Origin of the sequence: Nannocystis bainbridge, assembly GCF_028368995.1 — a bacterium.
Lineage (GTDB): Bacteria > Myxococcota_A > Polyangia > Nannocystales > Nannocystaceae > Nannocystis > Nannocystis bainbridge.
On record NZ_JAQNDL010000003.1, the window covers coordinates 1,498,338 to 1,556,008 of the forward strand.

The window sequence follows — 57,671 nt, forward strand, 5'->3', positions numbered from 1 at the left end:
CACCAGCAAGTACGCCTGCAGGCTGCTCAGCTGCTGATACAGCGCCCATTTGCGCCCCCGATCGAAGCTCTCGGTCGACGGCGAGAGCACCTCGACGATCAGCGCCGGCCGCTCGACCAGGCTCCGCTCGAGCTGCTCCGGATCGCAGCTGACCACCACGTCGGGATAGACCACATCTGCGCCCACGCGCACCTTCATGCCCTCGTGGAACGTGAAACAACCGCGCGGCCGCAGCTGCTCGCGCAGCGTCGCGGCGAGGTTGACGCCGATGTGCGCGTGGAACGTCGAGCCACCCGCCATCGCGAACACCTCGCCGTCGACGAGCTCGTATCGCGGCTCCTGCTCCTGCTCCCACACCAGGAACGCCTCGAGGCTCATGCGTACCTGGGGGACCGCGGACACGCCTCCAAGTCTATCAAGCCCGGCGCATGACGGCCAGCTCGCCTCCCCGCCACGCCGGGCGCCGGCCTCGCGTCTCGTCGCGGCGGCCCCAGGAGTGACGCCCGCGAGGCCCGCGGACGCGAGCGACAGCGCAGCCGCGCCGGCTCGTCGCATTGACAGCCCCGCGCCTCGGCCCAGCCTTCGCGGGTGGGCCTCTTCGTCCACACATCAGCCCGGCGTTCGCCGCCAGGAGACCGATCATGAGCACCCTCAAGCCTTCGCTCGGCCTGCGCGATCACCTGCGCGGCGAGCTCTCGCGGGCGATTCACCTCGTCGAATTCGGCGACTTCGAGTGCCCCTTCTGCGGCCAGGCCCAGATCGTCGTCCACGCCCTCGTACGGGCGCTCGGCGATCAGCTCTGCTTCGGCTTCCGCAACTTCCCGCTCGAGGCCGCCCACCCGCACGCCCGGCTCTCCGCCGAGGCTGCCGAGGCCGCCGGCGCCCAGGGCAAGTACTGGCAGATGCACGACCTCCTGTTCGAGAACCAGCACGCCCTCACCGTCCCGCACCTCGGGCATTACGGCGAGCAGCTCGGCCTCGACATGCACCGCTTCGTCGCCGACCTGCAGGCCCACCGTCACCTCGAGAAGGTCCGCGGCGACCGCCACAGCGGGGCCATCAGCGGCGTCACCGGCACCCCGACCTTCTTCGTCAACGGCATCCGCCACGAGGGCCCGTTCGACTTCGACTCCCTGCTCGCCGCCATGACCCTCGCCGCTCGCTTCCCCCGCGCCGGCTGACGCGCGCCGCTCTGCATGCCCCGCAGGACATGCCCCCTGGGACATGCCCTATCCGACCTATCCCATCGGACATGCCCCCGAGGCCATGTCCACGGCGCACCGAATCTAGCGCGTCTGCGTGAGCTCGACGCCGAGCCCGCGCAGCGCGTAGCGCAGCCCGCTCGCCAGGTCGGCCAGCGTCGGCGCCCGGAACGACACCCCGCGGGCGCTCATCGACTGTGCCACTGCCGGCTGGATCCCGACCAGCACCGGCGTCGCCCCGAGCAGCTCGATCGCCTGCGCCGCGCGGGCCAGCAGCTGCACGGCCTCGTCGGTGTCGAGGCTCGGCACGCCCGACAGATCGATCAACGCATAGGCCGCCGAATGCCTGGCCACCGCCGCCAGCAGCGCCTCGGTGATCTGCTGCGCGCGCTCGGCCCCCAGCTCGCCCAGCAGCGGCAGCACCACCACCCCGGGGTACAGCGGCAGCACCCGCAGCGACAGCCGCACCAGCGCCTCCGATTGGGCTCGCACCACCGCCTCGCGCGCCTGCAGGTACGTATCGGCCAGCACCGCCGCCCCGGCGTAGGCGAGCTTCGCCCGCGCGCGCTCCCAGCCGAGGCGGAGCTCGGGCTCGTCGGGGTGATGCGCCGCGAAATCGTCGGACACCGCCTGGAACCCGAGGTTGAGGCCCGTGACGACATCCATCACCGCCACCCCGAGCTGCGAGCGGACCACCGCGATCTCGCGCATGCGCTGCAGCAGCGCCTGCGGCTCTCCGTGGGCCAGGTCGAGGGCCACCGCCTCGAACGCGCGGGCCAGCGTGGCCGACAGCTGCGGATCGGTGAGGCCCTCGTAGAACGGCAACTTCGCGGCCCGGATCCTGGCCGCGGACGCTGCCACGTTGTCGTTCAACCGGCCTCGAAACGCGTCCACCAGCCGCTGCATCTCCGGTCAAGATGCATCAACCGTCCACGCAAGTAAACGCGTGGGCCCGGGCCCACGCATCACGCGAGCGCCGACCTCCGCCAGCGCACGCCCCGCACGCGCAGACGCGGCTGTGCGCCCCCGACCGCGTGTCGTCTCCGGCTCCAGGACGCGGCCTCATGACCCTGTCCCAAGGGACATGCACCAGGCGGACGATCGCGTCCACTTGTCCGCGGCGCCCGCCGCGGCCGAGTGCTACCCTCGCGCGCGATGCCTGCACGCGGCCGATCGCAGCGCCTCGCCGCCGACGACCCCGTCACGCCGGTGTTACGCGAAGACCTCGCGCTCGGCCACCGCGCCGCCCGGCCCGGCGAAGGCGACCTTTTCGACAATCGCCTGATCCACGGCGACAACCTCGCCGTCCTGCGCGCGCTCGAGCCCGAGTTCGCCGGCCGGGTGCAGTGCGTGTACATCGACCCGCCCTACAACACCGGCCAGGTGTTCGCGCACTACGACGACGGCGTCGACCACGAGCGCTGGTCGGCGCAGATCCGTCAGCGCCTCGAGGTGCTGCAGCGGCTGCTCGCCGCCTCGGGCACGCTGTTCGTGCACATCGACGACAACGAGCTGGCCTATCTGATCACCGCCGCCGACGAGGTGTTCGGGCGGGCCAACCGGATCGCCGTGATCACCTTCAAGCAGAGCTCCGTCTCGGGGCCCAAGGCCGTCAACGCCGGCTTCGTCAGCACCGCCAGCTTCATCGTCGTCTACGCCCGCCAGCGCAGCGCCTGGCGCCCCGAGCGGGTCCACGCCGCGACCGCGCGCGACGCCCGTTACAGCCGGTGGATCGACAACATCGACGACCCGCCGGAGCGCTGGCGCTTGGTCCCGCTGCGCCAGGCGTTCGCGCGGGCCCGCGGCCTCGCCCCCGGCGGCCTGCGGGGCGGCGCCCACGAGGCCGAGCTCGAGGCGTTCGTGCTCGCATCCCCCCACCGGGTCGTCCGCACCGCCCGCATCGCCGCCCGCGACGTCGGCGAGCCCGCGCGGCAGATCCTGGCCCGCTCGGCCGCCGAGCCCGGCGTGGTCCTGCGCGCCGAGCGACCTGGCCGCGAGGACATGTACTTCCTCGGCGGCGAGCAGCTGATCTTCTATGCGGCCAAGGTCCGCGAGGTCGACGGCCGCCGCGTCACCGCCCAGCCGCTGTCGACGATCTGGGACGACCTCCTGCCCAACAACCTCCACAACGAGGGCGGCGTCGCCTTCTCGCACGGCAAGAAGCCCGAGCTGCTGCTCAAGCGCTGCCTCGACGTCGCCACCGCCCCCGGCGACCTCGTGCTCGACTGCTTCGCCGGCTCCGGCACCACCGCCGCCGTCGCCCACAAGATGCGGCGCCGCTGGCTGGCCGTCGAGCTCGGCCCGCACGCCGAGACCCACTGCCTGCCGCGCCTGCGCGCCGTGGTCGACGGCGAGGACCCGAGCGGCGCGACCGCGGCGACCGGCTGGCGCGGCGGCGGCGGCTTCCGCTTCTTCCGCCTCGAAGACCCGCCCGCGCGCTGACGCGCCCGCCAAGCACACATGCCCGTTCAGACATGCCCTTTCGAGCATGCTCCATCAGGCATGTCCCAAAGCACATGCCCCTTCGAGCATGCCCTCCGGGCCATCCTCTACCTATCCGCTCACACGATCCACATCGCTTCGACGCGCTGGGCGACCGTGCGACGGACCTTGAGGAAGCGGGGGTCGGCGCGGACCGCCGCCAGCGCCGGGCACAGGTCGAGCCACTCGAGGTCGATCAGGCGGGACTCGCAGGCGCGCTCGATCAGCGCCAGGCAGTCGTCCTGGAACCCGCGCAGGCCCATGATCTCGGCGGTCACCTGGCACGTCGAGGTCAGCATGCGCGGGCTCGGACCGTTCTTGATCACGTCCTCGAGACCGACCCACAGCCGCTCGCGGTCGTAGTCGCCGAGCAGCCCGTGGGCCGAGAAGCTGACCGCGTTCTCGCGCTCGCCCTGGGCCATCGACCGCGAGCGCTCGAGGCACGCGCGCACCGTGTCCAGATCGCCGAACCACCCGGCCACGCGCACGCGGGTGATGAGCGCCTGGAACTGGAAGTGCGGCTGGTGCTCGAGCTTGTCGAGGAACTCGTGCAGCGCCCCGAGGTCGCGGCGGAGCGCGTGCACCCGGGCCACGTGGGCGTACGCCTGCAGCAGGCTCGGCTCGAGCGCCGCCGCCAGGCGGGCGCGGGTCACCCCGTCCTCGATGTTGCCCGCCTCGCACTGCAGCTGCGACAGGTACTCGTGGGCGTGGGCGTAGGTCGGCGCCAGATCGAGCGCCCGGACGAACGCCTTGACCGCGTCGCGCCACTCGCCGACCTGCACCTCGTACATCCCGCGGGCGAACTGCGACTCGGCCAGGTCCGGCGCCAGCTCGAGCGTGCGCTCGACCGCCGCGCGCGACAGCGCCGCGAAGTCGCGCGGCGAGCCCACGCGGGTCGCGAAGAACCACGCGCGCGTGCACGCCACCGCGTAGCTGGCGAGCGCCGGGCGGAACATCGGCGCCGCCTGCAGCGCCTCCTCGAGCAGCTCGATCGCCCCGTCGGGCCCGACCACGTGCCCGCCGATGATCTTGCGGCGGGCCCGGCGGTACAGCGCGATCGCCTCGGGCGTGCCGGTGCGGCGGTGCGCGTACGTCGTCAGCTCGACGCGCAGGCCCTCGGCGATCTTCTTGCCGACGATCTCCTGCGCGTCGAGCAAGTCCTCGGCGCGGGCCTCGAACCGCTCGTTGTAGACCTGCAGCCCGGTCTGGACCTCGACCAGCCGGGCCTGCACGCGCAGCAGCGTCGGCGTCACCTGCAGCGTCGCGTCGACCACCATCGCCGCGCCCAGCTCCGTGCCGACCGCCCGCGGGTCGCGAGCGTCGCGGTAGCGGGCCGTCGCCCCGCTGCCGAGCACCCGCATCCCGCCGGTCTGCTGCAGCACGTCGATCGCCGCGTCAGTCAGCGCCTCGCCCAGGTACGCCGTCGCCGGCGGCCCCTGGTAGCGCAACGGCAGCACCGCCACCATCGGCGCCTGCAGCGTCGCGGTCGGCGTCGTCGCCCCGGCCGGGTGACGCGTCGAGGCCAGCGTCGAAAGCGGCCCCGCCCCGCTCGAGATCGTCTCGCCGCTGCCGACCAGCCACCCGCGCAGCCGCTCGGCGATCGCCGCCGCGCTGGCCGGCCGATGACCTGACTCTTGGGACAGGCACTGCCGCACCAGCTCCGCCAGCGCCTCGGGCGCGTCGGGCCGCACGGACAGCAGCTCGAGCGGCCGCTCCGTCAGGCGGGCCAGCGCCGCCGCGAACGCCGTGTCGCCGGCGAACGGCAGCCGCCCCGTCAGCATCTCGAACAGCACCAGCCCGACCGCGTAGAGGTCGGTGCGCGCGTCGACCGGCGCCCCCGCCACCTGCTCCGGCGCCATGTACACCGGCGTCCCGAGCAGCCCCTGCGTGTGCTGGCCGTCGTCGAGCGGCCGCGCGATGCCGAAGTCGGTGAGCACCACCCGGCCCTCGACCTCGAGCAGCACGTTGGCCGGCTTGAGGTCGCGATGGACCACCCCCGCCGCGTGCGCCGCCGTCAGCGCCTCGCACACCGACAGCGCGATGCGGGCCGCGCGGGCCGGCGCCAGCCCGCCGGCCGACGCCGGGTCGTGAAGCAGATCCTGCAGCGTCGAGCCCTCGACGAACTCCATGATCAGGAACGGCACCCCGCGGTGCTCGCCCATGTCGTGCGTGCGGGCCACGTTCGGGTGGCTGATCCGGCGCGCCAGCCGGACCTCGCGGCGGAACCCCTCGAGCTGCTTCGGCGTCACCGAGTTGCCGAGCAGCTTGAGCGCGACCACGTCGCCCACCAGCACATCGACCGCGCGGTACACCGCCCCCATCCCCCCGCGCCCGGCCAGCGCCTCGATCTGGTAGCGATTGGCGTAGAGCTCCCCGCGCGGCGTCTCGTGCGGGACCTCGTCGCCCCGCAGGGTCGCATCGACCTCGTGAAGCGGCCTCGACACGGTCGCCAGCTTAGCAGGTGCCCCCCGGCCCGCGCCCCGCCCCACCCCTCAATCGCGGCCGCAGCGCACCCGGAGCTTCCGCACCTCACCGCGCCCCCACGCGCGCGCCGTCCCCCCTGCGCCCGCGAACCCTCCCCCCGGCGGCGCGGCAGGCTCATGCGGCGCCCGGGATCTACGACCCCTCGACGCAACCCCGGAAGCGAGCGCGCCCGACACGGAGCCGACCGCACGCCGCGCCATGAAAGCAAACCACCGGTCCCGCTCCCCGACCCCACGCCCCGCGTCACGACATGACCCAAGAGACAGACGGTATCTCCTCACCGCGACGCATCGTCCTGCCGCGAACATCCGATCGTCTCTGCGCCGAAGACAATCGTGCCACAGGCAGATCCGTCCGGCCGCGAGTCCGAGCTCGCGGCGCTGTCGTTGCTTTGGCGTCTCCGATGGGACCTCCCGGTCGCGCAATGCTCTGGCCCGCTTCAATCTCTTGCTGCTGCAAGGATCGTTCATCCAAGCATTTCTACCGACCTGCCTGAACGTACATGATGATGTGTTCAGGTCGCAAGGACACCCGATGCTCGGGCGCGTATGGCAACCTGGGCTGCGATGGACAGCTCCCCGACGCCGGCTCCGCGGACCTATCCCGCGTGGCCCATCCATATCGAGGCCGGCTCCGACTACCTCGGCGAGGTGATCGACGGCCGCTACCGGATCCTCGAGCGCCTCGCCGTGGGCGGCATGGCCCACGTGTTCCTCGCCAAGGACTTGACCCGTCGCTGCCACGTGGCGCTCAAGCTCCTGCACCGGACCGGCCCGGAGTCGCGGCGGCGCTTCGAGGACGAGGCCGAGGTCCTCAGCAACATCCGCCACCCGCACATCGTCCGGACGCTCGCGTTCGGCCACACCCTCGACGCCCGGCCGTACATGGCGCTCGAGCACCTCGAGGGCGAATCACTGTCGCAGCGGCTCGCTCGCGGCCCTCTGCCGTGGCGCGAGGTCGCCGAGTTCGGCGCCCAGATCGCCGGAGCCCTGCACGCATTGCACCGCGCGGGCGTGGTGCATCGCGACGTCAAGCCCGACAACATCATGATCGCCCACGACGCCGGTCGGCCCGTCGCCAAGGTCATCGATCTCGGCCTCGCAAGCGTCGGCACTCCGTTCCACGAGGTCCAGGACGCCCGCTTCGCCTCACAGGTGCCCGAGCGCCACAAGACCGAGCTCGGTCGCGCGATCGGTACCCCCGCATACCTCCCACCCGAAGCCGGTCTGCGCCCCGCCGAGCCGCGCCTCGACGTCTACTCGCTCGGCGCCACGCTCTATCTGCTGTGCACGGGGATCTTGCCCGATCCGTCCGACCTCTCGCCGATCGCCGAGGTCTGTCCCGACAGCGACGCCCCTGACGACCTCTCGCGCTTGCTGCTCGCCGCGCTCGATCGCGAAGTCACCGAGCGCCTCCCTTCCGCCGATCACCTGCGGCGCGGGCTCGACGCGATCCTCGCCGCGCACCCCCAGACCTCGCGGCCGCTGTTCGGCGGTTGTTACGATCGCCTCGAGGTCATCGGCATCGGCGCCAGCGCCGTCGTCTACCGCGCCTCCGATCGTGCGCTGTCGCGGGAGGTCGCGCTCAAGGTCCTGCGCGCCGCCAGCCCGAGCGAGGACGATGCGCTCCGCTTTCGCCGCGCCGCCAAGATCCTGTCCGCGCTGCGCCACCCGAACATCCCGCAGATCCACCATTTCGGCGTCCATCCCGGCGATCCCGCCCGGGACGAAGGTCAGCGCTTCGCGGTGATGGAGCTGTGCCCCGGCTCGCCCGCGTCGCAATTCACCCGGCCTGACCGGCACCTGCGACCCGACGAGGTGATCGCGGTGGGCCACCAGCTCGCGAGCGCCCTCGAAACCGTGCACGCGGCCGGCCTCGTCTACCGCGACCTCCACGTCGGCAACGTCCTGATCGCGCGCGGCGATCCGCCGCAAGCCTGGATCTTCGACTTCGATCAGGCGCAGGTGTCGCCCGAGTTCTACGCCCGCGTGACGGAGCGCTGGGCCACGCCCCCCGAAGATCGCATCGAACCAGCCCGCGAAAAGCCCTTGCAGCGCATGGACTACGCGCCGCCCGAGGTGCGCGCCGGGGCAGCCTTCACCACCGCGAGCGACGTGTTCGCGCTGGGCCTCCTGCTCTACCGCCTGCTCACCGGGCTGCGCCCGTTCCCACCCGCAGCCAGCGAGGCGACACCCGCCCGCAAGGTCTGCCGCGGCTGCCCCCCCGGCCTCGAGCATCTTCTGAAAAAGATGCTGCACGCGGACCCACGAGAGCGCCCGACGCTCGCGTGGGTGCAGACCAGCCTCGAGGACGAGCAGGCCGAGCTCGACGCCGAGCGCGAAGCGGAGCGCGAGGAGGCGGCCGCCAGCGCGTCCCCTCCCGCGACCGCGAGCCCGCCCGAGCCCGCAGCGGAGCCCGCTCCCCCGCGCGTCGCCGCGACGAACGCCCTCGGCCCAGCCCCGGCATCCGTCACCGCCCCACCGCGAAGGCTCGCCCGCCTCGCGCTCGTCCTGTTCGCAACGCTCGGCCTCGCCGCCGCCGGGTGGTGGTTCCGACCCGCCTCGCCCGCGCGCGAGCAGGTCCCCGCGACGCCAGTCACTCCCCCCGCCGTTCACGCCCATGACAATGTCCCCACGGACATGTCTCATAGAACACATGATTCCGCGCTCGACCCCCTACCCGTTCCACCGCCCATGCTCGCCCCGACCGCCGCGCCTATTGTCGAGACCCCGCACGAAACCGCCGCCACGACGCGCCCCACGCGTCCGCGCAAGCAGGACCCCGTGGCCGCCTGGGAGGCCCGCATGCGTAAAGTGGAGGCCCGCGCGCGCCGCTGCCTCGCCGCAGCCCGCACCGAGCCTCGCCGCGTCGTCGTGACCTGGACGCCCGGCGCGCCCGCCGAGTTCGGCGGCGTCTCGTCCGGCTCGGTCCACGCGCAATGTCTCCGCGACGCGCTCGCCGGCCTCGACCTCCACGACCTCCGCCGCCGCCACACCTTCTTCGAAGAGAAGCAGCCTTGACCGAGAGACCGCCATGCTGATGCGCATCACCCTCGCCCTCACGATGCTCGCACCTCCCGCGCAGAAGGACGCCGACGCGGCCTACAACGCGGGTGATTATTCGCGGGCGCTCGAGCTGTACCTCGAGCGCGCCGAAGCTCCCGACGTGCACCGCCCCGAAGCCCTCCACGGCGCGCACGACAGCCTGCTCGCCCTGCACGACGACACCACCGACGCCGCCTATCTCTGCCGCGCGCTCGCGCTGGCCCGCGAGCTGCTCCTCAGCGGTCCCTTCACCGACGCAGACGAGCGCGCGGCATGGCTCGAGATCGAAGCCCGGGACATCGCAAAGGGCGAGCGCGCTGGCATCACCTGCGCGGCCGCCCCCCCGAAGGACCCACTCGCATCGCCACCCGCAAAGGTCGATGCGCCCGCGGAGCCCGCCGAGAACACTCCACGCGCCGAAGGACCCGAGCCGCTGCCCGAAGGCGGCAAGGCGCCAGTTCGCCCGCGAGGCCGCGTCATCGCCGGTGCGAGCATCCTCGCGGCCGCGGCCGGACTGGCCGGAGGGATGGCCGCCAGCCTCGTCGGGCGACGACAGGCCAATGCGACGATCCTCGCCATCGACGCCCAGGCCACCGCGGAGCAGCGCGACCTCTCCGCTCCCGAGTTCGCGGAGGCGAACGCCGCCGATCGCAAATATCAGGGCCTCACGATCACCGCCGGGCTCCTCGGAGCTGCCATGGTTGTAAGCGTCGTTACAGGTTTGGCACTGCTCATCGCGCCGCCGTCCCGTCGCCCTCACGCACGGCTGCGCGTGCAGCCAGGTACACTCCTCCTCTCGTTCTAGGCCCTTGCGAAGATTCGTCATGCTGAATCGCCACGCCCTCGAGATCTCGAGCGCCTTGCTGGTGCTCGCCGCGTGCTCCCTCCACGCCCCGGCCTGGTACGGCCTCACCGACGAAGCCCCGCTCGGCCCGGACCCCACGAGCAGCTCGACGAGCGCCACTACCACTGACGCGCCACCCGACCCCGACCTCGGCGAGACCGCCTTAGGCAGCACCACCGAGGACGGGAGCGCGAGCGATGGCTCGAGCTCAGGAGAAGCCGGCGACGACGACGACGGCAAGGCGATCCCCATCGAGGTCAAGCTCTCCCTGTCTCCGTCACCGATGGTCGACGTCGGCGAGGTGCAGGTGACGGTCTGGACATCACGGCCGGTCGCGTCGATCGACATCTTCGACGGCGACGTGCCGCTGGTGCTCGGCGCTGCGCCGGTGAACCCCGTCCACGTGTTCGAGGTGACCTCGGACGATGTCCCCGGCGACGGCTCGCACACGCTCCGCGCCGTCGCCCACGCAGCCGACGGTGTCCGCGGCCAGGGCCAGGCGGAGCTGACGATCGACGTCCAGCCCGGCGGCACCGACGTCTGGCCGCCCTACGTCAAGGCCGGACCGGTCAACGGCTTCACCAGCGCGGCGATGCTCGGCAACGGGATCGCCACCGCGGGCTTCTTCGAGACGAACAAGGGCCTCGAGGCGGTCGCGGTGCGCATCGACGGCACGAAGGGCCAGCCCGAAGGCGATCCCGTATTGCTCGGCGCGGTCGCCGTGACGGGCGGCGGCCGCGGACCGGCGATCGCAGTCGGCGAGGACGACACCGCGTTCGTGGCCTGGACCATGCCGGAGAACGGTTCGACGCGGTGGGCCATGTCCCGCGTGAAGTTCGGCGAGCCGAAAGAACCGACGACGATCGGGCCGCTCGGGACGAAGGTCCACGCGATCGCCGTCGCCGACGACGAGACGCTGATCCTCGTCGGCGCCGACGAGGTCCATCCCGGCACGCACGACCTCAAAATCTGGTGGGTCTCTTCGACGGGCGGCGGCCAGGTCCTGGATGAGCAAACATTCGCGGCGCCAAAGGAAGACGACTTCGCAAACGCGTGGGACGAGGTCGGCCGCGGCGTGGCGATCGTCGACAACGAGGTGATCGTGGTCGGTGAACGCCAGCTCATGGACCAGAACAATTTCCTCGCCCGGCGGACCGTCGTACTGCACTACGCCCTGGATGCTGAAGCTCTCACTGAATGGACCTCACCGGGCGAACTCCTGGATGAAGACGCAGGAATGGCGATCTCGCCTCTGCGTGCGGGCGGGTTCGTCGTGACTGGATGGGGCCGCGAAAAAGGATCGGTCCGTCAGGTGCTGACGCGCTGGTTCTCGGCTGACGGCGAACCGAGTGCCCTGAGGATCGAGCCCACTCCTTCGAGCGATGCGCTTGGGTTCGCGGTGGGTGAAGACCGCGAAGGCAAAATCATCATCGCCGGAGCGCGCGAACAATCGCAGACCGATGCGAACGCCTGGATCTTCGCCGTCTCCGGATCGATCGGCCCGCATGCCTGGGGGGTGCTCCGCAACGGACCCGGCCAGGGTCCAGACGAGGCTGCAGGGTTGGCTATCGATGCGTGGGGCTACAGCTACATCGTCGGCAGCGAGTTCGACGGCTTGCAGCCACGAGCGTTCGCGCTGCGCCTCTACCCGTAGCGATCACTGCGGAACGAACACCTCGCACTGCGACTTGATCATCTTGGCGACCGCCTCGAAGTAGTCCGTGTAAGATCCCGCGCAGATCGAGCCGAACCGGGCGTTCGGCTGCATGAGCTCTGTCCAGGTGCGGAGCTTGTGTTCGACGCCGGGGGGATCGTAGCCGCAGAGGCCCGCAGGATCATCGACGTCGGTCGAGATCACCAGCAACACCACCGCATCCGCCTCGCCGCCCTTCGCGTCGATCAGCGCGTCCCTCCAGTCCTTTGCCGTACCATCGCTGAATTGATCCCCGGTATCCTGGATGGCGACGACGACGAGGAGCGCGTCCGGTCGCAGAAACCCCTCGTTGCAGCCGCCCGGCGCGTTGATGGCGTCGGCGACCGCCTTCACGGTCGCCTCCGCGACCTGGTCCGCACCATTCGTCCCGAGCGACGCGACGCAAGTGAACGCATGCTCGAGATCCGATGACTGACCGGTGTCGATGTAGCGACGGCCGCTGGTGAGGTCGCAGCGCTGGTTCGTCGCGTTGTCGCCGCGTGGGAACGTGACGCCAGCGCCCTGGACGGAGTCGCATGGCTCCAGCGTCGCGGTACATGGATACTCGGGCGTCTGGGCGCAGACATCCCCGCAGCCCTCGCACCACGGCAAAACCCACGAGCCGAAGGTGTTGGTAGACAGGATGTGATAGTCGAAGTCCGCGAACTCGTTCTCGAGCGTGGCGACGAACCCTGGAAAGCTCGCCTTCAGCTTGGCTTGCTGGCCCTCCATGGTCTTCGCCGAGCTGATCGTGAACAGGAGATCGACCTTGCCCTTGCACCCCGGCGGCGGACCATCCCCACCGTCCGGGACCATGCCGACATCGCGGATCCCGCCCGAAGAGGTGGAGCTGGAGGACGTGCTCGAAGCCGTCGAAACGCCTGCGGTCGAGTCTTCGCCCGAAGCGCTGGAGGTCGTCGTCGAACCCGCAGTCTCGCCGCTGGTGCTCGCAGTGCTCTCCGGAGGCGCAGTGGTGATGCTCGTACTGAACACTGTCATGCCACTGCCGCCCCCGTTACAGGCGGCGAACATGAACGAAGCGAGCGCGAGACGACGCACACCCGAAGCGTAGCGCTGGCCGCCAAAAACTTCACGCTGGCAACGCCGCTCCGGCTGGAGTTCGCGCCAACTTGGTCGGAGTTCGCGCCAACCACACGGGAAGGCAAGAAAAAAGAATCTATGCCGCGTCAGCGGCGACACGGAGATTATCATCGCGGGCAAGTCCTCAAGAACTCTACGCAACCCATCGCGCTAGGTTAGCCTGACAGCGCCTTCGGACTGCATGAGCGCTGAGCTGACATACATGGCCAGCGGCGCTCATCGAGTACCTGAATTTTTGATGAGCGATACCGTCCCCGGCTGGCATTTAGCTATCGCTCAGGCAGGTGCGACGGGTACCTCATGCTGGATGTCGCGGCTTCAGCGAGCCATTTCTTCCAACGACCGATGAACCACTCCTCACCTTCACCATCGATGGGCCGCGGCGGGCGTGGCGTTACATCCATTGAATGCATCGATTTTGACAGCGCCAGGTCTGCATCACGCAACTGGCTGTTATGGACAAGCGCAAAGGGCTGACTATGAACAGGCCCGTGGCCAAGCCTCCAATGCCCCGCCTCGAACCATCGATAAGAGCCGGATCTACTCGGATCTGCGTACCATAGATTCGCCGAACGCTCGCGATAACTTTTATTGCTCGATTGAGTCACCTTTACGACCCACCCTGCAACCACATCCCAGGCTGAACTCTCGAACTTCCCAGCAGGGATGAGTTGGAACCGACTTTCGATCGACAACACCCCTTCCCCCAGCGCGATACTTGCGTCATCCTCACGATGAGCCATTGGGCTCGCACCGATGATTTCGCTAAAGATGCGCTCCCGGAGTTCCTCGAGGATAGAGTCGCCGGCATGAGCCAATTCTACTCGTGCTTCTTCTGCAGCACGTTGGCGAGCGGCGTGCGCGTCGCTTGCTAAGGCTCGTTCCGCCACGATCGCCCCCGCAGCAATGATGGGGTCGTGCAGAAGGACCTTCGCTTGAGCACGCTCCAACTGCTCGATCAAGCTGGACAAGGATGGCCTCGCACCGGTCGGCTTCCGAAGACATGCGGCGAGCATCTGACGGAGCGCAGGGCTAGCAGACACGCTCGGGGGCGTTTGCTGGAGATGGCAGCGCTGAAGATCATCTTGCCCCGCGAATGGAGGCAGACCCGTCAACAACGCAATCCCGATGCATCCCAACGCATATATATCGGTTGCCTTGGTGGGAGCTTCGAGGCGCCATTGCTCCGGTGCTGCGTAATGCCCAGATAAAAAATCCCGAAGGGTTCGGAGCGACGTGCTGTCTTCAACGAATTTTGCAATACCGAAATCTGCAACCACCCATTTGCCTTCATATCGAAGGACGTTATCGGGCTTCAAGTCTCGGTGTACGATGTCGTGGACCTCGCTCAATCCACGCGCGATATCCATGAGCACCGCAACTGCCTCGCTCTCTGGCAAAGCTCCCCCATTAAGGCGGCCTTGCAATGAGCCCTCCGCACGAGGCATCACGAGGAAATATCCGCCGCCGTCAGCGTCGGATCCCCAATCCAGTATCGGCATGACGTTTCGAAGGGTACGCGTCGCCAGAACGGCGGCCATCTCCATCTCCCGATGCCCAGCGGCCTCGTTGTTGATATGGAGTTTCTTCACCGCCACCGCACCACCAGCGGCATCATGTCCTGCATAGACTGCCCCGAAGCCCCCCCGCCTCCCCAGCGGTGCGTTCGGATCAAACCGCCACTCCGACCGCTGTAACCGAATGACTTGCTCTTCCACAGTGACCTCGCCTTGCCGTAACGCCGTTCAACTCTGCAGTTCCCACGAGGGGAGCCAGAGGCTGCCGTTGATCATGCCCAATCCGGGTTTGAAAAGCAATACCGCCAGCAGCATGTTTACCCACCTCTCACCGCACGAAGATCTGCCCTGGCTTCCCGTTGAGGTCGCCGCCCACGCACGAATCGTAGCACGTGCGCCACCCGCTCGCCGTCAGCCCGAACCCGTTACCGTCGACATCGCGCATGTGGAACGAATCCACGTTGCTCGTGTAACCCAGCCACGCCAGCATCGACGCGCCGTTCGGGCACGCCCCCTGGATCGCCGTCGGCTCGCCGACATAGTAGTGCGTGTTTTGATGCAGCTCGACGAAGTTCGCCACCACCGTATGGCGATAGATCGTGCCTGCGAACGCCTTGCTGCCGGCGTGGTCGCCGAGCAGCACCTGCGTGAACTGGACCGCCTTGCCTGCCACGTCGAGCGCGTACGCGTTGCCGTCGTCGGCCAGCGAGCCCTGGGCGGCGCGCCAGCCGAAGCTGCCGCCGTTGTCGGTGTCGGCGCAGCCGGGGGCTGACGGCGTGTTGCGGGAGCGGCCGACCAGCGTCCAGCCGCCGCCGTCGATCGTCATCTCGCAGTACACGTCGAACGGCGCGCGCGGCCCGTCGCCGTCGACATCGATCTGGTACACCCCGTTCGGCGTGCTCGGCAGCCCGCTCTTCAGCTGCTTGCAATTCGTCGGCAGGTTGCACGAGCCGTTGACGCACGCTCCGGTCACGCAGTCCGTGTCGGCCGCGCAGTTCTTGCCCTTGTTGCAGGCCTTGCAGCTGCCGCCGCAGTCGATGTCGGTCTCCGGGCCGCTCTGGATCGCGTCGCTGCAGCTCGACACCTTGCATTCGATCGTGCACGCGTCGAGGTTGCTGAGGTTGGCGTCGTCGCACTCCTCGACGCCCGCCTGCACCTTCCCGTCGCCGCACTCCGCGTTCAAGCACGTGCTGAGGCACGCGTCGGTGTCGTCCTGATTGCCGTCGTCGCACTCCTCGTTCGGCTGCAGCGCCCCGTCGCCGCACGTGGCGCTCTTGCACGTCGCCGTGCACGCGTCGGCGTCGTCGTCGTTGCCGTCGTCGCACGCCTCGCCCGGCCCCACGATCCCGTCGCCGCACACCGCCAGCGCGCACGCGTTGGTGCAGTCGTCGGTGTCCGTCTCGTTGCCGTCGTCGCACGCCTCGCCCGGCCCCACGATCCCGTCGCCGCAGCCGGCCGCCTCGCACGTGCTCGTGCAGTCGTCGCCGTCGTCGGGGTTGCCGTCGTCGCACGCCTCGACCCCGTCCAGCACCAGCCCGTCGCCGCACACCGCCAGCTTGCAGCCGGCCGTGCATTCGCCGGTGTCGTCGTTGTCGCCGCCGAGGTCGCACTCCTCCTCGCCCTCGATCTTGCCGTCCCCGCACACCGGCACCGGCGGCTCCATCCCGCCGCTGCCCATGTCGTCGCCCGGACCGCCGCTGGTCGGTGCGCTCGTCGACACGTCGGTCGCCGAGCCCATCGTCGACGGCGCCGTCATCGTCGCCGGCATGGTGGCAAATCCCGTCGATGGATCCTCGCCGGTGGCGCAGGCGACGAGGAAGGACGCGGCGACGACGAGGCACGGGGCGGCGATTCGGCTCACGGCGAGCCACGCTAGCAGACGCGGTCGCACCTCCTCAAGCCGCGCGAATTCGCCGCTGCGCACCCGACGATACGCCTGCAAGCGCCGGAGGCCCGGGCACGCCCCCGCAGTCCCGCGGCGTCGCCGACGCCACCCGCATCACCGCCGCGCCACGCACCGGCAGCGCCAGCAAAATCACATGTCCGAAGAGACATCCGCTCGACATCGCCGCCGGCACCGGGCCGTGACATCGAAGTCGTGGAGACACGCACTGGCAGCGCCCGCGGCTGTCGTGCATCCTGCGAGCATGGCCTCGATGACGCCGCGTCACGTATCGATCTGGGGCGCATTGACGTGCTTGCTGGCAGCATGCGGGCCCGGGGCGCCCGGTCATACCGCCTCCGCATCGAGCTCGGGGTCCGGCTCCGCCGCGAGCTCCGACGCCACCGCCCCGCCGAGCACCGGCGGCCCCGGCCCCACCGCCGCCAGCGCGAGCGAACCCGCCGTCACCGACACCGACCCCGGCCCCGACACGGCGCCCACCACCACGGCGACCTCGAGCGCCGACACCGGGCCCTCGCACGACGATACCTCCGACACCGACATCCCCCCGCAGCCGGGCGTGCCGCTGGACCAGTTCACCTGCGCCGACGCCCGCTGGCGCTTCGTCGAGCCGACGCTGAGCTCACCGGCCAACGCCCGCGTCGATTCGCGCGGCCACCTGCGGCTCACGAGCCATTGGGCGCTGCTGGAATTCGACGAGACCGGCGCGCTCGTGGGCCAGATCGAAGTCCCGCCGCCGTGGGGCTGGGGCGGTATCGACGCGGCCGACAATTTCTACGTGTCGTTCCTCGACGAGGGGGCCGCGCGCAAGGGCCTGCGCAAGCTCGCGGTCACCGGCGAGTCATTGTGGCAGACCGATCGCGGCCCCGCACAGGCCAACGATTTCTCCGGCCGCGTGACGGTCGCGCCCGACGGCACGACGCTCATCGCCGGCCGCAACGATACGCGCGCCGAGCGTTACGACCCCGCCGGCGCGCTCGTGTGGGACAAGACGCTGGCCGACAAGCGCTTCGACGATCCATTCGCCATGAACACCGCCGGGGTCGCCGCGGCGATCCGCTACGGCGTCGACGGAGCCGTCCTCGCCCTCGCGCCCGACGCCTCCGTGCTGTGGGAGCGGCCCTTCGGATCGCGGGGTCGAGCGTTCGCCGACATCGACGAGGGCGGCGTGGTGGTCGCGGCGTCGCTGAGCTGGCCGCCCCACGTGATCCGCCTGGCGAGCGACGGCGCGGTGCTGTGGGACAAGACGATCGAGCTGCCGATGCTCGCCGACGGCCACGTCTCCGCGGTCGCCACCAACGAGGTCGGCGCGATCGCCCTGGCGATCGGCGCGACCCTCCACGACACGCAGGTGGCCCTGGCGCTGCGGCTCGGCCCCGACGGCGAGGTGACCGCGCTGCACGCCTGCGATCCCACCAGCGATGGCCAGGGCATCGCGCTCGACGAGGCCGGCACGATCTACCTGGCCGGCGTCGTCTGGGCCGAGGACGGCGAGCACCTGTTCGCGGTCGCGCTCGAATGATCGCAGCGCCGACGTGCGCCTCGCTCCCCGAAAGCGATGCCATCACCCGGCCCTGGAGCATAATCGGCGATCTCCCGCGGAAGCGATCTGCGATCGCATCGGCCGCGCGGCGGACTTCGACGCGATGACAGCGGCTCGCCGCATACGACGCTGAAGTGGCGACTCTCGCGGCATCGATCGCACTCGGCCATTAAGTAGTTTGCGACGACGTCATTGGCCTCGCCGCGCCGCCCTGACGCGACGATCGGTCCGCCGAAATTTCGCGCCCGGCAGCGCCGGGCCGCGCGACTCCGACCGCTCATTGGCGCGGCGCTGCGGTCTGAACTCACATGGCTCGAAGTTCAGGTCGCCGATCCCAAAGGCCCGAGCCTCGGCGAATATGCGCCGGCGAAAAATCGTGGACGACCGGGGCTCACCGCCCCGGCCGATACGATCTCGTCGCCCCACGCTCGCGTCGCCCCTGGCGATCGCGGCTTTGGGTCGTCTTTGTCCAATCGATCGCTCGGAGGCGCGCATCGAGGAACGTGGCCAGGGTGCCCACCCCGCCCTCGCGCTGTTTCAGACCCTGCGACAGGGCCGCATTCCTGAGGCTGCTCAAGCATTCAGTATGCTCCGGGCGTGGTGTCTCCCGCACTAAAACCGCACGAGGTCGCCAGCGCGGAGCAACTCGGCCGGTTGGTGTCGCCGGGCAGGGTTGCCGAAATCTCCAGAGGCGGGCGCAGCTCGGCTCGCCGCCGCGGTCGCCCTCGTGCGACAGGCCCAAGTCGAAGGCGAGACGGTGGCGTGGATCCAGCCCGAAGGGGGCGGCCTCCTTCCGAGCGACCTCGCGGACAACGGTGTCGACACCGACGCCCTGGAGCGCGGCCACGCCGGCCTCGCGCGCGCGGCCGAAATGTCGCTGCATGTTGCTCAATGCAGCGCGCTGCATCCACGGGTTTTCGTGTCGAAGTTGGCGCGAATGCGGCGTGGGGTCCAAAGACCATCGGGGCGCAAACGAACGTTACAGCGTGCTCTCCCTAAACCAAAATGGGCGCTTTGTGGACGTCGCATTTCGCTTGCGTACCGTCTGTCGCAAGGGTAGAGGAGCCATGGTCGGTGCTCTCCATTCCGGAGAACGCCGCCGTCTGCAGCGAGACGATACGAGGAGCGCATTTCCATGGCCATCGCGAGCAACACCGTTGTCCTCTACAAAGACGCCAACTTCAGCGGTACGCAATACGTCATCGACGTCTATCGATACACCCCGAAGATGGTTCAATCTATCTCCGGAACGAGCATGCAGGACCAGGCCACGAGCCTGCGCTACAACCTCCAGCGGGGGTGTGTTGTCACGTTGTTCCAGAACAACGTGGCCTCGCTGAACTTCCCGAGCCTCAAGGGGGCGGGCAAGGTCCTCGACCTCATAGGGGACGGTGCGGAGCACGAGGTCAGGCTGTCGGATTACGGCATGAACGACTGCGTGTCCGCGTTCTGGTGGCGGCAGGTTGACCTGTCTCAAGGGTACATGGAATTGTACGACGATGCCGATTGCCGCGGGCAACACACTACGATCTTCATCGCGGAGTTTCCCGTCAACAGCGAGCCCTACAACGTGGACGGCTGGCAGGTCGACGATAAACTCAGCTCCGTCCGATGGATGGGCATGGCCGATACCATCGTCGTCATACTCTACGACCACGCCGACGGAACCGGGTCGTCCTTCTCGAACATCAACAACGGGGACGGGGAGTGCCTCAAGCTGAGCGCCTACAGCTTCAACGACAAGACCTCCTCGTTCAAGGTCACCCGCCTCAAAGCGGTCAAGGAGGAGATCAAGCAGGTCGTCATCCACAACGTCGAGCCATATAACACTTCACAGACGCAGTTAAAATCGGACGGCAAGGTGAACGGGGAGAATACCACCGCGAAGGTCGATTGCACCTACACCGCGACCGTCACGGAGACGACCTCGGTCACGGTGACCGAGTCGCACACCATTGGCGCCGCCCTCCAGTACACCTACCAGTGGCGGAGGACGCCGGGGTCGGACCAGGGATGGGATCTGACGCTTGGCATGACGTACGATTACACGAAAGAGCAGAGCAACACGAACTCCACCAGCAAGACCATCGGGCTGTCCTTCAGCCAGGAGTACGAGGTCCCGCCGAAATCCACGTGGCACTTCTTGTGGATCGCCAGCATCGGTAGCGTCGACGAGAAGTTCACCGCGACCGCGATCCGCTGGTACGACATGCCGCTCAAGGGCACGGTCCTCGACGGCGGATTATTCATGCGGGAGGAGACGCTGACCGGCATGTTCACCGGCGTGATGTACCTCGACAATTACAGCGATTTCTCTACGAAGCCCATCGAGAGCGCCGAGTGACGCCGAGTAGTAAACTCGGCCCGTCGCAAGCGTCGACCCGCTCGACGCCCCGAAGCGGGCCGTCGCATCGTCAGTTCAGATGCCGGCGGCCGTGCCGCCGACGCATCGCTGCGAGCGCGTCTCCCCGGCGCGGCGGCGACGGGAGCGCGGATCTGTCCGAATGGACATATCCGAGCGCAGAGGGAGTGAACTCGCCGGTGAAGTCGAGGGAGCCCTCGTCGTAGCCGCTGAATCGCAGGTCGACGACAAAGACCGCGCGCGAACGATTGATGCATGTCCATCAAGTCATCCACGCATTCGCATCACCCCAGCGCCCCGCGCAGGTGCTCGACGAACGCTCGCACCCGCGGCGTCCCGCGCAGCTCCACCCGGTACAGCGCCGCCACCGAAGCCCCTGCCGTCGTCCACTGCGGCAGGATCGCCCGCAGCTGCCCCGCCGCCAGCTCTTGCGCTACCAGCCAGTCGGGCAGCAGCGCCACCCCCAGGCCCGCCACCGCCGCGTCGCGCAGCACCGCCAGCACGTTGCAGGCCAGCACCTCGCGCACTGGAACCACCTCCTCGCGCGGCCCCTTCGTGAAGCGCCAGCGGATCGCCGGCGCCCCCGAGCCGAACACCTGGACCAGCGCGTCGTGGCGGGCCAGCGCCGCCGGCTCTTTCGGCTCGCCGCGACGGCGCAGGTAGCTCGGCGCTGCCACGGCCACGCGCGGCACCGTCGCCAGCGGCACGCCGATCAGCCCGTCCGCGGCTGACGGCACCAGCGTCGTCGCCCGGATCGCCACATCGACGCCGTCGCCGACCAGGTCGGTGATGCGGTCCTCGAGGCGCAGATCGATGCGCAGGCGCGGGTGCTTGGCGAACAGCGCTGGCAGCGTCGGCGCCACCCGCAGCCCGCCGAACGTCACCGACGCCGCCACCACCAGGCGGCCCTCGACCGCATCGCTTCGGCGCGCCCCCGCTTGCGCCTCCTCCACCTCGCGCAAGATCTGGACGCAGCGCTCGTAGTACGTCCGACCCACCTCCGTCACCGTCAGTCGCCGCGTCGTGCGCAGCACCAGCGTCGCCCCCAGCTCCTCCTCGAGCGCGCGCAGCTGTCGGCTGATCGCCGGCGTCGACAGTCGGAGCCGGCGCGCCGCCGCCGACAGGCTCCCGCCCTCCACGATCCGCACGAACGTCGCCATCTGGGCCAGCAGGTCCATCCTTCGAGGATTTCCGATTGTTGCGCCGCACGCAAGGGTGACTTGCGGCCGGCGGGTCTACTGCGCGCCGCCGCCTGCCCTCATCTTCGGCCGCACCCACCATGACAACTTTCACCGACAAGATCGTGCTCGTCACCGGCATCTCTTCTGGCATCGGCCTCGCCACTGCGCGGGCCTTCGCGGCCGCCGGGGCCCGGCTCGTGCTCGGCAGCCGCGACGTCGCCGCCGGCGAGGCCCTGGTCGAAGAGCTGCGCGGGCGCGGCGGCGAGGCCCTGTTCGTCGCCACCGACGTCACCGCGCCGACCGGCCTCGAGGCGCTGGTGGCCGCTGGTCTGCGCCGCTTCGACCGCCTCGACGTCGCCGTCAACAACGCCGGTATCGAGGTCACCGGCACCCTCGAGGGCGGCGACGAGGACGCCTTCGACCGCGCCTTCGCCACCAACGTGAAGGGCCTGTGGCGGGCGCTGCGGGCCCAGATCCCGGCGCTCCGGCGCGGCACCGGCGGCGCCATCGTCAACCTCGGCTCGGTCGCCGGCATGCGCGGCATGCCGGGCGCCAGCGTCTACGCCACCAGCAAGCTCGCCGTCGAAGGCTTCACCCGCTCCGCCGCGCTCGAGCTCGCCCCGCACGGCATTCGCGTCAACGCCGTCGCCCCTGGCCCCGTCGCCACGCCGATGCTCGATCGCTTCACCGGCGGCCACCCCGAGATGATGGCCGCGCACGTCCCTCTCGGCCGCCTGGCCCGGCCCGAGGAGATCGCCCGCGCCGTGCTGTGGCTGGCCTCCGACGACGCCTCCTACGTCACCGGCACGACCCTCGCCGTCGACGGCGGCTTCCTGGCCCGCTGACCGGCGACCCATCGCCGGCGCGACGCGTAGCGCGGCTGCTTGCGGCGGCCGCCACCGACGCGGTACTCCTGCGCCATGCGCGTGTTTCGCTCGTTCGGTCCGCTCGTGTGGACTGTCGTGTCGGTGGTCGCTTGCGGGTCCGATTCGAACGCGACGGACACCGCGACCGGCGTCGAAGCCGAAAATCCGCGCGAGGTCTGCGACCGTTACCTCGTATGCATCGCAGCGGTCGCGCCCGCGGGGCTGCCGGCCGCGCAGATGGGCTTCGGCGACGACGGCTCGTGCTGGAAGGGCAGCGACAAGGACGCCCGGCTGTGCATCGACGCCTGCGGCGCCGGCCTGAAGCAGTACCACGAGCTGTTCCCCGGCAGAGGCGAATGCGACCTGTGCCAGGACCATGACGATTGCGATCGAGCCGCCGGCGAATTGTGTTACCAGGGCGAATGCACCGTGACGACCTGCGGCAACGGCGTGGTCGAGGACGATGAGATCTGCGATTCAGCACAGTCTGCCTGCGACGCCGACTGTCAGGGGCCCTCGGCGTGCAACCCGCTCTCGGGGTACGGCTGCGAGTCCGACGCCTGCGCCCTCTATGCCGTCGGCGGCAGCGACCCCGGCATCATCGCCCAGTGCGCCCAGTTCACGGTGATCCCCGCGGGCGAGGCCTGCCAGATGACGAGCCTCGGGCTGTGCGAGCCCGGGTTCGCCTGCACCTCCCCGTCCCAGCTCCCGACCTGCGACCCCGGCGGTCAGGACGGCTGCTGCGCGCGGCTGTGCATGGTGAACGCGGCGACCGAATGCGCCGAGGGTGAGGACTGCGTCGCGTATGCGCCGCCCCTCCATACATTGCCCGCCGACCTCGATTACGTCGGCGTGTGCGTCCCTGGGTGAAGGCGCTCGGCGATCGCGCCATTCGCTCGGACCGCCGAGAATCGCGGGATCGTTCGCGCGGCGACATGTCCTCTCGAACATGTCCTTTAAACCGGCATCGACGACGCGCTCGCGCCTGTTCCCAGCAGGCCGCCTCGCGTTGTAGACTGCGGCCGTGCGCCTCGCTCTCCCGCTGCTCCTGCTGTGCGCCTGCGCCGCTCCTGTCGCCCGTGGCGGCGCCTCGGCGCCCACCCAGGCGCCGGAGCCCGTCGCCGCGGCGCCCACCGATCTCGCCGTCCCGGCCGCGTCACCGCCTCCGCCCGAGGTCAACGTCAACCCGGGCATCAACGACTCCTGGCGCGGCAGCGACACCCGGCGGTTGACCCGGCGGCTCGAGTCCGAGTCGCGGGAGATCTGGGTCCAGCGCCAGCGCCTCGTCGACGCCGTCGCCGCCCGGCCCGGCGCCGTGATCGCCGACGTCGGCGCTGGCTCGGGGTTCCTCACCTTGCTGCTCGCGCGCGCCGTCGGCCCCGGCGGCAAGGTCTACGCCCTCGACATCAACCACGGCCTGCTCGCCAGCATCGCCGCCGACGCGCGCGCGGCCGGGCTGCACAATGTCGAGACCCTCGTGACGCCCGAGGATCGCACCCCGCTCGCCCCCGACTCCGTCGACCTCGTGTTCATGTGCGACGCCTATCATCACTTCGAGTATCCGCGCAGCATGATGCGATCGCTGCGCGCCGCCCTGCGGCCTGGCGGCGAGCTCGTGCTCGTCGAGCTCGAGCGGATCCCCGGCAAGACCAGCCAGGCGATGCTCGATCACGTGCGCGCCGGCAAGGATGTCTTCCTCGCCGAGCTGCTGGCTGACGGCTTCGAACTCGTGCGCGAGGAGCCCGTCCCCGAGCTCGTCGAGAATTACGTCCTGCGCCTGCGCCGCTCCGCGGACCCGGCTGCGCCCTGAGCCTGCGCTCGCGGTCGCATCGCGCGTCGAGCGAGCGCGAGGTCCACGTCCGGCGGACGGCGCCGCTGCCGCGCGAATCTGCCCCGCGGCCTCGTGTTACAAGCGAGCAAGCAAGCATGAGCGCCGCGCCGAACGACGACCCGGGGGCCCTGCGCGCGAGCGATCGCCGGCGGTCGCCCGCGGTCGGTCAATCGTTGCAGGAGTACGGGCGCGGCATCGCCGGCGGCCTGCTCTTCAGCCTGCCGCTGCTCTACACCGGCGAGATCTGGCGGGCGGGCGAGCTGCTCTCGCCGGAGCGGCTGCTGCTCGGCCTCGGCGGCGTGTTCGTCCTGCTGCTCGGCTACAACCGCTACGCCGGCCTGCGGCAGGACGCCGGTCGGCTCGAGGTCGTGCTCGACTCGGTCGAGGAGCTCGGCCTCGGCCTGTTGCTCTCGGCCGCGCTGCTCGCCTTGCTCGGGCGCATCGACCTCGCCATGGCCGGGCCGGAGCTGCTCGGCAAGGTGCTCGTGGGCGGGCTCGCGGTGGCGATCGGCGTCTCGGTCGGCACCGCCCAGCTCGGCGGCGGCGACGACGACGACTGCGGCATGACCGGCGAACGCGACGACCTGAGCTTCTTCGGTCAGATGGCGCTGTCGCTGTGCGGCGCCGTGCTGGTGGCCGCCAACATCGCCCCGACCGAGGAGATCCCCGAGATCGCGGGCACCCTGCACGAATGGGCCCTGCTCGGCCTCACCGTCGTCACTCTGGCCGTCGGCGCGCTCGTCCTCCACTTCAGCGATTTCCTCAACACCCGCCCCGCCGATCGCGCCCACGCCGTGCTGATCGGCTCGCTCGCCAGCTACGTCGCCGCCATCGTCGCCTCGGTCGCGCTGCTGTGGTTCTTCGGCCGCTTCGATCGCTGCGACCTGCCCGCCTGCCTCGCGCAGACCCTCGTCCTCGGCCTCCCCACCGCCATCGGCGCGTCCGCCGGGCGCCTGCTCCTGCAAGCACGATGACCATCCGCAAAAATTGGCTCGAATGGAGCGTGTTCGGCGTCGGCCTCGCGCTGGTGCTCGGGATCGTCGGCTACCTGATCTTCCACGCCGTGTATCACGAGGACCTGCCGCCGCGGCTCGGGCTCACGCTCGGTCAGAGCTGGCGCTCCGACGACGTCGAGCCGCCGCACTTCGTGGTCCCGGTGACGATCACCAACCACGGCGACCGCACCGTCGCCGACGTGCTGATCGAGGTCACGCTGGTCCAGGGCGACACCGTGCTCGAGCGCAACGAGCTGCGCCTGCCCGAGGTCCCGCGCCGCGGGAGCCGCGAAGGCGCCGCGACGCTGCTGCACGAGCCGGCGCCGAACCAGCTGCGCGCCCGCGTCCTCGGCTACGGCGAGCCGTGACAGCGCGCGAACGAACGAGCGCGTAGCGGCGTGACATCGAACGGATGACCGAGCGCGTCCCGGCTCGTCGGCGTCCGCGAGCTCGGTTCCCGCTCCGACCTCGAATGATTGTCGCATCGACGCGGCAGCGCGCTCGAAATTCCGCCCATAGTCGGGCCCCACGGGCCCCACAGCCCTGCGACAATCCTCGAGACTATCGCGATCACCCCGCGCGGGCCTGCGGCCGGAGCTGCGACAGCTGCTGCTCGACCTCCGCGAATTCCTGCGCGCGATCCGGGTCGCGCTTCAGCAGCGCCCGCGCCTGCTCGAGCGCCACCCTCGCGGCTCCTACCTCGCCGGTGCCCTGCAGCGCCAGCGCCTTGTTGCGCAGCACCAGCAGCAGCAATTCTTCGCCGGGCTCTCCGGCCGCGCGCGCCACCGGCTCCGCCGCCGCGAACCGCTGCAGCGCCTCCGGATGGCGCTGCAGCGCCACCAAGCTCTCGCCGAGGTTGCTCTCGGTGATCGCGCGGTGCAGATGTCCCTCGGGCAACACGCGCTCTTGCAGCCGCAGCGCCTCCGCGTAGGCCGGCACCGCCCCGCTGAAGTCCCCGCGCCAGTGCAGCACCGCCCCCAGGTTGACCAGCGCCGCTGCCAGATCGGGGTGCTCCGCCGGCAGCACCTGGCGGTAGATCGCCAGCGCCTGGCGGGCGTGGTGCTCGGCCCGACCGAGCTCCCCCGTCGCGCTCGCCTGGCCCATCAGCGACGCGTGGGCCCGCCCGCACTCGACGCAGCTCGCCCCGTACGTCTCGCTCCAGATCGCCAGCGCCTCCTCGAGCAGCGCCCGCGCCCGCGCCTGCTCGCCGCCCTCGAGCAGCAGCACCGCGAGGTCGTGAGACACCCGCGCGCGCTGGGGATGACGCGGGCCGAGCTGCTCCGCGCACAGCCCCTGCGCCTCGACCAGCCGCGCCTCGGCCTCGTCGCGGCGGCCCAGCAGCGCCAGCGCGTTACCCAGGCTCTGCAGCGAGCGGATCAGCTCGAGCGTCGGCCCCTCGCTGAAGCGCAGCCGCGCGTACGCCTCGCGGTGCAGGCCGACCGCCTCGGCGAAGCGACCCTCGGCCGCGGCCGCCACCCCGAGCGCGTTGAGCAGCGTGGCTCGCCGCGGCCCCTCGTCGCCCAGCCGATCGAGCAGCGCCTGGGCCCGGCGCGCGCGCTCGTGCATGCGCTCGGGGCTCACGCGCAGGCGCGCGGCCACTGTCGCCAGCGCGACCCATCCGCTCGCCGTGATGTCGTCGAGCCCGTGCGCCTCGGCGACATCGATCGCCGCCAGCAGGCGCGTCTCGGCCGCCACGATCTCGCCGTCCTCCGCGCGCAGGCGGCCCGCCGTCAGCAACGCGTCGGCCGCGAGCGCCGGCTCGTCGAGCCCCTGCGCCCGCGCCCCCACCTGCTCCGCCAGCCGCAGGCCCTCGCGCCGGTCACCCGCCGCCGCCTGCGCCCGCGCGGCGATCAACGCCCGCCGCAGCTCGTCGCGGACGCCTGACTTTTCGGACATGTCCCTTGCGACATTGGCGGCTTGCGCCTTGCAGCCGGCGATCGGCGGCAGCGCCTGGACCACCGCCATCGCCTGCTCCGCGTCCGCCCCGCCCGCGAACGCCAGCACCTCGGCCGCGCGCCCCAGCCCCTCCGCCGCCTGCCCGAGGCAATCGAGCTGCGCGTGCAGCTGCGCCGCCGCGCTCGCCGACAGCGCCGTCGTCGCCTCGCAGGCCCGCAGGCGCGCCTGCTGCCATTCGTCGGCGTACGCGTCGAGCGCGAGCGCGACGCGCCGCCCAGCCGCGCGCGCGTACTCGCCGGGCCCCGCGAAGCTGGCCTCCAGGGCCGCGCGCTGCGGATCGCCCCACGCGCGATCGATGCGCTGGATCGCCGCCTCGCACGAGGCCGCCCGCGGCTTGCCGCCGTCCGACGCCATCAGCCCCGCGAAGCCCCCGATCACCACCAGCGCCGCCGCCAGGCCGACCCGACGCCACCACCGCCCCGGGTCGCGCCCCAGCGCGGCGATCAGCGGCTCGAGCGACGCGTAGCGCTGGCTCGCCGCCGGCGCCAGCCCGCGCGCCAGCGCTCGATCGATGCGCCGCGGCACCTCGCGTCTGCGCGTCGCCGTCGCCTCCGGCTTCGACCCCGGGCGCTGCCCGTGCAGCGCCTCGTGGAGCGACACGCAGAAGCTGTAGATGTCGCTGCGCACGTCCGGCGGCCGGCCGGCGCGCTGCTCCGGCGCCATGTAGGCCGGCGTCCCGACCACCGCCCCGGTCCGCGTCAGCGGTGAATCGGACGACAGCGACAGCGCCGGCGAAGCCCCCTCGACGCCGCCCTCCAGCGCCACGCCGGTCGGCCGCGCCAGCCCGAAGTCGACCACGTACACGCGCTCGTCGTCGCCGACCAGCACGTTCTCGGCCTTGAAGTCGCGGTGCACCAGGCCGGCCGCGTGGGCCGCTTGCAGCCCGCGCGCCGCCGCCACGTACTTGGCGACCGTGGCCCGCCACGTCCGCGGCCGCTCGCGCTGCCAGGCCCGCAGCGTCTGCCCGTGGATCCGCGCCATCACGATGTAGATCTGGCCGCGGAACTGCCCGATCTCGTGGATCTCCACCACGTTCGGGTGACGCACCTGCGCCAGCAGCCGGGCCTCGCGCAGCAGCCGGCTCTCGAGCGAGCCGGGGCCGTCCACCCGCGCCAGCTTGATCGCCACCTCGCGCCCGAGCATCGGGTCGTGCGCCGCCCACACCGTCCCCATGCCGCCGGCGCCGATGCGTCCGAGCACGCGATAGCGGCCGATCGCCAGCAGCTCCGACGAGTCGGAGCACGGCTCGCTCGGCGGTCGCCCCGACGCGTCGATCGTGTCGAGCTCGACGAGCGGCTTGCTCTCGCGGGTGGTCGTCTCCACGGCCTCGTGGCGCCTCGAAGCGCGCGGATCTCCTCGAAAATCGCGGTAACACGAGGATCGCGGCCTGACAAGGTCTCAGGGTGCGCGCGCACCGAAGATCTTGCGTCCGCGTCAGCCCCTGCAGGCGTCACGACCGCGCGCTCTTGATATAGAGTTCGCCCCCGATGGCCAACTACACATCGACGATTCCAGTCCAGATCAGCGAGGTCACCAGCGGCGCCAGCTATGTGCTGGTGCTCGACACCGACGCTGCGGCCGCGTCACCCCAGCTCAATCCGCGCGACCAGGTCACGGCGAGCACCACCGGCACCTCGGTCCTGGTCACCGTCGATTCGACCGGTGGCGCGCCCACGATCACCGACGTGGTCGCCATCCCGATCGACGGCGCCCCGTCGGTCTCGTTCACCGGCAGCGCCGGCGTGTACACGGCCAACTTCCCGGCCACCCTGACCACCTACTACTCGTGGCGCATCGAGGTCACGGTCGACGCCGAGGCGCGCCTCGGCAAGGCGCTCGTGCTCGACCCGATCCTCATCATCCGCCGCACCAACTGATCGCGGACCTGCGATGATTCCGCGGATCGCACTGCGGCGATTCGCGGAATCTTCACATGGCCTTTTGAACATGTCTACGAAGACAGCCTGCGTCATGCAATAGAACGTCGCGCCGCGGGGTTCTCTCGCTCCCGCATGTCGCTCTCGCCTCGCCTCGCCCTCGCCTGCGCCCTGCTCACGCCCGCCTGCGCCGGCCGTCGCGCGCCGGCTCCGCTCACCCAGGCAGCACTGCGGTCCGAGCTCGACCGACACACCTGCGCGCGCTGGGAGCCCTCGGTCAAGCAGTGGAGCCTGCTCCTGTTCGACCCCGACTGCGAGCCTGCGCCGCCGTCCGGTGACCCTGCGAAGCTCGTGCACGCCGCCGTCGCTCGCCTGCGGCCGCTCGTGTTCCTCTCGACCGCGGTCTACGACCGCTTCTACGACGCCCCCGGGGCCGCGGCGCTGCCCCCCGCGACGGCCCAGCGCCGCGCCGACGCCGTCGTGTGGTCCGACCCCGACCTCACCGCGGCGATCTGGCGCGCCCTCGCCGTCGAGCTCGGCGCGCGCGGCCTCGCGTGCAGCGACTGCCCGCCCGGCCCCGCGCCCGCGCCCGTCACGATCGCCTGGGCCGACCTCTTCCCGTACCTCGCCGCCTACGTCTGGCCGGCGCAGGCCAGCCCGGACGCCCCGGTGCAGATCTTCACCTGCAGCGGCATCCACGGCGCCGCTGCCCTGCCCGAAGCGCCCGCGCTCACGCAGGCCGGCAAGCTCGTCGCCCTCGCCTTCGCCGACGACCCGGCCCACGGACGCGAGATCCACGACCTCGCTGGCGCCGGCTCGTTGGCCGACGTCACGCGAGCCGTGCGCGACTACCTCGATTCGCCGCCGAGCCGGCGCTTCGCCTGCGCCGCCCTGGCCGACGTCGCCTGGTACACCGGCCTGCGGATCACCGACTGCGACGCCGCCGGATGATGCGGTCGTCATCAAATGTCTTCAAGGACATGCCCTTCACGACATGTCCTTGGCGACATCTGCCAGTGATGCCCGCGACGCCCCGATGACGCGAGGCGTCGCGGCTCATTCGCTCAGCGGATCCAGATGTGACCGGCCGTGTTGTAGATCATCGGGCCTGCCGCGAAGCCGGACGGCGTCCGCCACGGCGCGTCGACGCCCGGGGCCACGTCGCAGCCCGACGTGTAGTACGACTGCGCGCCGAAGCCGGCCGCGTCGTTGAGGGTGTTGATGTTGTTCTCGTTGTTGAGCACCAGCCCGAAGCGCACGCGCGCGTCGTAGCACGATTGGTCGTCGTCGATGTTGATGCCGGTGGCGATGTACATCGGGGCGATCGACGCCTCGGCCAGCGTGCGGCCCTGGATCGTCAGCCACTTGACCTTCTCCGCCTGGGCCTCGTTGAAGTAGAGCCCCTTCATGGCGATGTCCGAGCCGACCGGCGTATTTTTAAACAGGTCGAGCAGCGTCGTCGTGCCCGGCAGCGCGTAGGACTTGCAGGCGTAGGCCTTGGTCACCGGGTGCTGCATGCAGCCGCGGATCTCGCCGCCCGGCAGCACGTTGTAGGCCTGGAACTTGCCGTCGAGCGTGTCGGTCGGCGACTTCAACGCCTCGTTGACGACCGTCACCGTCGTCCAGTGCGGCGAATAGAAATCGAACGTGCCCTGCGCCGGCGCGAAGCGGATCGCCAGCGCCCAGCCGCCGCCGTCGGTCGTCATGTCGCACCACACCTCGAACGACGCGCCCGGGCCGGCGCCGTCGGCGTCGATCGTGTAGAGCCCGTTGGCCGCGTTCGGCTGGGCCTGCTTGATCGCCTTGCAGCTGGCCGAGACCACGCACTGATTCTGGTCGCAGCTGCCGCTCCCGCAGTCGCTGCCCTGCTCGCAGCCCTCGGCCAGCTCGCACGGCGCGCAGTCGGGCCCGCCGCAGTCGACATCGGACTCCGCGCCGCTCTCGATCCCGTCCTGACAGCTCGGCGGGGCGCACAGGGTCGTGCACGCGTCGGTGTCGTCGGCGTTGCCGTCGTCGCAGGTCTCGACCCCCGCGTGCACGAACCCGTCGCCGCAGCTGGCCGCCGCGCAGGTGCTGAGGCACGCGTCGGTGTCGATCGCGTTGCCGTCGTCGCACGCCTCGCCGACCTGGATCGCCCCGTCGCCGCACGACGCCGGCGCGCAGTCGTTGTTGCAGTCGTCGGCGTCGACCTCGTTGCCGTCGTCGCACGCCTCGCCGGGCCCGACGAAGCCGTCGCCGCAGCTGGCGTTCTGGCAGCCCTCGACGCACGTGTCCGTGTTGTCGTCGTTGCCGTCGTCGCACGCCTCGTCGCCCTCGACCTGGCCGTCGCCGCACACCGGCGGCGGCCCGTCGGTCGTCGAGGTCGAGGTCGTCTCGCCGTCGGTCGTGCTCGTCGTGCCCGTCGTCGTCGTCGTGTCAGTCGTGCTCGTCGTCGTCGTCGTCTCGGCGTCGGTCGTCGTCGAAAGCGAGCTCGAGCTGGTCGCGTCACCCGAGGCGCTGCCGTCGGTCGGCACCGTGGAGGTGCTGGTAGTCGGCGCCGTGGTCGCCTCGGTGGGCGTGCCCGTCGTCGTCTCCACCGTCGTCGTCTCGGTCCCGGTGCCCGTCTCGGTCGCGCTGGTCACGGTCGCCACGCCGTCCCCGTTGCACGCGATCAGCGAACACATCCCCCACGCCGCGGCCCTCACAAGCTGTCTTTTCATCGATCCTCGCCTCCCTACAATCCGCACGACGGGTAGTCCGAGGCGCCCTTCCCTGTCAAGGACGGGGCCCCCGGCGACGCACGCGCCGTGACGCAGCGCAGAGCATCATCCATGAGCTCGCCGAGTGCGCGCCCGGTCGTCCGCATGGAGCCGCCCCGGAGCGTGCTTTCGAGCCTGCGCGAACGAGGGCCTCCTTTGCGACAGCAGGGCGCGAGCCGCAGGAGCTCATGCGACGGTTCGCCCCGAGGCCCCGGCCGAGCTGGCTTCGACCGACGACGCGCCCGGCGTCACAACATGTCCCAAGAGACATGTCGAAGCGCCGGCTCGCCTCACGCGAACGAGCGCACGGCCTCGTCCTCGCTCTCGTGGACCTCGAACACCGACAGCAGCCGCGTGATCAGGAGGACGTCGTGCACCCTGGGCGGCACGGCCGCGAGCTTGAGCCTGGCGTTCTGGTTGTTGGCGGTCGTGTAGGCGCTGACCAGCTCGCCGATGCCGGACGAATCCACCGTCGTCACCTCGGACAGGTTGAGCACGAGCTTGCGCGCGCCGTTGTCGAGGGCGGCCCGCACGGCGTCCCGTAGGGTGGAGCCGGTCTCGATGGTGAGCTTGCCGCGCGGCGCGAGCACCGTGACGTCTTCGAGCTGTCGGGTCGTGATGGTCATACCTTGTCTCCTTGTTGTTCGCGGATCGGGACGAAAGGACGCGGGGCCGCGAATCGCGAGCGCAGGACCACCGAAGTCCCGCCGCCCGCCCGCGGCACGAAGCGAGCATCGTCGACGAGGTGGCGGATCAGGAACACGCCGCGTCCGTCGGGCCGCAGCCGCCGCGCCGGCTCGCGTGGGTCCGCGAGCCGGGCGGCGTCGAAGCCCTCGCCGCGGTCCTCGACCCGCACGACGAGCTGACCGTCGCGCGCCTCCGCGGTGAGCGTCACCGATTTATCGGGGTCTTCGCGGTTGCCGTGCACGATCGCGTTGGCCACCGCCTCGCGCACCGCGAGGTCGATGCTCCACTGCGTCTCGGCGTCGACGCCCGCGCTCCGCATGAACTCGCCCAGCGGCTGCTGGACGGCCTCCACGCTGCGCCTGCGGCTGGCGAGGGTCAGCTGAATGGAAGGACCTGCTGCCACGGGCCGCCAACCCTAGCATGGCCCACCACGCCCGCCACGCGCATGAATGCGCCGCCGCTCTCTTCCTTTCATGATGGTCGCGGCTCGGGCAATCGTCCGCTCGCCCACCGCTGATTCGCTGACATCGCGCGCGACATGGCCTTTGCGAGCGAAGGTCCGCTTCGCCCTCGCTCGAAATCATGAGAGCACGGCCGAGCCCGGTAGCACCCAACCCTGCCACACGAGTTCGCAGGGTTCAGATCCGTCGCGCGAAGCGGGTTCGTGCGCATCGAGCCTCACGGGCGAGCGGCGCACCGATGGCGACGCGAGGGTAGATCTCGCAGCACAGGGCCGAGGCCCCGGCGAGCGCCCACCACGCCGCCCGCCCGCGCACGGCCGACGACCCCACGCACTCGCTCGCGAGGACGCCGAGGCGCTTCGACTCGCGCGGTCATCGCGGGCCGCGGCTGGCCGATCGGTCGCACAGCCCCACCGTCCTCGACTATTCTGTTCGCGCATGCCGAAGGCGCAGCGGCTCGCGGGGCTCGTGTCGTCGACCCTGCTGGCGTGCGCGCCGGAGCTGCCGCGAAGCGTGCAGCCGAGCGGTCGCAGCGGCGCCGAGCCCTGGCCCGACATCGCCGCTCCGATGCCGGCCCGGCGAGACAGTCGGGGCGACGCCGCCCTGATCGTCAGCATCGAGGACTACAGCCAGCTGCCCGACCGCCCCGGCGCCCACGCCGTCGCCGGCGCGTGGTACCGCTATTTGTGGCAGACCCGCGGCCTGCGGCCCGCGCGGATCTCCTGGCTGCGCGACCGCCAGGCCGGCGGCGACTCGCTGCGCAAGGCCCTCCAGCAGGCCCACGGGAGGGTCGGCAAGGACGCCACGTTATGGGTCGTGTTCGTCGGCCACGCCGCGACGGCCGCGGGCGACGCTCACGGGATCTTGCTGGACCCGGACGCCAGCGCCGGTCGCTGGCGCGGCACGCCGGTGCGCGGCTTGCTCGCGCTCGCGGGCCACGGCCTGCACCGGCGCCTGATCGCCGTGCTCGATGGCTGCCTGCCCGAAGGGACAGGTGACGCCGCGCGCTCCGGGCTGACCGCCTCGGGCCTGCCCGCGCTCGCGCCGTGGGCCGGGCTGGCCCCGCGTTCGCACGACCCCATGCGCGGGTCGGGCCTCGGAGCCATGCTCGCCGAGACCAGGGACCGGGTCGCGCTCGACATGGCCCGCCGCGGCCGCGAGCCGGCCGACGCGGTCGTGTTCACCGCCGGGGCCGGGCCCGCCTGCCGCGAGGACCTGCCCGGCGCCGACACCCCCGCGCTGTCGTACCTGCTGCTCGGCGGCCTGCGCGGGTGGGCCGACATCAGCGGCGACGGTCGGGTCAGCGCGAGCGAGGCGCACCGCCACGTCGACCTGCTCCTTCGGACAGGTTATCACGGCAGCCCGGCCACACCGCGGCCGCAGGCGCGCGGCGTCGAGTTCACCCTCGCTCACGACGCGCGCGAGCGCGGCCCCACGATCGCCGGCGTGTTGCCGCTCGACGAGACCATCGACGAGCGCGCCCTGGCGGCCGAAGCCGGGGCCCTGTTCGTCGCCGAGCCGATGCTGAAGATCGATCGCGGGCGCTTCACCCTCGGCTGCCGCAGCCGACGCGACCGCGCCTGCGAGGCCGACGAACGGCCGGCCTCGCGGGTCTTCCTCGACAGCTTCGCCATCGACGAGCACGAGGTCACGTGGCGCGACTACGCCGCCTGCGTCGCCGCGGGCGGTTGCGAGAAGATCGCCGTGCATCGCTGCGAGGTGTGGACCGGCGACGCGTTCGTGCGCGGCGCCCCGCTGGCCGACGCATTCATGCGCGAGGATCACCCGGTCGTGTGCGCGACCTGGGCCCAGGCCGCGGCGTTCTGCGCCTGGCGCGACAAGCGGCTGCCGACCGAGGCCGAGTGGGAACGCGCCGCCCGCGGCCCCGACGACCGCCACGAATACCCGTGGGGCGACGCGCCGCCGACCTGCCAGCGGGCCCAGACGCACGAATGCGGCCCCACCACCGCGCCGGTCGGCAGCCACCCCGCCGGCCGCAGCCCCGACGGCGTGCACGACCTCGCTGGCAACGCCTCGGAGTGGGTCGCCGATTGGTACCACCCCCGGGCCTACGCCCGCAGTCACGGCCACAACCCCGCCGGCCCCGACCGCGGCGAGGTCCGGGTCGTGCGCGGCGGCAGCTTCTACGACGGCCCCGGCTACCTGCGCGTGTCCTATCGCTACGGCCTCAGCCCGCAATGGGGCTACGGCACCGTCGGCTTCCGCTGCGCGCGCTGATATCACATGTCCCACGGGACATGTCGCCCGCGCAGTGATACGCTCCCGACGCTCTTTTTAGCGGTTATCGAGCATCGGGAGAACCTTCGAGTTCGCGGCGCCTCGCCGGGACATAGGGACCTCGCGCGGAGCGCCTGCCATCGTCCGTGAAGCACCGGCCCGGCGCGGCATACCCCGCGCCCGAAAAATGGCCAGTCACGCAATTTCGGTGGTCGTGGCCCCGCTGCGGGTTCGCTCGTCACCGGGGTCCAGGCCGGGGAGCGGGCCCGCAGCGGGGCGAGGGGAATCACGGCAGTTACAGGCAGCTGCTCGGGCCGACGTAGATGTCGCCGTCGCAGAACAGCGCCCCGCCGGTCACGCAGGCCTCGAGGCAATCGGACATCAGCTCCGCCGCGCAGAAGGCGAACAGGTGCAGGTCGTCGTTGAAGTCGAGCTGGACGCTGCAGGCCGGCTCGACCGCGATCGGGTCGCACTGGGCCAGACAATCGAGGCCCTCCTGCACTTCACAATCGGTCTCGAGGTCGAAGCCGAGGTCGGTGCACTCGTCGAACTCGAGGTCCGGGACGAGGTCGACGTCCGGGAAGAGGTCGATGTCGATGTCGATATCGAGGTCGATGAGACCGAGCAGACAGGCGTCGGCGCCGACGAACAGGCCGTCGCAGAACAGCGCCCCGCCGTCCTCGATCTCGGCCTCGCACAGCGCGACCATGTCGCCGAGGCAGTCCGCGAAGTCATGGATGTCCGGGCCGGGCCCGAGCTGGACGAGGCAGGCCTCCGCGACGCTCACCGGGTCGCAGACGAGCTCGTCGAGGTCGTCGATCACGATACAGTCGGCGCCGAGGTCGAGGTCGATATCGAAGCACTCGCCGAGGCCGAGATCGATGTCGTCGTCGCCGTCATCCTCTCCGCAGCCGATGCCGAGCAGAGGGCACAGGTCGATCAGGGCGTGGGCCGGCGTCGCCATGCTGGCCGCGGCGGAGAATGCGAAGACCGTGAAGAGGTGGGAAATGGTGCGTGACATTGGGAATACTCCTTGGTAGGTCCATCGAACCCGTCGATAGCGATCACGGACGGGCTCGGCGAATCCCCTGCTATGAATCCCGCAGGGTCGTTTCGGGCTAACCATGGAGCCCCGGCAGGTGCGGGCAAACGACAAAAACATGCGCTCGCCCGCCCTTCACCCTGGAAAACGGCGTCTAGCGGCGTTCTTCGGCCACTTTACGCGGTTTTCCGGCGGCCTCTCCGCCCCCCTGGGGGCATGCGTCGGGGGAATACACCCCCGGCGCTTCGCCCCGCCCGGTCCATCAGGCGAGCTCACCATTAAAAGGCCTCGACGCGCCCATTTCGCCGGCTCCATGCGATGTCTCCATGCCGTCATTGGCAGGACCCGATCTGGAATGCGGGTTCGACCGCGATGGCGTACGACCGGTCCATGGCGCTCGCCGACGCGCAGGACAGGCCGGTCCGTCGCGCCGCTTCGATCGGCCTGAATCGGGCCAATTCCGCCGCTAATCGGCGAATTCGCGAGAGGCAGACCCTCGAGTCCCGGAGCGGGAATTGCGCGTTCGGTCTACCCCGTTATGATTCGCAGCGACCTCGTCCTCGGCCCTGCAGACAGCGCTGGGCTCGCTGGCACGATCGGGCCGAATCACCTCACTCGACCCCGGCCGAGGCCGCCTGTCACCGGACCGAGCCCGCAGGCGCCCGCCGTGAATCAAGGCTCACGACCCGCGCCCTGCCACCATTCACCCGGCGCCCCGCGACCTGTCGCGGAGCGCCTCGCCTCGGCGCCTCAGCGGCGCGGGAACCACGGCACCAGCCGCGACGTCGTCCGCTGATAGTCCGCGTAGTTCGGGTACTTCGTGCGCGTCAGCTGCTCGGTGAACTTCGTCGAGCCGTGGAACAGCAGCGTCAGCAGCACCGGGCCGACGATCGCCACGTTGACGAGGCCCGCCCCGGACGCCACCGCGAACGCGTAGAACGTCCACCACATCGACACCTCGCAGAAGAAGTTCGGGTGGCGGGAGTAGCGGAACAGCCCCTGCGTCAGGAACTTGGGCCCGTACGCGCTGCCGCGGGCGCGCTTGGCCTCATGGAACCGCCACTGTTGTTGGTCCGCGATCGTCTCGCCCGCCAGCAGCATCAGGAACACCAGCGTCGCCAGCGTATCGAGCGCGCCCCACGGTGCGGCCGTCGGCGACGCTGCCACGTAAGCCGGCAGCGCCAGCAGCAGCAGCAGCCCGTTCTGGATGAACGCGATGAACACCAGGGCGAACACCGCGAACAGCGGCGGCGGCAGCCGGCGGCGCAGCTCGACCCACCGATAATCCTCGCCGCCGGGCGCATAGCCGCCCTTGCGCGCGAAGTTGAAGGTCAACCGCGCGCCCCACAGCGCGGCCAGGATCGTCATCACAGTCAGGCGCGCGTCGCAGGCGGGCGCCTGCGCGGCGAACCACGCCACATACGCGGGCGGGAGGATCGACCACACGCGGTCGACCCAAGAGTATTCGCGGGTGGCCGCGCCGAGCAGCCAGCACAGGGAAGCAGCGCCGAGGCACGCGAAGAACGCGGCGTGGAGAGGGTCCATGCGCGGCATCCTATGTCGAAACGCGGCCACGTGCGACGAGCGCGGCGCGCGGACGGCCGTCCGTACATGGCCACGCCGGGCTCACGCGGCCTCCGCGGGCGTGGACGCTGCGAGATCTCTCCGCTATCGTCGCCGCGGTTCTTCATGCTCGACCTCTCGCTCCGCCGTCGACTGCAGGCCCCTGGCAACATGCTGCAGTTCGCCTGGCGGCCGCAGCAGTTCATCGCGCGTCACACCACGGCCGCGCCGATCCACCAGGTAGCGATGCCGGGCGCCTCGCCCTTCTTCGTCGCCGACCCCGAGCTCATCGACGAGGTCCTGGTCGGCCGCAGCAAGCTGTTCATCAAGGACCGCTTCACCCGCGAGCTGTCGCTCGTCGTCGGCAACGGCCTGCTCGTCAGCGACGGCGACTTCTGGCGGCGCCAGCGGCGGCTGGCCCAGCCGGCCTTCCACCGCGAGCGCATCGCCGCTTACGGCGCGATCATGGTCGACCACGCCGAGCGCCTCGCGTCGACCTGGCGCGAAGGACAGGTGCTCGACATCCACGCGGCGATGATGCGCCTCACCCTCGACATCGTCGCCGACACCCTGTTCTCCACCGGCGTCGACCGGGCCATCGCCGAGACCATCGGCGACGCGCTCGACGTCATCATGGCCCGCTTCTCCGACCCGACCTTCGCCTTCTTGCCGTGGCTCGCCGACCTGCCGCTGGCCAAGAACCGCCGCTTCCGCGAGGCACGCACGCGCATCGACGGCGCCATCCGCGGCATCGTCACCGCCCGCCGCGCGAGCGGCCGCGACGAGGGCGACCTGCTGTCGATGCTGCTGCGCGCGCGCGACGACGAGGGCGGGCAGATGAGCGACGAGCAGCTGCGCGACGAGGCGTTCATCCTGTTCGTCGCCGGCCACGAGACCACCGCGCTGGCGCTGACCTGGACGTGGATGCTGCTGTCGCAGCACCCGGAGGCGTGGGCCAAGCTGCGCGCCGAGCTCGATCACGTGCTCGGCGACCGGCCGCCGACGCTCGCCGACGTCCCGGCGCTGCGCTACACCGATTGGGTCGTGCACGAGAGCATGCGGCTGTACCCGCCGGCGTGGAGCATCGGCCGCGAGGCGCTCGAAGACCTCGAGCTCGGCGGCGTCGCCGTCCCGCGCGGCGCCCAGCTGTGGATGTTCCAGTGGGCCGCCCACCGCGATCCGCGGCACTTCCCGCGGCCCGAGGCGTTCGAGCCCGAGCGGTGGGACGGCGACCTCGCGCGACGGATCCCCCGCTTCGCCTACTTCCCGTTCGGCGGCGGCCCGCGCCTGTGCATCGGCAACAACTTCGCCTCGCTCGAGCTCGTGCTGGTGCTCGCCAGCCTGGCCCGTCGCTGGCGCCCGGTCGTCCGCGCCGCCGATCGCCCGCGCCCGCAGTTCTCGATCACGCTGCGGCCTGTCGGCGGCATGCGGGCGACGTTGCAGCGGCGCTGAGGGCCGCGGGGCGCGGCGGCGGGCTCGCAACGCGGCGATCGTCGGGCGGAGGCCGCGCCCGCGATCGATCGCCGCAGCCTCGCGTCGCTACCCCTACATCCGCCGCGAAGATCCTCCGCGCTCGCACCAGGCGGCTTCTTCGCCTGGCTCGATGTGGTTGAACGCCCGGGGGCCTGCCCCATGGTTCTACCGTGCGTCACCAGTCCCCGGGGACAGGCGACCGGAGGGGAGGTGTCATGGCCGCAGTCCGCGTATTTCACGTCCGTCGGCCGCGCTGGCGCCGACCCTTGACGATCGCCGCGATCGCGCTCGCCGCCGTGATCGCCATCGTCGGCCTGGTCCCGTGGTCATGCGCCTCGCGCCCGGGCGATCGCGCCTCGCTCAATCGCGAGGTCACCGCCGCCGCCGCCGTCGACGCCGACGACCTCGCCCGCGGCCGCCGCGACTTCTACGCCGAGGACTTCGGCAACGAGGTGTTCTTCAGCGACGTCATGGGCGTGCTGCGCGGCCCGCTGCGGGCCTGGCCGGCCGCGCGGGCGCTGTTCAAGCTGCGCGGCGCCGGCACCACCGACCTCGAGATCGAGCTCGCCGAGGACCTCACGATCGGCGGCCAGACCTTCGCGCGCGGCAGCAAGCTCGGCACCGGCCTCGACGTCGCCGCCGGCTCGTTCTTGCCGCTCGGCGTGGTCGTGCACATGTCGCGCTACGAGCTCCGCGTCGGCATCACCTGCGCCCTGTGTCACTCGACCGTCGACCCCGAGACGAAGCAGGTGATCCACGGCGCCGCCAACAGCGACCTGCAGGCCGGCCTGCTGGTCGCGCTCGCGCCCAACAGCGCGGCCTTCCGCGCCCACACCGACATCGCGCCGCTCCCCGATCTCGCAGCCGTCGAGGCCGCCGTCGATCGCACGCTCGCGGCGTGGCCTCCGGGCAGCTTCGACGCCACCCTCGACGGTGCCGCCAATCCGACGCGGATCCCCGATGTCTTCGTCCACGAAGAGGCCCCCTATGGTTGGACCGGCTCCTCGCGCGCCGGGCCGCTGTCGGGCCTCGCCCTCTACATCAACGGACCGACCGCGCTGCACGCCGTCAGCGCGCCCTACGTCGAGCCGCCGGAGTGGCAGCGGATCGTCGCCATGGCCGCGTGGCAGGACGCGTTGCGTCCGCCCGAGGTCGTCGTCGACGCCGCGGCCGCGGCTCGCGGGCGCCAGGTGTTCACCCGCGCCGGCTGCGAGCGCTGCCACGCGGGTCCTGCCTACACCACCCAATCGGTGCTCCCGCACGCCCGCGTCGGCACCGACCCCGCCCGCGCCAATGGCCAGAGTGGCTACAAGATTCCCGGCCTCGTCGGCCTGTGGTGGAGCGCCCCGTACCTGCACGACGGCGGCGTCGCCGTCGCCCCCGGCGAGAGCGTCGTCGGCGTCGGCAACATCCGCGCCCGCGGCTTCCCGCTCGACCCGCGCGCCAGCCTGCGCGCGCTCCTCGACCGCGAGCTGCGGGCCCGCGTGATCGCGGCCAACCACGCCGACACCGCGCGCTGGGAGCTGCACGTGCGCGGCGTCGGCCACGAGTTTTGGGTCGACCCCGGCGCCGGCTTCACCCCGGCCGAACAGGGCGCCCTCGTCGAGCATTTGTTGTCGCTGCGGATCCCCGGCGGCTGAGCGCCGACGAATTCCGGGTCCATCGTCCCACGAGGATCGTCCAGACTCCGCGAATTCGCGGCCCGCGAATCATCCGACCGCGATGACCTGCGCCTCCGCCTCGCTGCGCGCCCGCCAATCGACGGAGTCGCCATTCGCATCGGCGCTGCTCCGCCCGTGCGGTCCCCGCGCCCGCGGTCTTCGGGCGCCATGTCTCGAAGGACAGCTGAACGGCGGCGATCACGCTTGTCGGAGCGCCGACCGAGTCGCCTCGCGATCGCGTGTGCGGAATGACCAATGTCTGGCGCCCGCAGGGCCTGCGTTCGCCCCGGTGATTGCCGCGCATGTATGCTCGTTCACAAGATTTGCTCGCCGACGCGATCGCCGACGCGGCCCCGCGAAAACGCGCAGCGGTGGGCCCAGGGCCCGTGATGCGGCTGCGGACTGAACATTCGCTCCTGGTCGTTGCATCGGCAAGTTCACCCCAGCGGCAGGCCCCATCTGGGGCTCTTGCGGCGTGTTCTGCCTCATGCGCGATTGCGCGCCCCACGCGGTTTTGCCGGCGTATCCTCGCGTCCGGATGCTTCCCCGTGTGCGCCGCGACGACACCACTCTCGAGCGCCAGCTGTGGCTCGCGGCCAACAAGCTCCGGCATCACCTCGATGCGGCGGCTTACAAGCACATCGTGCTCGGGCTCGTATTTTTGCGCTGGGCCTCGAGCAGCTGGCCGGCGATCACCGCCGCGAGCAGCAGCCCCGACCTGGGCAAGCGCCTCGACGACGCGCTGCTGGCCCTCGAGCGCAGCGACGTCGCGCTGCACGGCGTGCTCACCCCTCGCTACGAGCGCTCGGGCCTCGACCCCGCCTGTCTCAAGGAGCTGGTCGGTCTGGTCGGCAGCGTCGACATCGCCGGCGACCGCGACCTGCTCGGGCGGATCTACGAATATTTCCTCGCCGAGTTCGCCAGCGCCGAGGGCCGCAAGGGCGGGCAGTTTTACACCCCGCGCGGCGTCGTCCAGCTGCTCGTCGCCATGCTCGCCCCGCGGTCCGGGCGCGTCTACGACCCCTGCTGCGGCAGCGGCGGCATGTTCGTGCACAGCGCTCACGCCGGCATCAATCTGTTCGGACAGGAGTCGAATCCGACCACCTGGCGGCTGGCGAAGATGAACCTCGCGCTGCGCGGCTTGCAGGGCGACCTCGGCCCCGGGCCCGGCGACACCTTGCGCCGCGACCTCCACCCCGACTTGCGGGCCGAGTACATCCTCGCCAACCCGCCGTTCAACGCCAGCGCGTGGGGCGAGCCGGACTCTGGCGATACCCGCTGGCGCTACGGCCAGCCGCCGTCGCGCTGCGCCAACTTCGCGTGGGTCCAGCACGTCCTGCATCACCTCGCCCCGCGCGGCGTCGCCGGGGTCGTGCTCGCGTGCGGCAGCCTGAGCTCGCGCCGCTCGGGCGAGGGCGACATTCGCCGCGCCATCGTCGAGGCCGACAAGCTCGACTGCGTGGTCGCCCTGCCGTCGCAGCTGTTCTACGCCACCTCGATCCCCGCCTGCCTGTGGATCTTCGCCGACGACAGGCGCGGCGGCGACGGCCGCTCGCGCCAGGGCGAGGTCCTCTTCGTCGACGCGCGCCACCTCGGCACCATGGTCACTCGCACCATGCGCGAGCTGTCGCGCGCCGACATCGAAGCGATCGCCGGCACCTATCGCGCCTGGCGCGGCGACTCCGAGGTCGCCGCGACCGAAGGCGAGCCGCCGCGACCGGTCGAGGTCGCCGGCTTCTCGCGCGCCGTCGACCTCGCCGAGATCGCGCGTCAGGAGTTCGTGCTCACGCCCGGGCGTTACGTCGGCGCTGCCGCCGAACCGGCGCCCTCCGAGCCCTACGCCGAGCGCATGCGACGGCTCGCCGGGACGCTCGACGCCCAGCTCGTCACCGCCGCCGAGCTCGATCGCAAGCTCCGCGACCTCGTGCGGGAGCTCGACCATGAGTGAGCGGCGCCTGAGCACCCTCGGCGCGCTCGGGCGCATCGTCATCGGCGGCACCCCGCCGGCCGACGACCCGGCGCATTTCGGCGGCCCGATCCCCTTCATCACCCCGACCGACCTCGACGGCCGGCGCAACATCGACGGGGCCACGCGCACGCTCACCGAGCTCGGCGCGCGCATGATCGGCGCCTCGCGGGTGCCCAAGGGCAGCGTCCTCTTGACCTGCATCGGCGCCGACCTCGGCAAGACCGCCTGCACCGGCGTCGACGCTGCCATCAATCAGCAATTGGCCGCCCTCGTCGTCGATCCGCCCAATTGCCCGCGCTACGTCTATTACGACCTGCGCGCTCGCCAGCGCGAGCTGCGGGCCGCCGCCGGCGGCTCGGCCCAGCCGATCCTCACCAAATCGGGGCTCGTGCGGATCCCCATCGTCTTGCCGCCGCCGCGCCGTCAGCAGGCGATCGTCGAGGCGCTCGGGGCCCTCGACGACAAGGTCGAGCTCAACCACCGCCTGTGCGTCACTCTGGCCGAGATCGCGGGCGCCCGCTTCCGGGCCCAGTTCGTCGACCTCGAAGCCCCGCCCGACTGGAAGCACGTCCGCCTCGGCGAGCTGTTCGACCTCGACAAGGGCCTGTCGTACCGCGGCGAACTGCTCGGCGACACCGGCATGCGCTTGCTCGGCCTCGGGGACTTCGGCGCCCGCCCCGAGCTCGACGCCGAGGACGTCCCGCGGCGCTACGGCGGCCGGCATCAATCACGGCACATGGTCGTCCCCGGCGACATCCTGATCGCCAACACCGACCTCACCCAGCGCCGCGAGCTGCTCGGCGCCCCGCTGCGGGTCCCTCACCTCGGCGAGAGTCCGGTGCTTTTCTCGCACCACGCCTTCGCCGTGCGGTTTTTGCCTGGCCGCGAGGGCTGGCGCGAGTTCGTCTACTTCGCCCTCCAGCAGCCCGAGTTCCGCGCCCGCGCGGCCGGTTTCGCCTCGGGCACCACCGTGCTCGCGTTGCCGCGCGACGCCGTCCTCGATCACACCATCGCCCTGCCGCCCGAGCGGCTGCGCCAGGCCTTCAGCGACGTCACGCGGCCGTTGCTCGCGCGCATCGACCACGCCAAGCAGGAGTCGCGCGCGCTCGTCGAATTGCGCGAGCACCTGCTCCCCGCGCTGGTCTCCGGCGCCCTCGCCCCGCCGCAATTCGGCGACTCGCGGCCCGTCTCTGAGCTCGCCCTCGACGCGATCGCCGACAGCCGACAATGACGGTGGCAGGCGACCTGCCCGCAGTGTCCATGGCACGACGCGCGCAGGACGTAATCAGTACGTCACCCCGAGGTGCTTCTCGGCGCACCCCGAGCACACGTCGGGCTTGAATCGCCACTCCGGCGACGTGGTCTCGCGGCAGTAGGAGCACACGGTGAACTTCGCCCGCCGCGCCGCTGCCGCCGCTTCGATGGCGGGGCGCACGGCTTCCAGCCGCGCGACCGGATCGGCGGGCAGCTCGTGCCAGCGCCAGCGCGCGCGCAACCCGTGGGCCCGCTCGGGCGTGTGAGGCCCGGGCCAGCGAATCGCGAAGTCCCGCACTTCCAGGGCCTCCGCGTCGGCCCGCACCACCACCTCGACCGGCGCACCGGCCTCGAGCAACGAAGCGCCCTCGGCCAGCATCGCCGGTTCGCAAGGTTTGTCCTCGCCCCGTACCGCCGCCTGGCCGCCCGCAGCAGCGACGCGTTCGATCACCACGCGCGCCTCGTCGCCGTCGAGCGTCTCGAGCAGCACACACGGCAACGCTTCCAGCATGTCCCTCGCGCTCCGCAGGTTGCATCCGACGATATCGCGGATCAGGCGGATCGCGGCCGGTCGGCCGGGCGGAGGTACGCGCAATTCGACGACGCGTTCGCGGCACTCCGGATTGCGCTGATGATTCGTACACCAGTAGAAGGGCGACACCCACGCGTTGAGTTCGTCGTCGCCGTCGTGCACCGCGATCTCCAGCACCGGCCCGGGCAGCGCCCAGCGCAGCGACTGCAGCAGCGTCGCCGCGACGTTGTCGAGCTCCAGGCCCGCGGGCAGCGGCTGCAGGTCGGCCTCCCGGAGCCCGCCTGCGAGCAGCGTGGGCGGCTCACCCGGGCGCCTCGCCGGCCGCCACGGGTACAATCGCCGGTGGCTGAGGGCCCCCACGCGGGCCACCCAGGCCGGATCGAGGCCTCGCGCGAGCTCGTCCAGCGCCGCCTGCCGGTCGCGGAACTCCGCTTCGCGGCCCGGGACGACCGGGTGGCCGAGGCGCGAGCGCGGCGCGCGAATCCGGGTCTCGGCCAGCGCCGCGTCGAGGGCCAGGAATTTCCCGCGAGGATCTCCGTGATCGATCAGCGCGACCGAGCAGGCTGCTCGCACCCGCCGGTCGAGGGGCGCACCCGCCAGCGCGATCATCAGTGCCTCGTGCATCTCGCGACCTTACTCGAGCGGCTCGAACCCGAGAAGTCGCGGCCGCCGTGAAGTGCCGCCCAGGACCCGCGATTCGTGCGTCGCCTCGCCCGTGCGATCCGCATCACCCGGATGGCGAGAGCGCCGATCTGCCGCCGACGCCACCCGCGCGCCCCCCGCAGGCGCGCGCTCGCGGCCGCGAGGATTTGGACGAATCGGTCGCCGGTGCCTCGTGGCGGCGAGCGCTCGCCGCCGACCTCGTCACCTCTCGGGCGCCGCCTGCGACTCGGCGTACCTTCAGCGATGGAGCCTGATTGTCATGTCTCGAGCGACAACGATCGCCGTCATGGCCCTCTGCGCCTGCGGTCGGCGCGGCGGCGACGGCGTCACCGATCCGGAGGCCGGCGCGACGAGCAGCCATCTCGCCGCCATCGGCGACCCGGGCAGCGGCGAATCGTGGAGCTTGAAGTCGCTGGCGCGCGGGGCCGTGTTGTTCGACGACCTCGGCGACCACCGCCGGCCCGTCACCACCCAATCACCCCAGGCGCAGGCCTTCTTCGATCAGGGCCTCAACCTCCTCTATGGATTCAACCACGACGAGGCCGCGCGCTCGTTCGCCCGCGCCGTCGAGCTCGACCCGGGCTGCGCCATGTGTCTGTGGGGAGTCGCCTACGCGCTCGGCCCCAATTACAACATCCCGATGCTGCCCGACCGCGCCCACGCCGCCTGGGACGCCGTCACGCGGGCGCAGCAGCACGCGCAATACGGGCGGCCGGTGGAGCTCGCGCTGGTGGCCGCGCTGGCGCGCCGGTTCAAGGGCTCCGACTACGCCCCGCCGGCCGAGATGCAGGTCTACAACCGGATCTACGCCGACGAGATGCGCGACGTCGCCAGGCGATTCCCCGACGACCTCGACGTCCAGGTGCTGTTCGCGGAAGCGTTGATGAACGTCGAACCGTGGCGGCTTTGGAGCAACGAGGGCGTCGCGGCGCCGGGCACGCCGGAGATCGTCGAGACCCTCGAATCGGTGCTCGCGCGCGACGAATCGCACCCTGGCGCCAATCATTTCTACATCCACGCCCTCGAGGCCTCGGCCCGGCCCGAGCGGGCGATCGGCGCCGCCGACCGCTTGCCCGCCTTGATGCCCGGGGCCGGACACATGGTTCACATGCCGGCCCACATCTATCAACGGGTCGGCCGCTACGGCGACGCCGCCGAGGCCAACCGGCGCGCGGTCCAGGTCGATCAGCGCTACCTCGCCCGCGTCGAGCCGATCGGCTATTACACGTTCTACCTGGCCCACAATTACGGCTTCCTCGCCTACGCCGCCGCCATGCTGGGGCGCAGCGCCGAATCGCTCGAGGCCGCGCGCAAGTCGGCCGAGCACATGCCGCGCGACATCGTGTGCGGCATGCCTGGCATGGACTTCTTCCTGGCCGAGCCGTTCTTCGTGATGGTCCGCTTCGGCCGCTGGGACGAGGTCTTCGGGGCCTCCAAGCCCGACCCGAAGCACCGCACCCTGGTCGCCCTGTGGCACCACGCGCGGGGCATGGCGCTGGCGGCGAACGACGAGATCGAGGGCGCCTACGCCGAGGCCATGCAGATCCGCGACATCTTGCGCGAGCTGCCCGACGATCAGCTCGCCGGCCTCAATCAGGGCAGGCGGGTGCTGCAGCTCGCGGCCGACGTGGTCGAGGCGCGCGCCGCCGAGGCCGAGCGTTCGCCCGAGGCGATCGCCCGGTGGGAGCGGGCCGTCGCGCTGGCCGACACCCTCGCCTACAACGAGCCCCCCGATTGGTTCTATCCGTTGCGTCACTACCTCGGCGCCGCCCTCCTCGACGCCGGGCGCGCGCGCGAAGCCGAGGCCGTCTATCGGGCCGACCTGGCGCGCCACCCCAACAACGGGTGGGCCTACTTCGGCCTGTGGAAGTCGCTGGCGGCGCAAAAGAAGAGGGCCGCCGCCAGGCGGGCCGAGCGCGACTACCACGACGCGTGGGCGTCCGCCGACTTCGAGCTCGAGCGGACCGCCTTCTGATCGCAGGTCGGCAATCGTCATACCTCGCCCCGGGCGGAACCGCGCCGGCAATGCGGCGCGGCAATGGACGAATGGCTCGCTGACCACAATCGAGTCATGCGTGGACCTGGGGCCTCCGGGCGATTCGCTGCAGCGTGCGGACGGCCTCGCCGGGCCGATCGGGCGCCAGCGGACACATGCACGCAGCAACTGTCCGCGTGCCGGCATCGGCATCACTGTCTCGTGCGATTGCGATGGATGTTTCTACATGGATCGTGTAACCTCGGAGTGTGACCACGTTCGAGCAGATTCAACGCCAGCTCTGGGACTCCCTGATGGATCACGAGCGTCGGGTGTTCCTGCAGCTCATTCAGGACGAACTACCGACGCTCACCCTGCGCGAGCTCGGCGAGATCCTCACCAGCCCCGCCGCGCGCAGCGTCGGCGCCCTGCCGGTGACATCTCTGCTCAGCAACCCCACGGCCCAGGAGGTCGCTCCGCCGTCGGTGTCGAAGGTTCCGCGGCGGCCCGCCGCGCGTGTCGTCGACAAGTCCGTCGATTCATCGGCGGCACCCCGCCCGCGATTGCGGCCGGTGTCGGCTCCGCAATCGCCGGTGTCGGCTCGCGTCCTCGCTGACGCCGAGGCCGCCGCCGCCGACGCCGCCCGGGCCATCGAGGCCGAGCTGGGCGCCCGCCCCGAGGCTCCCGCCTCCAATCAGGCGCCCAGGGCCGTGCGCGTCGAGGCCTCGGCAGCGCCGCGACGTCCGCGTCCGGAGCCCGCCCAGCTCGAGATCGCGCCGATCGCCGATCGCAGCAATGTCGACGTCGTGCGCAGCGCCATGTCTCGCACGCTCGCCCAGCACAATCGCTTCGATCCCGACACCCTGGTCATGAACGCCCTGCGCACCACGGTCGAGCCGATCCGGGCCAAGGACCTGCGGCCGCGCGTCGGATTGCAGCCTGACGACCTGCGGGCCGTGCTCAATCGCCTGGTCAAGACCGGCGCCATCCGCCGCGAGGGCGAGGGCCCCGACACCGTCTATCAGGTCTTCACCGTCGCCGCTGCCAGCGCCGCCGCCGAGGCCGCCGCGCCGCTGGCCTGAGCGTCGCTCCCCGCACCCAGGCGCGGCCCTCGTGCCTCGCGTGATTCGCCCTCGGTAGATTCCCAGCACCTGCCTCTCACCTGTCTCTCGGGTCATCTCCGCAGTCGCGGCCCCTGCGCGCTGTCCGGCCCTCGCGCCGCCTGTTACGCTGAGACATGCGCCTGCGCCCCCAGGTCCTCCGCGGCGGTACCGTGTTCGATGGCCTCGGCGGCCCGGCCCGCGCGCTCGACGTATTGGTCGACGACGGCGCGATCTCAGCCCTTCTGCCACCGGGCACGGCCGTGGGGGACGACGTGGAGCGAGTCGACGCGCACGGCTGCTGGGTCACGCCTGGCTTCATCGACATCCACACCCATTACGACGCCGAGCTCGAGCTATGGCCAGCGCTCGGCGAATCCGTGCGTCACGGCGTCACCACCGTGTTCCTCGGCAGCTGCGGATTGAGCCTGGCGGTCGGCGAGCCGGATGAATTGGCCGACATGTTCTGCCGGGTCGAGGGCATCCCGCGCGCCTGCGTCGCGCCGATGCTGGCCCGCGTCAAGGACTGGGACGGGCCGGCCAACTATTTACAGCACCTGGAGCGGCTCCCGCTCGGTCCGCACGTGGCGGCATTGCTGGGGCATTCGGCGATCCGCGCCGCCGCCATGGGCCTCGGCCGCAGCCTCGACGCGCGCGCCGCCGCCCGCCCCGACGAGCTCGCGCGCATGAAGGCGCTGCTGCACGAGGCCCTCGACGCCGGCTTCCTCGGCCTGTCGATCAACACCCTGCCGTGGGACAAGATGGACGGCCAGCAATTCCGCAGTCGCCCGACCCCTTCGGTGTTCGCCTCGTGGTCGGAGTATCGCGCCCTCGCCGGGGTCCTGCGCGCCCGCGGCCGCGTGCTCCAGGGCGTGCCCGACGTCTCGACCAAGTTCAACGTCCTGCTGTTCGCCGCTCTCAGCACCGGCCTCGGCCGCGCCGCGCTCAAGACCACCCTGATCGCCATGATGGACGCCCCGCCGGCCCGCGGCGTCCACCGCGTCGCCGGCGTATTGACGCGACTCGTCAATCACCTCTGCGGCGGCGACCTGCGGTTTCAGGCCCTGCCCAATCCTTTCGACATGTGGGTCGACGGCATCGAGGTCCCGGTGTTCGAGGAGTTCGCCGCCGGCACCGAGGCGCTCCACCTCGAGCACCCGGGCGATCGCGCCGCGCTCCTGCGCGATCCCGCCTACCGCCGGCGGTTCCGCCGGCAATGGCGCGATCGCCTGCGCGGCCGCGCCTACCACCGCGACCTCGGCCGCACCCGGATCCTCGCCTGTCCCGAAGACCAGCTGGTCGGCAAGTCGTTCGCCGAGGTCGCCGAATCGCGCGGCCGCGACCCGATCGACACCCTCCTCGACCTGGTCGCCGAGCACGGCACTGCCCTGCGCTGGCAGACGAGCGTCGCCAACGACCGCCCCGACCGGCTCGAGTGGATCGTCCGCCACCCGTTCGCCCAGATCGGCTTCTCCGACGCCGGCGCGCACCTGCGCAACATGGCCTATTACAACTTCCCGCTGCGCCTGCTGCGAATGGTCCGTGCCGCCGCCGCGCGCGGGCGCCCGATCATGAGCGTCGAGCGGGCCGTGCACCGCGTCACCGGCGAGCTCGCGGCATGGTTCGGCGTCGACGCCGGCCGGCTCGCCCCGGGCGCCCGCGCCGACCTCGTCGTCGTCGACCCCGAGGCCCTGGACGACCGCCTCGACGCCCTCCACGAGCAGCCCGTCGCCCCGCCCGCCGCCGGCGGCCCGTTCAGCGAGCTGCGGCGCCTGGTCCGCCGCAACGACGCCGCCGTGCGCCGCGTCCTCGTCGCCGGCCGCACGGCCTGGCAGGACGGCGCGCTCGCGCCCGAGCTCGGCCGCGAGCGCTTCGGCGCCGTGCTCCGCGCCGGCGCATGAATCATCGCTGTCCCCGAGGACATTTTTTACAAAGGACATTCCCGAATCGCCGGATTCGGCACCGCGCTGGCGAACCGTCGACACCCGACGATGACGCGCCGATCGGTGAACCCCTCGAGGCGCCGTCACCGGCGCACACGGACATGTCCCCGCGGACATGTCCGTGAATCACCACTGACATGTCCCTACGGACAGCTCACTTCTTCTCGCACTCGCCCGGGGCGGCGAGCCCGACCCCCGCGCTCAGGCGGGCGCAATCGTTGCCGTAGGTCTTGCCGTCGCAGCCGCACACCGGGGTGTAATCGAACGTGCACGCCTCGGGCTTGGCCCGGCAGGTCCCGCCGATGTCCGCGCCGCCGCACTGGCTCGGGTCGCAGAACTGGCCCTCGCCGCACGAGAGCCCGCGGCTCCCCCCGCACTCCGGGTTATCCGCCGCCGGCGCCGCCGCGCCCGCGCGCGTGTAGATCTCGCTGGTCACCAGCGCCGGCTTGGTCCCGTTCGGGCCCGTCACCTCCGACGGCGAGGCCGCGACGAGGATCCCCTCGACCGTCTCGTACATCACCTGGCGGACGGCGTCCTGAATCGCCTGCGACGCCCCGCTGGCCGCAAAATCGACGCCCGAGACCAGCGAGTCCCAGCCGGTGTTGAGGCGGAACGCGTGCGCCATCGGGCACGGCATCGCCGAGCACTTGGCATGGATCCCGCGCAGCCGATAAAACAGCCCCGTCGGCTCCGAGCCCACGCGCCCGACCCAGCCTTCGCTGACCTGCAGCACCCCGACGTCGGCGAAGTTCGGATCGGCCTCGCGCCCGATCGTCCCGCGGACCAGCGCGTGCTTGTCGGCGAACGCCCCGAGGAACGTGTTCTGGTTGTCCGCGTCGAGCTTCAGCGCCGCCAGGTCGACGGTGCCGACGTAGCACTCCTTGGCGACCTTGCCGTCGGCGCAGGTCGTCTCGTCCTGATTGACGCGCTGGACGAAGAACCCGCCGCAGGCCGGCGCCGCGCACTTGCGGACATCGCGGCGCGTCACCACGTAGAACGTCTCCTGCTCGGCCGCGGCGGGCCCACTCCCATCGTGGTCCTCGTCAGGAGCCTTCGTCGCGGCGGGGCTACCGCACGCGGAAGAGAGCGACAAAACAGAGGCAAAGGCCAACAAGACAGACGATGAATTGTGCATGGCGATGAATGACCCCGCTGAGAGGCGCGGGAGTTCTATGCCATGAGACGCACGGTGCAACGGCCCCGGCCTCGCGCTCGCTCGTGACATAACGATGCATCGCCCCCGCGATCCGCCGCCCGACGTACGCCGCTGGCCGCACCGCCGCGTACATCGGCGCCCTCGCCCGCGCCGCGATGAAAGGATGTCCTCGCAACAATGTCACGCGGATGTGACCGACCCCGCGCCGGTGATGCCGGCAAAAGCCGGCACCATGCCCGTTTACCGGAAGAACCTGTCCTTCGGGACATCTCCGTTCGACGCCCTTACACCTGCCCGGCCAAGTTCGCCGTCGACATGACGTCGCAATCCTCACGGGACGAGGCCGCTCCGGCGACGGGCGAATGAACCCCGGCCTGGGCAAGCGACATGTCCCAAAAGACATGCACGCGCCGCGCGCCGATCGAGTGTCTATTTGACATCCACCTCGCTGCGAGCTCCGAGGAGCGGGAGCCCCCCCGGCTCTTCACATTAATATTCCCCCATGTTCGACCGCTCGCCCGCGGCGGCCAGCGAGACACCGTACCCGCGAGGTCCATGTCCCGGCTGGCTTGGGCTCATACACGACGCGCTCGGCCCGGGTGCGCCCGAGCCGACTTTTCGCTGACGATCCGCGCGCCCGGTCGCGCGAGCGTGCGCGGATCGGGGCCTTCCCGCCGCTGCTGTTCATCGCCACGATCGAGCGCGAGCGCCGACAGATCGGTCACGCCGACGGGGCACTCCCATGGCCGCGATCCATCACCACATACAGTGGTGTCATGGTCGACTCGCCCGGCCGAGCCGCCGCACGCAAGGCGCTCACGCTCGCCGCGTCGGCTCCGGTGCTCGAAGGACTCGGGGCTCGTCCGCGAGCCCGCCCTCGGAACACCCGCTCTCTCCTACCGAGCCGCGCGAAACCGTCCTGGCGCTCCCCCCGCTTGACAACTCGGATGACGGCCATCATATTACGGGCGTCATCCCAACCCGCCCGCGTGGAGGCTGTCGTGACCGTCCGAACCGAACAGAAAGAGCGCACCCGGCAAGACATCCTCGCCTCGGCGACTCGCCTGCTGCGCGAGCGCGGCATCGCCGGCGCCAGCGTGGCCGAGGTGATGAAGGGCGCCGGCCTCACCGTCGGCGGCTTCTACGCTCACTTCGAATCCAAGGAGGCGCTGGTCTCCGCCTCGTTGCGGCAATCGCTGCACGAGCTGTGGAGCGGCCTGGTCGCCGGCGCCGGCAAGCTGCGCGGCGTCGAGGCGGTCTCCTACGTGGTCCGCCGCTACCTCTCGCGCGCCCACCGGGACAACCCCGGCGAGGGCTGCCCGCTGCCGGCCGTGGTCGCCGACGTGGCGCAGGCCGGCGAGGCCGTGCGCGAGGGCCTGGCCCACGAGCTCGGCGATTACGCCGACGCGCTCGCCGCTTGCATCACCGACGACACCGCCGCCAGTCGTCAGCGCGCGCTCGCCCTGTTGTCCCTCATGTACGGCGGCCTCAGCCTCGCGCGCGCCCTCAAGGGCACCCCCGTCTCCGACGAGATCCTCAAGTCCTGCCGCGATTTCGCGCGACAGGCGTTCACCAACGAATAGTCCCGGAGGACATGTATCATGGGCAAGGCACTCATCCTCGACGCTGTTCGCACCCCCCGCGGTCGCGGTAAGGCCGGCAAGGGCAGCCTCAGCGCCATTCACCCGCAAGAGCTCCTCGCACAGACCTTGAACGGCCTGGTCGCGCGCACCGGCATCGCCGCCGCCGAGGTCGACGACCTGGTCGTCGGCAGCGTGTCGCAGGTCGGCGAGCAAGGCGCCAACATCGCCCGCAACGCCGTGCTGGCCGCCGGCTGGCCGCAAGAGGTCAGCGGCGTGTCCCTCAATCGCTTCTGCGGCTCGGGCCTGCAGGCGATCGCCATGGCGGCCTACGGCGCCGCCTCGGGCTTCCAGCACCTGATCGTCGCCGGCGGCGTGGAGAGCATGTCGCGCGTGCCGATGGGCTCGGACGGCGGCGGCCAGGACGGCCACAACGCCCGCCTGCGCGAGCGCGTGTTCCAGATCCCCCAGGGCATCAGCGCTGACCTCATCGCCACCCGCGAGGGCTTCACGCGCCAGCAGCTCGACGCCTTCGCCGCCGATTCGCACCGCAAGGCCACGATCGCGGTCGAGCACGGCCACTTCACCCGCGCCCTCGTCCCGGTCGTCGATCCGGCCACCGGCCAGGTCGCGCTCGCCCGCGACGAATTGGTCCGCCCCGACACCAGCCTGACCGGCCTGGCCAGGCTCGCCCCGTCGTTCGTCGAGTTGGGCAACATGCCCGTCACCCCCGACGGCCGCACCCTCGACCAGATCGCCCTGGCCCAATTCACCGACACCCCGCGCATCGATCATTTGCACACTGCCGGCAACTCGAGCCCGCTGACCGACGGCGCCGCCGCCGTGCTGATCGGCTCGGAGGAGTACGCGCGGGCTCACGGCCTCCGGCCGCGGGCCGTCATCAAGAGCATCGCCACGATCGGCAGCGATCCGGTGCTCATGCTCACCGCGCCGGCCCCGGTGTCGCGCAAGGCCCTGCAGCAGGCCGGCATGCAGGTCGGCGACATCGACCTGTGGGAGATCAACGAGGCCTTCGCCGCGGTGGTGCTCGAGACCACCCGCAGCCTCGGCGTCGACCCCGAGCGCATCAACGTCAACGGCGGCGCGATCGCCCTCGGCCACCCGCTCGGGGCCACCGGGGCCATGCTGCTCGGCACCGTCGTCGACGAGCTCGAGCGCCGCGACCTCGTCACCGGCCTCGTGACCATGTGCATCGGCGGCGGCCAGGGCATCGCCGTCATCGTCGAGCGCGTCTGAACCCCGAGGAGCTCCACGTCATGTCTGCCAGCGATCCACCCCCGAAGAGCGAGACCCCGGTCATTCACCCGCGCGACTGGTTCGCGCGGGTGATGGCCGGGGAGCTCCCGCATCCGCCCATCGCCCGCCTCCTCGGCATTCGCATGCTGCGCGCCGAGGACGGGGTCGCCGCCGCCGAATTGCAGGCCGACCCCGAGCGCCACGCCAACCCCATGGGCACCCTCCACGGCGGCGTCCTCTGCGACCTCGCCGACCTCGCCATGGGCACCGCCGTCGGCTCGATCCTCGAGCGCGGCGAATCGTTCACCACCCTCGAGCTCAAGGCCAACTATTTCAAGCCGGTGTGGAACCAGCGGCTCACCGCCAACGCGCGGATCGTCAAGCGCACCCGCACGATCTGCTACGTCGAATGCGACGTCGTCGACGACAAGCAGAGCCTCGTCGCCCGCCTCGCCAGCACCTGCATGATCCTGCGCGGCGACATGGCCGCCGGCCGCTGATCCGCCGCCTTCACGGGCAGCGCGGGTCGGCCATCTGGACCATCTCGATCTGCTCGGGCGTGAACGGCAGCGGGTCGCAGCCGTGGCCGGACTCGCAGATCCGGTCCCACTGCGGCGCCGCCTTGGCGTGGCAGCCGAAGCAATTGCCGCCGAAGCCGTTGACGACGTCCTGGGTGCCGCGCGCCATGATCGTCGTGCCCTGCGCCGACACCTCGAGCGCGAAGAACTCCCAGTCCGAATTGTCCGGGGCCCAGCCCGTCGCCCGCTTGACCATCGCCTCGCCGGGGATCAGCTGAATCACGGTACCGACCGGATAGACCCCGCCGCTCGGGTCGTTGGCGACCTCGAGGGCCTCGTCCAAATGGCCGAGCATGTTCGTCAGGCGGAACTTGCGGACCTTCTCCCATTCGAGCAAGCACACGAAGTCCTCGGCCTGCATGTCGAGGTCCTCGCCGCTCGCCGTGGTGCTGCTCGACGCGTCATCGGTCGTGCTGCTGCTGCTCGACTCGCTGCCGGTCGTGCTGCCGGTCGTGCTCCCGGTCGTGCTCCCGCCCGTCGTCGGCGCCTCGCCGGGACCCGTCGTCGGCGCGCCGGTCGAGGTGCCCGCCGTCTCGGTTCCGGTCGCGGCCGCGGTCGTCGTGCCCCCGCTCTCCCCGCACGCGGACACGAAGAGGAGGACCAGAAGAGCAGACAGGCGGCTGGGCATGGCGCACCATCGCCAATCTCCCGCGCGCTTGGCAAGCGGGCCCGCGAGGCCCCCGGCGCGAAACCGCGAGCGCGGCGCGCCCTATCTCCGGCGCATCACCGCGAACAGCTCCTGGCCGTGGCGGATCAGCGTCGACCCCTGCGCCACCGCCAGCTGCTCGATCGTGAAGCGCGGCGCGAACCGGCGCTCGACCTCGGCGCGGTCGGTCGTGAACGGCGGCCCGCCCGGGCGGCCGTGGGCGTAGAACAGCCCCACCAGCAAACCGCCGGGCTGCAGCGAATCCGCCACCGCCGTCACGTAGTCGTCGCGGCGGGCCGGATCGATCGCGCAGAAGCAGGTGTGCTCGACCACCAGGTCGAACGCCGGGGGCGAGCCCATGCGCGCGAACAGGTCCGCCACCGCGAACGCGATCGTCAGCTCCGGCGGCGTCATCGCCTGCGCCTGTGCGATCGCCGTCGGCGCCAGATCGATCGCCGTCACCGTCGCCCCGAGCCGCGCCAACAGCCGCGCCTCGTGCCCGCGGCCGCACCCGGGCACCAATGCTCGCATGCCCTCGGGGACATGTCCCGAGAACCATGTCACAAGCGGCGGCGCGGCCCGCCCGAGCTCCCAGCCGCCGGCGTTCGCCACGAACAGCGGGTCCCAGAACCTGGCCTCGCCCGGCCCGGCGCCAGCGACATCGGGCGCGCGCACCAGCAGCTCGCCGCGGATCGCCCGGGCCACCGGCGCGACCAGGTCGACCAGCGCCTCGAACTCCGCCGACGTCAGCCGCAGCCCCGGGTTCGCCGCGTCGGCCCGTGACAGCGTCGCCTGGCGGGCGAACGCATCGACCGCCAGCGCGCGCACCGGCGCCCCCGCCTGCCGCTCGAGCGCCGCCCACAGCGGCTCCGCGACCGCGTCGACCCGCGCGTAGGCCTCGCCCTCGAGGTCGCGGCCCTGCTCGCCGCGGGCGCCGACGACGACCGCGCGCACGTGATGGTCGGGTCGATGGAGCTTGAACGAACGGAGGTCCACGCGCGCGAACTTTGGCCGGTCCACCCCGTCGTCGCAAGCGTTATCCTCGCGGCCATGGAGCTCCACGACCTCCTCGCTCGCCTGTGGCGCGACTACGCCGCCTTGAACCCGCAGGTCGAGCGGGTCGGCGCCCTCCTTGCCGGGGCCGGCGAGCGCGTCGTCCACGACCACATCGCCCTGCGCACCTGGGGCGACCCGCGCTGCGACATCGAAGCGCTGGCGCGCCCGTTCGTGCGCGCCGGCTACCGCGCCGCCGGGGCCTACCGCTTCGCCGAGAAGCGCCTGGTCGCCCGCCACTTCGCCCACGACGACCCCGCGCTCCCGCTCGTCTTCATCAGCGAGCTGATCCTCGCCGAGTTCTCGCCTGACCTTCAGGACAGGGTGAGATGTCTCCTCGAACAGGTCCCCGAGGACATGTTCCAGGCGCCAGACCTGTGCGCGCGCGGCCGCCCGTGGAGGGTCGCCCACGCCGAGGTCGAGGCCCTGCGGCGCGAGAGCGAGTACGCCGCCTGGCTGGCCGCGTTCGGCTGGCGGGCCAACCACTTCACCGTCGCCGTCCACGAGCTCGCAAACCTGTCCGAATTGCCCGCTCTCGACGCCTTCCTCGTCGCCCACGGCCTGCGCCTCAACACGGCAGGCGGCGAGATCAAGGGCTCGCCGGCGCAGGGCCTCGAGCAGTCGTCGACCCTGGCCGACGTCGTCGAAGTCGAATTCAGCGACGGCACCTTCGCCGTGCCCGCCTGCTACTACGAGTTCGCGCGCCGCTGGCCCGGCCCCGACGGCCGCCAGTTCCGCGGCTTCATCGAGGGCTCGGCCGACAAGATCTTCGAGAGCACCGACCGGGACTCCGCGTCGTGAGCCCGTGAGGGCGAAGCGACCGCCGCGCCCCGGGCCCGACGCGCCCCGCGAACCGCGAGTCCGCGGGGCACCCGATCGCCGGGCTCCGCCGTGGCAATGCCACGGCGTCGGCCTCGCGTGGACCCGCGACGCCGTCGTCGCCGTGGATCTCCCCGACCTCGAGCGACCGCCCTGCAAGGCCGACAGGTCCACGCACAGGCCCAAACTCGTCGATGCGCCGCGCCAGGCGCCCGTGGGCGCGACTCGCGAGCCTGGTGAGCCGCCGCAGCGATGAGCCATCGCACGCCCGGCGGGCTTCTGCGCCGGCGCCGAGCGATGCCACCCTTTGCTCCGACATGGAGCGACTCGCCTCGGACCTGCTGTTCAACCCCACGGAAGAGCACCGCATGCTGCGGCAGATGGTCGCCGACTTCGCCGCGCG

At 71.1% G+C, this 57,671-nt stretch carries 44 protein-coding genes (2 of these 44 cut by a window edge); 27 read left to right on the forward strand and 17 right to left on the reverse strand.

Going from position 1 to position 57,671, the window contains the following annotated elements; translation table 11 throughout:
• Window positions 1-402, reverse strand: the 5' portion of a protein-coding gene (locus tag POL25_RS31210; RefSeq protein ID WP_272089918.1) for a Uma2 family endonuclease. It extends 159 nt beyond the left edge of the window; the window shows 402 of its 561 coding nt (coding positions 1-402); the start codon lies at window positions 400-402; its stop codon lies off the left edge, out of view.
• Window positions 403-641: 239 nt separating this feature from the next.
• Between POL25_RS31210 and POL25_RS31215 the strand changes: the two genes are divergently transcribed.
• Complete coding sequence (locus POL25_RS31215; protein WP_272089919.1) at window positions 642-1,181, forward strand: DsbA family protein; 540 nt, start codon at window positions 642-644, stop codon at window positions 1,179-1,181.
• A 105-nt stretch (window positions 1,182-1,286) separates the two neighbouring features.
• Here POL25_RS31215 and POL25_RS31220 read toward each other — a convergent pair whose 3' ends face one another.
• Window positions 1,287-2,096, reverse strand: a complete 810-nt coding sequence (locus tag POL25_RS31220; protein ID WP_272089920.1) for an STAS domain-containing protein — start codon at window positions 2,094-2,096, stop codon at window positions 1,287-1,289.
• A 261-nt stretch (window positions 2,097-2,357) separates the two neighbouring features.
• On the opposite strand from POL25_RS31220, the gene POL25_RS31225 reads away from it, so the two are divergent.
• The gene (locus POL25_RS31225) at window positions 2,358-3,644 is read left to right on the forward strand and encodes a site-specific DNA-methyltransferase (RefSeq protein WP_272089921.1); all 1,287 of its coding nucleotides are present in this window, start codon (window positions 2,358-2,360) and stop codon (window positions 3,642-3,644) included.
• Window positions 3,645-3,763: 119 nt separating this feature from the next.
• Here the strand turns inward: POL25_RS31225 and POL25_RS31230 are convergent, their stop codons facing one another.
• Window positions 3,764-6,127: a serine/threonine-protein kinase gene (locus tag POL25_RS31230; protein WP_272089922.1), complete on the reverse strand. Its 2,364-nt coding sequence runs from the start codon at window positions 6,125-6,127 to the stop codon at window positions 3,764-3,766.
• A gap of 588 nt (window positions 6,128-6,715) precedes the next feature.
• Here POL25_RS31230 and POL25_RS31235 point away from each other — a divergent pair.
• The 3 genes from POL25_RS31235 (at window position 6,716) to POL25_RS31245 (ending at window position 11,709) form a co-directional block, all read left to right on the forward strand.
• A complete protein-coding gene (locus tag POL25_RS31235; protein ID WP_272089923.1) occupies window positions 6,716-9,187 on the forward strand; it encodes a serine/threonine-protein kinase in 2,472 nt (823 codons plus the stop codon).
• Window positions 9,188-9,200: 13 nt separating this feature from the next.
• Window positions 9,201-10,016, forward strand: coding sequence for a hypothetical protein (locus POL25_RS31240; RefSeq protein WP_272089924.1), 816 nt, complete (start codon window positions 9,201-9,203; stop codon window positions 10,014-10,016).
• 322 nt (window positions 10,017-10,338) lie between these two features.
• Entirely contained in the window at window positions 10,339-11,709 is a 1,371-nt protein-coding gene (locus POL25_RS31245) for a hypothetical protein (protein ID WP_272089925.1), read from the forward strand.
• Between the two features lie 3 nt (window positions 11,710-11,712).
• Here the strand turns inward: POL25_RS31245 and POL25_RS31250 are convergent, their stop codons facing one another.
• The 3 genes from POL25_RS31250 to POL25_RS31260 form a co-directional block, all read right to left on the reverse strand.
• Window positions 11,713-12,948, reverse strand: coding sequence for a hypothetical protein (locus POL25_RS31250; protein WP_272089926.1), 1,236 nt, complete (start codon window positions 12,946-12,948; stop codon window positions 11,713-11,715).
• Between the two features lie 170 nt (window positions 12,949-13,118).
• Window positions 13,119-14,567, reverse strand: a complete 1,449-nt coding sequence (locus tag POL25_RS31255; RefSeq protein WP_272089927.1) for a serine/threonine-protein kinase — start codon at window positions 14,565-14,567, stop codon at window positions 13,119-13,121.
• 127 nt (window positions 14,568-14,694) lie between these two features.
• Window positions 14,695-16,227 (reverse strand): DUF4215 domain-containing protein, encoded by a 1,533-nt coding sequence (locus POL25_RS31260; protein WP_272089928.1) that lies wholly within the window; start codon window positions 16,225-16,227, stop codon window positions 14,695-14,697.
• A 295-nt stretch (window positions 16,228-16,522) separates the two neighbouring features.
• Here POL25_RS31260 and POL25_RS31265 point away from each other — a divergent pair, with 295 nt between their 5' ends.
• Window positions 16,523-17,791 (forward strand): PQQ-binding-like beta-propeller repeat protein, encoded by a 1,269-nt coding sequence (locus tag POL25_RS31265; RefSeq protein ID WP_272089929.1) that lies wholly within the window; start codon window positions 16,523-16,525, stop codon window positions 17,789-17,791.
• Window positions 17,792-18,947: 1,156 nt separating this feature from the next.
• Window positions 18,948-20,156 (forward strand): hypothetical protein, encoded by a 1,209-nt coding sequence (locus tag POL25_RS31270; protein ID WP_272089930.1) that lies wholly within the window; start codon window positions 18,948-18,950, stop codon window positions 20,154-20,156.
• A 302-nt stretch (window positions 20,157-20,458) separates the two neighbouring features.
• On the opposite strand, the gene POL25_RS31275 is transcribed toward POL25_RS31270, so the two are convergent.
• Window positions 20,459-21,352, reverse strand: a complete 894-nt coding sequence (locus POL25_RS31275; protein ID WP_272089931.1) for a LysR family transcriptional regulator — start codon at window positions 21,350-21,352, stop codon at window positions 20,459-20,461.
• Window positions 21,353-21,453: 101 nt separating this feature from the next.
• Here POL25_RS31275 and POL25_RS31280 point away from each other — a divergent pair, with 101 nt between their 5' ends.
• From POL25_RS31280 to POL25_RS31300, 5 genes are all read left to right on the forward strand, one after another.
• The gene (locus POL25_RS31280; RefSeq protein ID WP_272089932.1) at window positions 21,454-22,200 is read left to right on the forward strand and encodes an SDR family NAD(P)-dependent oxidoreductase; all 747 of its coding nucleotides are present in this window, start codon (window positions 21,454-21,456) and stop codon (window positions 22,198-22,200) included.
• Window positions 22,201-22,275: 75 nt separating this feature from the next.
• Complete coding sequence (locus POL25_RS31285; protein ID WP_272089933.1) at window positions 22,276-23,091, forward strand: hypothetical protein; 816 nt, start codon at window positions 22,276-22,278, stop codon at window positions 23,089-23,091.
• Between the two features lie 154 nt (window positions 23,092-23,245).
• Window positions 23,246-24,031, forward strand: a complete 786-nt coding sequence (locus POL25_RS31290) for a class I SAM-dependent methyltransferase (RefSeq protein WP_272089934.1) — start codon at window positions 23,246-23,248, stop codon at window positions 24,029-24,031.
• A gap of 116 nt (window positions 24,032-24,147) precedes the next feature.
• Window positions 24,148-25,026 (forward strand): DUF2391 family protein, encoded by an 879-nt coding sequence (locus POL25_RS31295; RefSeq protein ID WP_272089935.1) that lies wholly within the window; start codon window positions 24,148-24,150, stop codon window positions 25,024-25,026.
• Window positions 25,023-25,415: a hypothetical protein gene (locus POL25_RS31300; RefSeq protein WP_272089936.1), complete on the forward strand. Its 393-nt coding sequence runs from the start codon at window positions 25,023-25,025 to the stop codon at window positions 25,413-25,415. Before POL25_RS31295 ends, POL25_RS31300 begins: the two co-directional genes overlap by 4 nt.
• A 202-nt stretch (window positions 25,416-25,617) precedes the next feature.
• On the opposite strand, the gene POL25_RS31305 is transcribed toward POL25_RS31300, so the two are convergent.
• The gene (locus POL25_RS31305) at window positions 25,618-28,326 is read right to left on the reverse strand and encodes a protein kinase domain-containing protein (protein WP_272089937.1); all 2,709 of its coding nucleotides are present in this window, start codon (window positions 28,324-28,326) and stop codon (window positions 25,618-25,620) included.
• Between the two features lie 164 nt (window positions 28,327-28,490).
• On the opposite strand from POL25_RS31305, the gene POL25_RS31310 reads away from it, so the two are divergent.
• Window positions 28,491-28,880: a hypothetical protein gene (locus POL25_RS31310; RefSeq protein ID WP_272089938.1), complete on the forward strand. Its 390-nt coding sequence runs from the start codon at window positions 28,491-28,493 to the stop codon at window positions 28,878-28,880.
• A gap of 135 nt (window positions 28,881-29,015) precedes the next feature.
• Window positions 29,016-29,831 (forward strand): hypothetical protein, encoded by an 816-nt coding sequence (locus tag POL25_RS31315; protein ID WP_272089939.1) that lies wholly within the window; start codon window positions 29,016-29,018, stop codon window positions 29,829-29,831.
• Window positions 29,832-29,944: 113 nt separating this feature from the next.
• On the opposite strand, the gene POL25_RS31320 is transcribed toward POL25_RS31315, so the two are convergent.
• The 3 genes from POL25_RS31320 to POL25_RS31330 form a co-directional block, all read right to left on the reverse strand.
• Entirely contained in the window at window positions 29,945-31,501 is a 1,557-nt protein-coding gene (locus POL25_RS31320; RefSeq protein ID WP_272089940.1) for a fibrinogen-like YCDxxxxGGGW domain-containing protein, read from the reverse strand.
• A 407-nt stretch (window positions 31,502-31,908) separates the two neighbouring features.
• Window positions 31,909-32,244: an STAS domain-containing protein gene (locus tag POL25_RS31325; RefSeq protein WP_272089941.1), complete on the reverse strand. Its 336-nt coding sequence runs from the start codon at window positions 32,242-32,244 to the stop codon at window positions 31,909-31,911.
• Window positions 32,241-32,708 carry an ATP-binding protein gene (locus POL25_RS31330; protein ID WP_272089942.1) on the reverse strand — a complete coding sequence of 156 codons (468 nt, stop codon included), beginning with the start codon at window positions 32,706-32,708 and terminating at the stop codon, window positions 32,241-32,243. The genes POL25_RS31325 and POL25_RS31330 overlap by 4 nt, the downstream gene beginning before the upstream one ends.
• 496 nt (window positions 32,709-33,204) lie before the next feature.
• On the opposite strand from POL25_RS31330, the gene POL25_RS31335 reads away from it, so the two are divergent.
• Entirely contained in the window at window positions 33,205-35,004 is a 1,800-nt protein-coding gene (locus tag POL25_RS31335; RefSeq protein ID WP_272089943.1) for an SUMF1/EgtB/PvdO family nonheme iron enzyme, read from the forward strand.
• A gap of 295 nt (window positions 35,005-35,299) precedes the next feature.
• On the opposite strand, the gene POL25_RS31340 is transcribed toward POL25_RS31335, so the two are convergent.
• Together POL25_RS31340 and POL25_RS31345 are read right to left on the reverse strand one after the other, a co-directional pair.
• The gene (locus POL25_RS31340) at window positions 35,300-36,025 is read right to left on the reverse strand and encodes a hypothetical protein (RefSeq protein WP_272089944.1); all 726 of its coding nucleotides are present in this window, start codon (window positions 36,023-36,025) and stop codon (window positions 35,300-35,302) included.
• A gap of 771 nt (window positions 36,026-36,796) precedes the next feature.
• Window positions 36,797-37,591 carry a DUF1295 domain-containing protein gene (locus tag POL25_RS31345; protein WP_272089945.1) on the reverse strand — a complete coding sequence of 265 codons (795 nt, stop codon included), beginning with the start codon at window positions 37,589-37,591 and terminating at the stop codon, window positions 36,797-36,799.
• A 144-nt stretch (window positions 37,592-37,735) separates the two neighbouring features.
• Between POL25_RS31345 and POL25_RS31350 the strand changes: the two genes are divergently transcribed.
• The 4 genes from POL25_RS31350 to POL25_RS31365 all read left to right on the forward strand — a co-directional run bounded on the left by POL25_RS31350 (window position 37,736) and on the right by POL25_RS31365 (window position 43,943).
• Entirely contained in the window at window positions 37,736-39,061 is a 1,326-nt protein-coding gene (locus tag POL25_RS31350) for a cytochrome P450 (RefSeq protein WP_272089946.1), read from the forward strand.
• Between the two features lie 236 nt (window positions 39,062-39,297).
• Entirely contained in the window at window positions 39,298-40,722 is a 1,425-nt protein-coding gene (locus POL25_RS31355; RefSeq protein WP_272089947.1) for a hypothetical protein, read from the forward strand.
• Window positions 40,723-41,281: 559 nt separating this feature from the next.
• A complete protein-coding gene (locus POL25_RS31360) occupies window positions 41,282-42,691 on the forward strand; it encodes an N-6 DNA methylase (RefSeq protein ID WP_272089948.1) in 1,410 nt (469 codons plus the stop codon).
• Entirely contained in the window at window positions 42,684-43,943 is a 1,260-nt protein-coding gene (locus POL25_RS31365; RefSeq protein ID WP_272089949.1) for a restriction endonuclease subunit S, read from the forward strand. Before POL25_RS31360 ends, POL25_RS31365 begins: the two co-directional genes overlap by 8 nt.
• A 54-nt stretch (window positions 43,944-43,997) precedes the next feature.
• Here POL25_RS31365 and POL25_RS31370 read toward each other — a convergent pair whose 3' ends face one another.
• Window positions 43,998-45,122, reverse strand: coding sequence for a ribosomal protein L7/L12 (locus tag POL25_RS31370; protein ID WP_272089950.1), 1,125 nt, complete (start codon window positions 45,120-45,122; stop codon window positions 43,998-44,000).
• Window positions 45,123-45,420: 298 nt separating this feature from the next.
• On the opposite strand from POL25_RS31370, the gene POL25_RS31375 reads away from it, so the two are divergent.
• The 3 genes from POL25_RS31375 (at window position 45,421) to POL25_RS31385 (ending at window position 50,137) form a co-directional block, all read left to right on the forward strand.
• A complete protein-coding gene (locus tag POL25_RS31375; protein ID WP_272089951.1) occupies window positions 45,421-47,136 on the forward strand; it encodes a tetratricopeptide repeat protein in 1,716 nt (571 codons plus the stop codon).
• Between the two features lie 269 nt (window positions 47,137-47,405).
• Entirely contained in the window at window positions 47,406-48,218 is an 813-nt protein-coding gene (locus POL25_RS31380) for a flagellar biosynthesis protein FlhF (protein ID WP_272089952.1), read from the forward strand.
• Window positions 48,219-48,373: 155 nt separating this feature from the next.
• On the forward strand, window positions 48,374-50,137 hold the full coding sequence (locus POL25_RS31385) for an N-acyl-D-amino-acid deacylase family protein (protein ID WP_272089953.1): 1,764 nt from the start codon (window positions 48,374-48,376) through the stop codon (window positions 50,135-50,137).
• A 196-nt stretch (window positions 50,138-50,333) separates the two neighbouring features.
• On the opposite strand, the gene POL25_RS31390 is transcribed toward POL25_RS31385, so the two are convergent.
• On the reverse strand, window positions 50,334-51,272 hold the full coding sequence (locus POL25_RS31390; protein ID WP_272089954.1) for a Kazal-type serine protease inhibitor family protein: 939 nt from the start codon (window positions 51,270-51,272) through the stop codon (window positions 50,334-50,336).
• Window positions 51,273-52,336: 1,064 nt separating this feature from the next.
• On the opposite strand from POL25_RS31390, the gene POL25_RS31395 reads away from it, so the two are divergent.
• Genes POL25_RS31395 through POL25_RS31405 form a run of 3 tightly spaced genes read left to right on the forward strand, consistent with a single transcriptional unit; the run spans window position 52,337 to window position 54,672 of the window.
• Window positions 52,337-52,918 carry a TetR/AcrR family transcriptional regulator gene (locus POL25_RS31395; protein WP_272089955.1) on the forward strand — a complete coding sequence of 194 codons (582 nt, stop codon included), beginning with the start codon at window positions 52,337-52,339 and terminating at the stop codon, window positions 52,916-52,918.
• An 18-nt stretch (window positions 52,919-52,936) separates the two neighbouring features.
• A complete protein-coding gene (locus POL25_RS31400) occupies window positions 52,937-54,172 on the forward strand; it encodes an acetyl-CoA C-acetyltransferase (RefSeq protein ID WP_272089956.1) in 1,236 nt (411 codons plus the stop codon).
• A gap of 20 nt (window positions 54,173-54,192) precedes the next feature.
• On the forward strand, window positions 54,193-54,672 hold the full coding sequence (locus POL25_RS31405; protein WP_272089957.1) for a PaaI family thioesterase: 480 nt from the start codon (window positions 54,193-54,195) through the stop codon (window positions 54,670-54,672).
• A gap of 10 nt (window positions 54,673-54,682) precedes the next feature.
• Here POL25_RS31405 and POL25_RS31410 read toward each other — a convergent pair whose 3' ends face one another.
• Together POL25_RS31410 and POL25_RS31415 are read right to left on the reverse strand one after the other, a co-directional pair.
• Complete coding sequence (locus POL25_RS31410) at window positions 54,683-55,339, reverse strand: hypothetical protein (RefSeq protein ID WP_272089958.1); 657 nt, start codon at window positions 55,337-55,339, stop codon at window positions 54,683-54,685.
• A 120-nt stretch (window positions 55,340-55,459) separates the two neighbouring features.
• Window positions 55,460-56,392 carry a methyltransferase domain-containing protein gene (locus tag POL25_RS31415; protein ID WP_272089959.1) on the reverse strand — a complete coding sequence of 311 codons (933 nt, stop codon included), beginning with the start codon at window positions 56,390-56,392 and terminating at the stop codon, window positions 55,460-55,462.
• 54 nt (window positions 56,393-56,446) lie between these two features.
• On the opposite strand from POL25_RS31415, the gene POL25_RS31420 reads away from it, so the two are divergent.
• Together POL25_RS31420 and POL25_RS31425 are read left to right on the forward strand one after the other, a co-directional pair.
• A complete protein-coding gene (locus POL25_RS31420) occupies window positions 56,447-57,250 on the forward strand; it encodes a DUF1338 domain-containing protein (protein WP_272089960.1) in 804 nt (267 codons plus the stop codon).
• Between the two features lie 335 nt (window positions 57,251-57,585).
• Window positions 57,586-57,671: the start of an acyl-CoA dehydrogenase family protein gene (locus tag POL25_RS31425; protein ID WP_272089961.1), read on the forward strand. The gene runs 1,075 nt beyond the window's last position; the window shows 86 of its 1,161 coding nt (coding positions 1-86); the start codon lies at window positions 57,586-57,588; its stop codon lies beyond the right edge, outside the window.

Bases quoted from the DNA above. Each gene is read 5' to 3' on its own strand.
- POL25_RS31215 (WP_272089919.1), top strand. From the start codon at position 642: ATGAGCACCCTCAAGCCTTCGCTCGGCCTGCGCGATCACCTGCGCGGC.
- POL25_RS31225 (WP_272089921.1), top strand. From the start codon at position 2,358: ATGCCTGCACGCGGCCGATCGCAGCGCCTCGCCGCCGACGACCCCGTC.
- POL25_RS31235 (WP_272089923.1), top strand. From the start codon at position 6,716: ATGGCAACCTGGGCTGCGATGGACAGCTCCCCGACGCCGGCTCCGCGG.
- POL25_RS31240 (WP_272089924.1), top strand. From the start codon at position 9,201: ATGCTGATGCGCATCACCCTCGCCCTCACGATGCTCGCACCTCCCGCG.
- POL25_RS31245 (WP_272089925.1), top strand. From the start codon at position 10,339: ATGGTCGACGTCGGCGAGGTGCAGGTGACGGTCTGGACATCACGGCCG.
- POL25_RS31265 (WP_272089929.1), top strand. From the start codon at position 16,523: ATGACGCCGCGTCACGTATCGATCTGGGGCGCATTGACGTGCTTGCTG.
- POL25_RS31270 (WP_272089930.1), top strand. From the start codon at position 18,948: ATGGCCATCGCGAGCAACACCGTTGTCCTCTACAAAGACGCCAACTTC.
- POL25_RS31275 (WP_272089931.1), bottom strand. From the start codon at position 21,352: ATGGACCTGCTGGCCCAGATGGCGACGTTCGTGCGGATCGTGGAGGGC.
- POL25_RS31280 (WP_272089932.1), top strand. From the start codon at position 21,454: ATGACAACTTTCACCGACAAGATCGTGCTCGTCACCGGCATCTCTTCT.
- POL25_RS31285 (WP_272089933.1), top strand. From the start codon at position 22,276: ATGCGCGTGTTTCGCTCGTTCGGTCCGCTCGTGTGGACTGTCGTGTCG.
- POL25_RS31295 (WP_272089935.1), top strand. From the start codon at position 24,148: ATGAGCGCCGCGCCGAACGACGACCCGGGGGCCCTGCGCGCGAGCGAT.
- POL25_RS31300 (WP_272089936.1), top strand. From the start codon at position 25,023: ATGACCATCCGCAAAAATTGGCTCGAATGGAGCGTGTTCGGCGTCGGC.
- POL25_RS31310 (WP_272089938.1), top strand. From the start codon at position 28,491: ATGGCCAACTACACATCGACGATTCCAGTCCAGATCAGCGAGGTCACC.
- POL25_RS31315 (WP_272089939.1), top strand. From the start codon at position 29,016: ATGTCGCTCTCGCCTCGCCTCGCCCTCGCCTGCGCCCTGCTCACGCCC.
- POL25_RS31325 (WP_272089941.1), bottom strand. From the start codon at position 32,244: ATGACCATCACGACCCGACAGCTCGAAGACGTCACGGTGCTCGCGCCG.
- POL25_RS31335 (WP_272089943.1), top strand. From the start codon at position 33,205: ATGCCGAAGGCGCAGCGGCTCGCGGGGCTCGTGTCGTCGACCCTGCTG.
- POL25_RS31340 (WP_272089944.1), bottom strand. From the start codon at position 36,025: ATGTCACGCACCATTTCCCACCTCTTCACGGTCTTCGCATTCTCCGCC.
- POL25_RS31345 (WP_272089945.1), bottom strand. From the start codon at position 37,591: ATGGACCCTCTCCACGCCGCGTTCTTCGCGTGCCTCGGCGCTGCTTCC.
- POL25_RS31350 (WP_272089946.1), top strand. From the start codon at position 37,736: ATGCTCGACCTCTCGCTCCGCCGTCGACTGCAGGCCCCTGGCAACATG.
- POL25_RS31355 (WP_272089947.1), top strand. From the start codon at position 39,298: ATGGCCGCAGTCCGCGTATTTCACGTCCGTCGGCCGCGCTGGCGCCGA.
- POL25_RS31360 (WP_272089948.1), top strand. From the start codon at position 41,282: ATGCTTCCCCGTGTGCGCCGCGACGACACCACTCTCGAGCGCCAGCTG.
- POL25_RS31365 (WP_272089949.1), top strand. From the start codon at position 42,684: ATGAGTGAGCGGCGCCTGAGCACCCTCGGCGCGCTCGGGCGCATCGTC.
- POL25_RS31370 (WP_272089950.1), bottom strand. From the start codon at position 45,122: ATGCACGAGGCACTGATGATCGCGCTGGCGGGTGCGCCCCTCGACCGG.
- POL25_RS31375 (WP_272089951.1), top strand. From the start codon at position 45,421: ATGTCTCGAGCGACAACGATCGCCGTCATGGCCCTCTGCGCCTGCGGT.
- POL25_RS31385 (WP_272089953.1), top strand. From the start codon at position 48,374: ATGCGCCTGCGCCCCCAGGTCCTCCGCGGCGGTACCGTGTTCGATGGC.
- POL25_RS31400 (WP_272089956.1), top strand. From the start codon at position 52,937: ATGGGCAAGGCACTCATCCTCGACGCTGTTCGCACCCCCCGCGGTCGC.
- POL25_RS31405 (WP_272089957.1), top strand. From the start codon at position 54,193: ATGTCTGCCAGCGATCCACCCCCGAAGAGCGAGACCCCGGTCATTCAC.
- POL25_RS31420 (WP_272089960.1), top strand. From the start codon at position 56,447: ATGGAGCTCCACGACCTCCTCGCTCGCCTGTGGCGCGACTACGCCGCC.